Source organism: Pseudomonas sp. FG29 (assembly GCF_057809355.1).
On the sequence record NZ_JBMDJU010000002.1, the window covers coordinates 1 to 54,724 of the forward strand.

The following is a 54,724-nucleotide window of genomic DNA, read 5'->3' on the forward strand; positions in this document are numbered from 1 at the left end:
CGGAAGGGTTTGGTTACTTTGCCCGCAAAGTCACTCGCCCGGGAGGGCGAAACCAAAGACATCAACAAAAACGCGACAATCCGGAACAAGCACTCACACAAACTTGCCAGTCCGGTGTCAACCAAGCATTCCCCCAAACAGTGCGAAGCCCGTTTTTTATCTCACTTCGCCGGCAGTACGGCGATGTCGATGATGCCGTCGGGCAGGCCGGCGATGTCACCCAGGGTGGTGGGCTTGCCGCTGGCCAGATCCAGTTGATGCAGGGTCTTGCCGGTCAGGACGTAGGTGGTGTTGCCACCCTTGCCGTCGCTGACGATGTCCATGGCGACGGCCTTGAGGCCATCGGCGACTTTGCCGACCGCCTGCTGCACACCGTCGTTTGGCGGGTTCTGCAGCATCAGGCTGCTGCTGGCCTGATCGAAGGTGTACAGCGCCGTAGCCTTGGTACCTGCATAGGCGTTGGTATAGGCGCCGGCGATCACCTGCGGTTGCTGACCCGCGTGCGGGCCGTCTGCGGCATAGGCGAGCTTGCCATCCACGGCGGTTTCACCGGTGTCGACATTTACCCGCAGGTTGCTGCCATCCGGGCTCATCAGGCGCAGGCGGTCAGCGACCGGGTTGAAGTCGACCACAGCCTGACCGCTACCGGGCAGGGCGGTCTTCAGTGTACTCACGGCGCTGGCCTTGCCGCTCGCTGCATCCAGCGTGTAGAGCTGATCGGTGCCGCCGAGTGCGTAGAGCTGGCCGTTGGCCGGACGCACGTCCAGGCCGCGCAAATCGCTGGCACCGCTGACGGCCATGCTGCCGGTGACCTTGAGGCTGGCGACATCCACCTTGAACAGCTTGCCATCGGCGCCCAGTGCCAGCAGTTCGGTGGCGCTGGCAACGCCTGCGCTCAGGGTCAGCAGGCCGGCGGTGCAGAGAGTAGTGATGCGTTTCATGGTTGTTCCTCATGGAAGGTTTCAGCATCGAGACGAAACCGGTGGCCGGCTTCGCAGGTGCCTCGACGAAACACCTGTGAGCAATACCCGTGAGGAAAGTGGCTGGATGTCGGCGGATGAAAATATTTTTTCGAAGCGCTTTGAGCGGGAGGGAAGGTTGCCGACCACCGGGTCGGCAACCCGCTCAGTTGGCGCCGGCCAGTACGGCGCGACCAATGTATTGAACCGGCCCGCTGGGGCGGTTGTAGGGCGAGCCTCCGGCCGGTTCGAGGGTCAGTTCGAACAGCTGACCGGCCTGCACGGCGCCGATCTGTTCAGCCGACAAATGCAACGGCTGCCCGGCCTCGACCAGGCCCAACGAGCGCGGCCCGTCGGCTGGGTTGATCAGCGTCCAGAATTGCAAGGTACGGCCTTCAGGAATCTGGTCGGCGATCAGCGGATCGAGCTGCAAGGCGCCATCGCTGCTGATCTGGATGACCCAGCCCGGTCTGGCCGCTTCGCCTGGTTGCTGCAGCACCACGGTGTAGCGCTCAGCGCTGATGTCCGGGGTGCGCAGCAGGGGCAGCACTATGGCGACCAGCAATGCCATGGCCAGTGCGGCGCTGGTCAGGCGCCAGGTCAGCAGGCTGTTCCACCAGTTGTTCGGCGCGTGGCTGTCTGTTGCCTCGTTCAGCCCCAGGCTCTCGCGGATGCGGGGCCAGAGCGCCGGGGAGGGGGCTTGTGCGGGTAATCGGTCACTGAGGTCGAGGAAATGGCGCTCCCAGTCCAGCGCCATGCGCGCGGCGTCCGGATCCTCTTCGATCAAGCGGCGAACTTCGGCAGTCTCAGGCTCTACGAGCAGGCCGAGCAGGTATTCGCCGATCAGGGCGCGGCGTTCTTCGGGATCGTGCGGAATCATGCTTGCAGACACTCCTGCAGCGCGCGCAGGCCGGCGCGGATACGGCCTTTGATGGTGCCCAGCGGTGTGCTCAGGCGGCTGGCGATCTGCTCGTGCGTCAGGCCACGGTAGAACGCCAGCAGAATCGGATGGCGGCGTGGTCGCTCCAGACGCTGCAGGCAGGTGCGCAGCAGGCGTCGTTCGGAGCGCTCCAGGGCCTGGGTTTCGGCCTGTGGCGCTTCATCGATGACTCGCTCGATGAAGTCATCGTCCACATCAGCGTGGCGAGCGCCGCTGCGCAGGGCGTTGAGCACGCGGTAGCGCAGGATGCTGTGCACCCAGGCGCGACCACTGCCCAGCTCGCGCTGGTAGCGCGCAGCATGCTGCCAGATGCGTACGAAGGCATCATGCAGACAGTCTTCGGCAAGGTCGCGGCGGCCCAGCATGCTGATGGCCAGGCCGAGCAGTTGCCCGGCCTCCTGCCGGTAAAGCGCCTGGAAGGCGCGCTCGTCACCGCGGGCGCAGGCTTCCAGGGTGCTTTCATAATCGAAGTCGCGATTCGCCATGGGTCATCCGTTGGCCTTAAAGATCGGCATGCAGCTTATACCCGCGAGCAGGTGTGCTGGATCATGCAACTGCAACAAGAAATCAGCGCGGCAGTTCGATGCGTGTCGTTTCACCCGGCACCGTCGGCCAGTCGCCGGCGGCCCAGCGCTGGCGCGCCTGGTCGATCAACTGCGGGGTGCTGGCGACGAAGTTCCAGTTCATCCGCCGTGGGCCGATGGGCTCGCCACCGATCAGGGCCAGGCGACACTCGCCACAGGCGCTGAGCAGCGGCGTCTCACCGGCTGGAATCACCGCCATGGCCTGAGCGGGCAGGGCTTCACCGTCCAGCTCGGCCTCGCCTTCGATCAGATAGAGCGCGCGCTCGCTGTATTCGGCCGGGATCAGCAGGTTGGCGCCGGCGGCCAGGCGCAGGTCGGCATAGAGTGTCGGCGAGCGTACCGGTACCGGCGACTCCAGGCACAGGCCACTGCCGGCAATCAGGGTGATGCGCACGCCCATGGCTTCGCTGCTGGGCAGAGACGCCGCCGGGTAATGGCTGTAGCTCGGTTCGCACTGTTCTTCGTTTTCCGGTAACGCCAGCCAGACCTGCAAGCCATGCAGGCGTTTGCCCTGGTTCAGTTGCGCGGGCGGTGTGCGTTCGACGTGGGCGACGCCATGCCCGGCGGTCATCCAACTCACGTCACCGGGCTCGACCAACTGATCCGAACCGAGGCTGTCCTTGTGCTGCAACTGGCCTGCGAACAGGTAGGTGAGGGTGGACAGGCCGATATGCGGATGCTGCGCGATGTCCATGCCGCTGCCAGCCGGGTAGGCCTGCTCCAGCATGTGGTCGAAGAACACGAAGGGACCGATGCTGCGAAAACGGGCCGAGGGCAGCGGGCGCAGAATGGGCTGGCCGGCGATGTCCTCGGCGCGTGGGCGGATCAGTTGCAGCTCGCTCATGCCGTCGCCTCGGCCAGGCGGGTTTGCACCTGAATGTCGGTGGTGGTCATCAGCTTGTGGATCGGGCATTTGTCGGCGATGCGCAGCAGTTGCTGGCGCTGCGCGTCATCCAGCGGGCCGTGCAGGTCGAGGGTGACGATCAGGTGGTAGTTGCCCTCGCGCTCCTCGCTGTCGTCACGCTCGACGCTGACGTCGATACCCTCGAGTGGCAGGCCGCGCTGGCGAGCGTAGAGCAGCAGGGTCATGGCCTTGCAGGTACCGAGCGAGGCATCGAACAGATCGTGTGGATCGGGGCCGGCACCGTCGCCGCCGAGCGCCGGGGAAACGTCCCCGACCAGTTGATGGGCACCGATTTCGATCTGCTGCTGCAGGCCTTTGCTGTTGTGGATGCGGATCATGGGCTTTCCGAAGGTGACTGAGGGATGCGTTGCAGCCTAGCCCAGACGCCGCGCTTCATACCAGCGCCGAGAGCCGGACATCGGCGCCCAGTACGCGCAGCAACTGGCCTCGGTCGTCGAGGATCGGCACTGACACGGTGAAACAGAAGTCATCGGTCGCGGAGGAGCGATAGACCTGGGTGATATGTGCCTGCCGGTGTTCGGACGCGGCGCGGAACCAGGGCCGCTGGCTCCAGTCGCTGCCGCGCACGCTGGTGTCCTCGCGATGTGCCACATCGCTGGCGAAGATGTTCTCGGAAATCTGCACGCCATGCTTGTCCACCAGATAGAACAGCTCGAAGCGCGCATCGCGCTCCAGTGTGTCGCGCAGCAAGCGCTCGGCTGTGGCGACGTCCCCCATCAGGGCCGGCTGCGTCGCCAGCTGTTCGACGCTGGTGCACACGGCACGGTGCAATTCCAGGCGGAACTCGCCAAGGCCGGCAAGCAGGCGATCGCCGTCGTCACGCACCGCCTGGCTGTGGTGCAGAACCTGGCCAGCCTTGCCCAGCAGTTCCCCGGCGACCTGGGCGACGTTCTGCACGTCGTGGTTGATCGAGCGTACGGCCTGGCCGATCTGCTCCGTGCCGGCGGCTATCTGCCCGACCTGTCTGTCCAGGCGATCCATCGCCACGCGTGTACTTTCCAGCCCGCCGCTGACGGCAACGATGCCTTCACGACCATCGGCGACAGCCTGATGCATATGCTGGCCGGCGTATCCGAGTTGCTGCATGCCTTCGCGAAAGCGCTCGATGATCTGGCTGACCTGACCCGTGGATTGCGTCGTATGGCCGGCCAGGCGGCGTACCTCCTCGGCCACCACGGCAAAACCGCGACCATGCTCGCCGGCGCGGGCGGCTTCTATCGCGGCATTGAGTGCCAGCAGGTTGGTCTGCTGGGAAATGCTGGCGATCACGCCGATGACCTGGCTCACTTCATCCAGCTGTCCGGCTAGCCGCTCGATGACCTGAGCCAACTGAGCTTCGCTGGCATCTATCACGTCCACCTGGCGCAGCACGGCCTGGCCGCTGGCCTGGCATTGGTGCAGGGTTGCGGCCACCTCGGCAGACAGGCGCGCGACCTCGCCGGCACCCGGCACCAGCTCGGCATCCAGAGTGGTGGTGACCTGCTCGCTGGCGCTGGCAATCAGCTCCGAGGACTGCGCCAGCGTTTGGCCGCTCTGCTGGTTGGCCGCGGCGATGCGGGCCAGCTCCGGCGCGTGCGAGGCGATCCCCACGGCGGCACCGAGGCTGGTGCGGATGCGTTGCTGCAGGGTGTCGCTGAACTGGTTCAGGCGCGTCATCCACCGGTAGTGCTCCGGTAGGCGAACGGTCAGGTCGTGATGCTCGAACAGCGCCTCCAGCGCAGTGTCTTCCTGGCTCGTGCGAGCGGGTTTGCGCAACAGCTGCAGCATGATGAATCCCCCGGTTGTCATGCCGTGTGCATTGCAAGCCAGGTGCCATCACCGCAGCCGCGCCTCCCGCGTGCCCGTGGGCTTGCGCCTGTGCGGGGCGCGGTCGTTCCTGGTGCCGTGGTGACGGACATGAGCCATGACGGTGCGCTTGCGTGGGTAGCGTTCAGAACTTGCCGGCCCGGGGCGAGGTCTATGCTGCTCGTACCGTCAGGAGGACTCATCGTGCTCAATCGTCGAAGGATGCCATTGGCACTGGCCTTTACCGCGCTGTTGGCCGGCGCCGCCGAAGCCCGTGAATACCGCTACAGCGATGCCCATCTGCACTTCGTGGACTTTTTCCAGGAGAGTGCCGGTATGGACGAACTGCTGGAGAAGATGGCGCAGAACAACGTCGATCACGTGATGTTTTCCGGCATTCCCGTGGTCAAGAAGTGGGACGAGGACGAACCCAAGCGCCCACGGTATTACGCCGGGGACGATGCCAGCGCCTACTGGTACAGCGCCACCGACATCTTCGTTGCCGATGCCTACAAGCGTCTGCCGGCCGAGCAACGACAGCGTTTCCATCCGTTCCTGTCCGGCTTCAACCCCAACGACAAGAACGCCGACGCACATATTCGTCGCATGCTCGAGCTCGATCCGGGGCTGTGGCAGGGCATCGGCGAGATCTTCACCCGCCATGACGACCTCACCGCGTTGATCCATGGCAGCGCGCCCAGGGCGGATAACGAGGCGCTGGCGCGGGTGTTTCACCTGGCTGCCGAGTACGACTTGCCGGTGATGTTGCACTCCAACATCACCTCCAAGCGCGAGCGTAATCCGCTCTACCTGCAGGAGATCGAGACGCCGCTGCGCAACCATCCGCATGTGCGCTTCATCTGGGCTCATGCCGGCACCAGCGCGGAGATCCACCGCCACCAGGAGAAGCTGGACTTCCTCCTGCCGACCATCGAACGGATGCTGGGCGACTACCCGAACCTGTATATCGACCTGTCCTGGACCATGCTGCGTCCCTATCTGCTGGATGAGAAGGGCAAGCCGGATGCGGATTGGGTTCACCTGGTCAGCAGCTACCCGGATCGTTTCATGATCGGCTCGGACGTGGTCGGCCGTTTTGGCAGCCTGGGCGAGTACATGCATGGTTTCGATCCGTTCCTCGATGCCTTGCCCGAGGACGTCGCGCACAAGGTGGCGCGGGACAACTTCCTCGCCGTGCTGCCGCGCAAGGTGCAGGCCGAGCTGCCACGCTAAGGCTTGTCATCAACCTGTCATTCGCACGTCATAGGCTCGCGCTCATCTCAACGAGGAGCGCGTCATGCATCACATTCGAATGACCCTGATCGCCGGCCTGTTCGCCTGCAGCGGCCTGACCAAGGCCGAGGTACGTGTCGAAGGATCGGTGGAATACGGCGTCTTCAGCAGCCAGTACCAGGATTTCCAGCCCGGTGAGCGTGTGCTCACACGCGGCAATCAGGACATCCAGATCACCACGCAGATTCCCGCCAAGCTCGGCACCAAGTTCGGCATGCGCTACAGCCTGGCCGGCAAGCAGGCCGGCGATGTGCCGTTGACCTTGCTCTACCTCACTCCTGGTGTGATCACGCCGGATGGCCAGCGCCATGACAAATTCGAAGTGGTGCAACAACTGGTGCCCGGTGCGCCGCAGGATGTGATGGCATTCGAGTTCACCGAACACCACGAAGTGGTGCCCGGCGAATGGCATTTCATCGTCTATCAGGGCGACCGCAAGCTGGCCGAACAGCGCTTCGAGGTGCGCTGATCAAAGCAGAATCAGCGCCCAGGTCAGGGCGATGATCAGCAGCGCCAGCAGTTGCGCGGCGCTGCCCATGTCCTTGGCCTGCTTCGACAGTGGATGCAGGTTCAGCGAAATGCGATCGACCACGGCCTCAATGGCCGAGTTGAGCAGCTCCACGACCAGTGCCAGCAACGGTGTCAGCATCAACAGCACCCGCTCGACGCGGCTGACGTCGAGCAGGCAGGCCACTGGCAGCAGCACCAGGTTCAGCCACACCAGTTGGCGAAACGCGGCTTCGCCCTGATAGGCGGCGCGCAGCCCGGCCAGCGAGTAGCCGGTGGCGTTGAGGATGCGCGTCATGCCACGGCGTCCCTTGAACGACAGCGCATCCATATCCGGTATTTCGCTCACGGTTGCAGCACTCCCTGGGGGTTGTTCAGGGCGTGCTGGTAGGCCTGAAGCAGAACCTGCATGTCGCTGTCCGGCATCTGGCCACGATGGCGCTGCAACTGGCCGAGATCACGGCGTGAAGCACTGGCGGAGCGCCAGCGGGTGCGGCTCTTCTCCAGATCCAGCAGGGCGATGTCGACATCGCCAGGCGCTCGTAGCCTGATGAAAATGTGCTTGGGATAGCAACAGCCATGCTGCCAGCGGCCCAGGTGCATGCGCGCCAGGGTGAGGGCCAGTTGGCGCAGCATTGCCTGGGTCTCGGCGGCCGGCATCGGCTGCGCATACCACTGTTCCAGGCTGATGAAGCCCTGCAGGGCCTCGGTCACCAACAAGGCCTGCCATTGCCCGGTTTCGCGGCGGGCAGCGCAGTAGACGATGTTCGGCGTGCGGACACCGAGACGGGCCAGGGCGCGGTAGGCTTCCAGCTCGCGGAGGATGGTGGGGCGCCCCAGCGGATGGCGCCACGAGCGATGCGTGTGACCCGTCTGGCGCTTGCAGTACAGCGCCGGCCGGCTGTTATCCCAGCTTTGCAGCAGGCGTACGCCACTTTCTCCACCACGGCGCTGATTGGCTTCTTCGACCCACTCGCCGGGGCTGTTCCACCAGCGGTCGAATTCGGTCGAGGGCAGGGCGCTGAGTGCCTTTTCACTGAGGATGCCCACGCTCAGGCCTCCTTGCGTAGCACGTAGGTGCGCCACATGGCATAGCCGGGCAGGAAATCCTGATGGCCAATGATGGCGAAGCCGGCCTCGCGGAACTCACGCTCGATCACTGCACGGGGCACCACGAAGCGATTCTGGTTCTGCGTGCTACGGCCTTCGGCAGCACGACGGGCCTCCAGACGGCTGCGCTTCCAGGCCTTGTAGTTGCCGTCGACCCACAGCGACAGGATTACCGTGTCACGGCTGACCCGGTGAAATTCGCGCAGCACGGCCAGGCGATGCTCGCTCGACTCGATGTGGTGCAGCAGGCGGATGCAGAAGATGCAGTCCACCGCGTTATCGCCCAGCTCGATATCGAAAGCCGAGGTGCGGAAACTGTTGACCCGTGCGACCACCTCCGGCGCCTGCGCGGCACGCGCGGTGGCGATCATGTCGGCGGAGTTGTCGGCGGCGAGGATGACGCGGTTCGGCTGCTCGCAGAGCATGGGCCAGAAGCGTCCGGCACCGCAGGGCAGGTCGAGTACCAGGTTGGGCTGATCAGCCAGCTTCAGCGCGTTACGCGCTACCTGCACGTCACGCCAGTGCGACAGGCGCCTGGCCAGGCCGTCCTGATGCTTGTGCAGGTACTGCTGGGCGTGGTCGAAGTCGTACTTGCGGGAAAACTCCAGCTCGATGGGGCTTTGCTTGGTCATGGCGAACGTCCGGCAAATGGGTCACGTTCGCCACCCTAGAGGTCAGGGCATCAAGGTCGCGTCAAAGGGTTGTGAAAATTTCGTCAAGACGCGCTGGCCAACTCCACTCGAAAGCGGGTGCCGCCACCCGGTTCGCTCTGCAGACTCACTGTCCAGCCCTGCTTGGCGCAGATCCGCTTGACCAGCGACAGGCCCAGGCCAAGCCCTTCGCCACGCGCCTGCGGGCCGCGGACGAAGGGCTGGAAGATCTGCTCGTGCTGTTCGAGGGGAATCCCCGCGCCGCTGTCTTCGATGCGGAAGGCGCCTTGTTCGAGGATCAGGCGTACGCCGCCACGCTCGGTGTAATGCAGGGCATTGCGCAGCAGGTTGGCCATTACCGTGGCGAGAAAGGTGGCGTTGTACTGCCCATGATCCTCGCCCTCGACCTGCATCTGGAACGCCAGGCCCTTTTCCTGCATCAGTGCGCCCCAGCGACTGGCCTGCTCCTCGGCGACACTGGCCAGGGAGCGGTCGCCGATGAACACCGCTTCGTTGCTCTTGTCGCGGGCCAGTTGCAGAAAGGTCTGCACCAGTTCACGCATTTCCTCGCAGGCGCGGGCGATGCGGGCGACCTGCTCCTTTTCGCGCGGGGCCAGCGGCGCCTCGCTGAGCAATTCGCAGGAGGAGGCGATGATCATCAGTGGCGTGCGCAGTTCGTGGCTGACATCGCTGGTGAACAGGCGTTCGCGCTCCAGCGACTGACGCACCTGGCCGAGGGTGCTGTCGAAGGCTGCCGCCAGTTGGCCGATCTCGTCGTTCGGATAGTCTGGCGCCAGTGGTGGTGCCAGTGGGTGCAGTTGATCGCGATGGCGCACTTGCTGGGCCAGGCGCGTCACCGGTGCCATGACCTTGCGTGCCGTCACCAGGCCCAGGCCCCAGGCCGCGATCACGGTGAGCAGGAAACCGGCGAGGACGACGTTGAACAGGGCGCTTTCGCGGGCTTCGAACTCCTCCTGTTCCTGCACCAGCATGTAGGTCTGGCCATTGATCTCCTGCACGTAGACGTAATAGGCCTGATCACCGCTGACCACCTCGTTGAAGCCGTCCTGCAGGCCCTTGTACTCCGCCGGAATGGCATATTTGGCCTGGTCGGAGGAGAAGAAGCGGGTGCTGCTGTCCAGGCGCGGTGGGAGGCCCTGGCTGATGTCCTCCTTGAGGGTTTCGTCCAGTTGGCGACTCATGTCCTGTGACACCAGATGCTCTTCGATGAAGTGCACCACGGCGACGATGCTCAGGGAAAACAGGCCGCTGACCATCACGGTCATCAGCACGAAGGCGATCAGGATACGCCGTTCGAAGGGTTGCTTAGACAGCATGGGCGGTCTCCGCCAGGCGATAACCGACGCCGTGAATGGTATGCAGCAGCGGGGTGGGGAAGGGTTTGTCGAGCACCTGGCGCAACTGATGGACATGGCTGCGCAGGCTGTCGCTGTCCGGGCAGTCGTCGCCCCACAGCGCTTCTTCCAGCGCCTCGCGGCGCACCACCGCCGGGCTGCGTTGCATGAGGATGGCCAGTAACTTCAGGCCCAACGGGTTGAGCTTGAGCGCTTGGCCGGCGCGGCTGACATGCAGGGTGTCGAGGTCGTAGACCAGGTCGGCGATCTGCAGCTGGCGTTTGCGACTGCCACGGCTGCGACGCAGGATTGCCTCGATACGCGCGACCAGTTCGGACAGGGCGAAGGGTTTGATCAGGTAGTCGTCGGCGCCGGCATTGAGGCCTTGCAGGCGGTCATCGAGGGCATCGCGAGCAGTGAGCATGAGGATCGGCACTTCGTTGCGGCCGTCCTCGCGCAGGCGTTTGCACACCTGATAGCCGTCCATGCCCGGCAGCATGATGTCCAGCACGATCAGGTCGTAATGGCCAGTGCTGGCCAGGTGCAGACCGCTGAGGCCGTCCTGCGCGCAGTCCACGGTAAAGCCCTTGAGCTGCAGGTAGTCGAGCACGTTGGCGAGAATGTCTCGATTGTCTTCGATGACCAGAATACGCATTGGCGGTAAGTCCCGGGTTTGACGATTTTTTCACACGGCTTTGACGAACGGCTCACGATACGCGGAGCAGACTCCGGCTCGTTCATCCTAAAAGGATCATACGATGCCTCGGCTCCATTACGCGCAACTTCGTTATCTGTCGATCATTCTGCTGGTATGGCTGGCAGTGTTCTTCCTCACCCGCAGCGTGCTGCTGGTCAGTCATCTGAGCGACGCCGGGATCAACCCCGCCAATCTGCTCGGCCTGTATGGCGTTGGCCTGATCTATGACCTGAGCTTTCTGCTCTACGCTGTCGCGCCCATGGCGTTGTACCTGCTGCTGTGCCCGGCCTGGCTGTGGCAGCGGCGCTGGCATCAGCGGCTGCTGATCGGCGTGGCCGCCGTCAGTATCTTCGTGATGTTCTTCACCGCGGTGGCCGAATGGCTGTTCTGGGACGAATTCGGCGTGCGCTTCAACTTCATCGCCGTGGATTACCTGGTGTACTCCAAGGAGGTGGTGGACAACATCCTCGAGTCCTACCCGATCTATCCGCTGCTGGCGTTGCTGGCTGCCCTGGCGATTGGCCTCACGTTCGCCCTGCGGCGCGCCCTACGCACTGCACTGCAGGCGCCGCGTCTGCCATTCAAGCGCGCAGTCGTTGGTGTCGGGATGTTGGCCGGGCTGGTCGGCCTGTGCCTGGTCGTGATCGGTCAGGACACACCGCGTGGCCTCGGCGGCAATACCTATCAGCGCGAGCTGGCGAGCAATGGGCCGTACCAGTTCTTCGCCGCCTTCCGTAACAACGAGCTGGATTACCAGCAGTTCTACGCCACCCTGCCGGATCAGGACATTGCCAGCCTGCTGCGCGAAGAAGTCGCCGAGCCCAATGCTCGCTTCATCGGCAGTGATCTGGAGGATATCCGTCGGGTGATCGACAACCCGGGCAAGGCCAAGCCGCTCAACGTGGTGCTGGTGACCATCGAAAGCCTCAGTGCCAAGTACCTGGGCAGCTTCGGCGATAGCCGTGGTCTGACGCCGAATCTCGACGAGCTGCGTAAGCACAGCCTGGTATTCACCCACTTCTATGCCACCGGTACTCGCACAGACCGTGGCCTGGAGGCGGTCACCCTGTCCATGCCGCCGACGCCGGGGCGCTCCATCGTCAAGCGCATCGGTCGTGAGGCCGGTTACGCCAGCCTGGGCCAGCAACTGGGCGCCAAGGGCTATGACAGCGTGTTCATCTATGGCGGGCGCGGTTACTTCGACAACATGAACGCCTTCTTCGGCGGCAATGGCTATCGCATCGTTGACCAGAGCAGCGTCGCCGACGCCGACATGAGCTTCCAGAACGCCTGGGGCATGGCCGACGAGGATCTCTATCGCCAGGCGCTAAAGGTGGCCGATGCCGACCATGCCAGTGGCAAGCGTTTCTTCCTGCAACTGATGACCACCTCCAACCATCGTCCCTATACCTATCCGGATGGTCGTATCGACATCAAATCGGGCGAGGGGCGCGAGGGCGCGGTCAAGTACACCGACTATGCCATCGGCCAGTTCCTCGCCGAGGCGCGCAGCAAGCCCTGGTTCGACGACACCCTGTTCGTCTTCGTCGCCGACCACACCGCCGGCAGCGCCGGGCGTGAAGACCTGCCGGTGGCCAACTACCACATCCCGTTGTTCGTCTACTCGCCGAAGCACGTCAAACCGGCCGAGTACGCCGATGTGGCCAGCCAGATCGATGTGGCGCCGACGCTGATGGGGCTGCTGAATCTGGACTACGTCTCGACCTTCTTCGGCCGCAACGTGCTGCGTGAGGATCATGCACCAGGCCGTGCGCTGCTGGGCAACTACCAGTATCTGGGGCTGTTCGACGGCCAGGATCTGGCGATTCTCAGCCCACGCCAGGGCATGCGCCGCCACGAGGATGCCCTGGGGCGCAGTCGTGAGACCCGCGTAGGCAATGACGATCCGCTGATGCGCCGCGACATCGCCTACTACCAGGGCGCCAGCCATGCCTTCAAGAAGCGCCTGATCGCCTGGCACCCAGACGATCAGCCAGATCAACGCATGAGCCAGCGCTGAGGAGCCGAGCATGACGTCGCGTTACTTCAACTTCACCCTGGCGCTGAGCATTCCGCTGGCGCTGATGGCCCTGTTGCTGCTGATCGACCCCAGCCCCCTGGACTTCGCCCTGGAGCGCCTTTTCTACCAGCCGGGCGACGGGTTCATCGGTCGCCACAGCTTCTGGCTGGAGGACATCCTGCATGATCGCGCCAAGCAGGCGGTCATCGCCGTGGGGATACTGGCCATCGCCGGTTTCCTCCTCAGCCTGTTGCCGACACGGCTGCGCCAATGGCGTCGACCGCTGGGTTACCTGGTGCTGGCATTGGGGCTCTCCACCTCGGTGGTTACGCCGCTGAAGACACTGACTGGCATGCATTGCCCCTGGAGCCTGACCGAGTTCGGTGGCCACGAGCAGTTCACGCCATTGCTGGCCGAACGCGCACCCACGGCCAATCCGGGGCGTTGCTGGCCGGGTGGCCATGCCTCCGCCGGGTTCTCGCTGATCGCACTGTTTTTCGTCCTGCGTGACCGCAAGCCCCGCGCGGCCCGAGCCGCACTGATGTTCGCGCTCGGCCTGGGCGCAGTGTTTTCGCTGGGGCGCATGGCGCAGGGCGCGCACTTTCTTTCACACAACCTGTGGACGCTGCTGATCGACTGGGTCATCTGCCTGGTGACCTACCGCCTGGTCCTGTATCGAGCACCGGCCGTACAGGTTCAGCACACGCAACTGGCCTGGGGAGGACAGGGACAATGAAAGGTTTGCTGCAGATGTTACGCCTGGCTATCGCCGCTGCTGTATTCCTAGGTGCCCTGTTGGCGTTGCCCCTGAGCATGGCCTGGGGCGCCAGCAATTCCAGCGCACCTGCAGTGGCGGTACGCGCGGCCGGCTGGGCGCAGCCCCTGGACAAGCGCATCAACCTCTACCGCATGGCGCCCGGTCTGTATCGCAGCGCCTTACCCAAGGCGCAGGACTGGCCGCAGCTGGAGCAACTCGGCGTTGCCACGGTGATCAACTTCTACCAGAAGAGTGACGAGCAGTGGCTGCGTGATCCGCGTGTACGGCAGATTCAGCTGCCGCTGCATACCGACCGCATCGACGACACCGATGTGATCGAGGTGATGCGCAGCATTCGCCAAGCACAGGCTCAGGGCCCGGTGCTGATCCATTGCAAGCATGGGCAGAACCGTACCGGCCTGATCGCTGCGATGTATCGTATCATCTATCAGGACTGGAGCAAGGAGCAGGCGCTGGCAGAGATGGCCGGCGGTGGCTTCGGTGGTGAAGACCGCATGGGCGATGCCGAACGCTACATTCGCGATGCCGATGTCGGCGCCTTGCGTACGGCGCTGGAAAGTGGCGCCTGCAGCACTAGCCCCTGGGCGCTGTGCCAGCTCAAGACCGCACTCGCCGACTGGATTGGGGGCTCCTGATATGACGACCTGCCAGCGGATGCTGCTGGGCGGATTGCTGGTCATGCTCGCCGCCTGCCAGAGCCTGCGCGAAAGCATGCTGGCTGCCGACTATCCGCCAGCCTTCGTCGATGGTTTCGAGGCGGGCTGCCAGAGTGGGCGGGCAGCCGCCGGCCCGCTGGGCGGATACACCAAGGCGCTCAGCCGCTATCAGGCCGAGCCGCTGTACACGCAAGGGTGGGACGATGGCTTTCGGCAGTGCGAGCAGAGCCAACAACGTGACGACTGGCAGGTCAGTAGCGAGCAGGACTGGCGTGATCGAGAGTGGCGTCATCACGTCGATCAGGCGATGGCCAAGGCTCTTAGCCGCTGAGCCTGGCGCTTGACGCTATGCAGAGGCAGGCAGGCTTCAAACCGATTGGCGATTGGCTAGCTGGTTTTTCGTACCTACGTCCAAATTCCAAATATCTGAACTACGCTGCTGATGGAGGTCAGTTTTCGTGCCGAATTGCTGCGCACGTGACCATCCGTGAGCTCAGGCTTAGGCGCGCCGAGAGCCCCCGCTTCGGGGCGGCGTACAACTGGAACAGGTGAATCGAATGTCGCTGCGCAATATGTCCATTGCTCCCCGGGCTGGTCTGGGGTTCGGTTTAGTGGCGTTGTTGGTGTTATTGATGGGCGTGTGGATGCTCGTCACGCTGAAGAACATCAATGAGCAGTCACAGAAGGTCGAAGATAAATGGGTACCCAGCATACTGGCGTTGAATGATCTGTCGCAGACAGTGCTACGTGTTCGCGCGCTGACCTTGCGCATACTGCTCGATCACAATCTGGCCAAGTCCGAGCCAAGTCTCAAACGGGCCGATGAGCTGTTGGCACATGTCAAGGCTGTACAGGACACCTACGAGAAGTTGATTTCTTCTGCCGAGGAACGGCGGATATTCGAGCAATTCCAGGCGGTCGAGAACGACTATCTGACCGAGCGTGCCGAAGTGCTGCGTCTGGCCCATAGCGGTGATTTTGCTGCTGCTTTAGCCCGCTTCGATGAGGGGGCGCTCAATCGCCATGCCGATGCACTGGCCGCATCTCTGGCTTCGCTGGCAAAGTTGAATGACGAGGGCGTCAATGCGGCGACTGAGTCTATCTCGATTGCCGATAGCGAGGCTCGATACGGTGTTTTCGTTGCCATTGTCCTGGCCCTCGGCACTACCGTCATGCTGGCAGTGGTGCTGACCCGCAGCATCGTCGCCCCGCTCGGTGAGGCCGTACAGGCCGCCGAGTTCGTCGCGGCGGGTGATCTGACCCAGGCCATCCAGGCGGCCGGCAAGGACGAGCCGGCACGCCTGCTGGCGGCACTGAAGGTGATGCAAGGCAGCCTGCGCGGGACGATCCAGAGCATTGCCGACTCGTCCAACCAGTTGGCTTCGGCATCCGAAGAGCTGCATGCCGTCACTGAGGATGCCACCCGTGGGCTGCACCAGCAAAACACCGAAATCGAACAGGCTGCCACGGCGGTCAATCAGATGACGGCGGCGGTCGAGGAGGTGGCGCGCAATGCCGTCAGCACCTCGGAGGCCTCGCGAGAATCCAATACCACCGCGCAGCGCGGGCGTCAGCAGGTTCGCCAGACGGTCGACTCCATCGGCCAACTGGCGGCTGATGTGACCGAAACCTCGGCCGAGGTGGAGCAGTTGGCGCAGCGCGTACACGAGATCAGCAAGGTACTGGATGTGATTCGCGCCATCGCCGAGCAGACCAACCTGCTGGCGCTCAATGCCGCCATCGAGGCGGCGCGTGCGGGGGAAGCTGGGCGTGGTTTTGCCGTGGTCGCCGATGAAGTGCGTGCCCTGGCGCACCGCACCCAGCAGTCCACGCGGGAGATCGAGCAGATGATCGGTGGCATCCAGAACGGTACGGAGCGCGCCGTCAGTGCCATGCAAAGCAGTAATGGTCGCGCCCGTTCGACACTGGAGGTGGCCCAGGCCGCGGGTGTGGCGCTGGAGCAGATCACCCAGGCCATCGCCTCGATCAATGAGCGCAATCTGGTGATCGCCAGTGCCTCGGAGGAGCAGGCGCAGGTGGCGCGCGAGGTGGATCGCAACCTGGTGAATATCCGCGATCTGTCGTTGCAGACCTCGGCGGGGGCCAACCAGACCAGTGCCGCGAGTCAGGAGCTGTCGCGCCTGGCAGTGGATCTCAACGGCCTGGTGGCGCGCTTCAAGGTCTGAAGCGCAGTACGGCAAATGAAAACGGCGCCCGTGGGCGCCGTTTTTCTTGCTGCAGTACCGCTAGATCACTTACCGGCCCAGCGCTTGAGCACCAGGGTGGCGTTGGTGCCGCCGAAACCGAAGCTGTTGCTCATCACTGTATCGACCTTGGCGTTCTCTTCGGTCTTGCGCACGATCGGCATATCGGCCACTTCCGGGTCGAGTTCGTCGATGTTGGCCGAACCGGCGATGAAGTTGTTTTCCATCATCAGCAGGCAGTAGATCGCTTCCTGCACACCGGCGGCGCCCAGGCTGTGACCGGAGAGGCTCTTGGTGGAGCTGATCTTCGGTGCCTTGCCTGCGAACACTTCACGCACGCCACGGATTTCCGCAACGTCACCGACCGGCGTCGAGGTGCCGTGGGTGTTGAGGTAGTCGATCGGGGTGTCGACGGTGGACAGCGCCTGCTGCATGCAGCGCACTGCGCCTTCGCCGCTGGGGGCGACCATGTCATAGCCGTCGCTGGTGGCACCGTAGCCGACGATTTCAGCGTAGATCTTCGCGCCACGAGCCAGAGCGTGCTCCAACTCTTCGACCACGACCATGCCACCGCCACCGGCGATGACGAAACCGTCACGCTTGGCGTCGTAGGCACGCGAGGCTTTTTCCGGAGTCTCGTTGTACTGGGTGGAGAGGGCGCCCATGGCGTCGAACAGGCAGCTCTGGCTCCAATGTTCTTCCTCACCACCGCCAGCGAAGACGATGTCCTGCTTGCCCAGCTGGATCTGCTCCATGGCCTGGCCGATGCAGTGTGCGCTGGTGGCACAGGCCGAGGAGATGGAGAAGTTCACGCCCTTGATCTGGAACGGCGTGGCCAGGCAGGCGGAAACGGTGCTGCCCATGGTGCGGGTGACGCGGTATGGGCCGATGCGCTTGACGCCTTTCTCGCGCAGGGTGTCCAGGGCTTCCATCTGGTTGAAGGTGGAGGCGCCGCCGGAGCCTGCGATCAGGCCGGTACGTGGGTTGGACACCTGCTCCGGGGTCAGGCCGGAGTCCTTGATCGCCTGTTCCATGGACAGGTAGGCGAAGGCAGCGGCATCACCCATGAAGCGCATGATCTTGCGGTCGATCAGCTCTTCCAGGTTCAGATTCACGGAGCCGGAAACATGGCTGCGCAGGCCCATTTCGGCGTAGGACGGGTTGAAGCGAATACCCGATTTGCCTTCGCGCAGGCTGCTGGTCACGGTTGCTTTGTCACTGCCCAGGCAGGAAACGATGCCCAGACCGGTAATCACGACACGACGCATGTGCAAGTCCTTCAGAAACTGTCGGTGGAAGTGAAGAGGCCGACACGCAGGCCTTCAGCGCTGTAGATTTCACGGCCGTCTACGCTGACGTTACCGTCGGCGATGCCGAGGATCAGCGAGCGGCTGATGGTGCGCTTGATATGAATGTTGTAGGTGACCTTCTTGGCGGTCGGCAGAACCTGACCGAAGAATTTGACCTCACCCGAACCCAGGGCACGGCCACGGCCGGGGTTGCCCTGCCAGCCGAGGTAGAAGCCAACCAACTGCCACATGGCATCGAGGCCCAGGCAGCCCGGCATCACCGGGTCGCCCTCGAAGTGGCAGCCGAAGAACCACAGATCCGGATTGATGTCGAGCTCAGCGACGATTTCGCCCTTGCCGTACTTGCCGCCGGTCTCACTGATATGAACGATGCGATCGATCATCAGCATGTTCGGGGCGGGCAGTTGCGCGTTCCCCGGACCGAAGAGTTCGCCGCGGCTGCAGGCGAGCAGATCTTCCCGGGAATAGGCGTTTGGTTTTGTCATGCGAGCTCCTCAATTGTCCCCATGCTTCTAAGGCTGGGCGAATCGTCCTGGCCGGCGGTAACGCAGGGTGTATGCCGGCAGCCTAGTCATAGACTGTTGCGTTGTGGTGAAAGTCACAGTGCTGTGAGTACAGTTGTACTCCGCTGTTTCTCGCTTGTCACAAATGTGCCGCCACAGGTTGTAACCGTACAGCCTTGCGCAGGCGTCGGCGAGTGCCAATTGGCCTATGGTCGGGGGGCTAGCCAGCGCTGCAACAGGCGCTGTAGATCCGCGCGTTTGAAGGGCTTGGCCAGGTAATCGTTCATCCCGGCTTCCAGACAGCTCTCCCGATCCCCCTGTAGCGCGTTGGCGGTCAGGGCGATGATGGGCAGTTGCATGCCTTGTGGCAGTTGGCGAATCCGCCGCGTGGCCTCGTAGCCGTCCATCAGCGGCAAGCGGCAGTCCATCAGGATCGCCGCGTAGTCGAACTGCCCGACCTGCTGCACGGCCTGCTGGCCGTCGCCCACCAGCGTGACCTGATACCCCAGGCTGCGCAGCATGGCTTCGATCACCGTCTGGTTGACCGGGTTGTCTTCCACCAGCAGCACGTGCTGGCCGTCGCCACTTGTCAGGTTCTGACCTTCGGCGTTCGGCTGGCGTTCCATCTCCGTGCGAAATGGCAGGGGTATTTCCAGGGTGAACACCGAGCCACTGCCGACTTCGCTCTGCGCACTGAGGGTGCCGCCCATGCGCTCGGCGAGGGTGCGGGCGATCGGCAGGCCCAGGCCGGTACCGCCGTAGCGGCGGGAGATCGAGTTGTCGGCCTGGGCAAAGGCATCGAACATGCGCGCCAGGTGCTCGGCACCGATGCCGATGCCGCTGTCGCGCACGGTGCAGGTGAACCAGAGCACCTGATCGTCCAGGGGCTGCCAGTGGCTTTCCACCGAAATGCCGCCTTCCTCGGTGAATTTCAGTGCGTTGCCGATCAGGTTGACCAGAATTTGCCGAATACGCGTCGGATCGCCGCTGACCTCCAGGCGTTCCAGGCCTGGCTGATGCTCCTGCGAAAGCGTCAGGCCGCGTTGCTGGGCACTGTGCTGGAAGACCTGAACCGACCCCTGCATGAGCTCCAGCAGGTTGAACGGGATGCTCTCCAGTTCCAGGGCGCCGCGCTCGATGCGAGAAAAATCGAGGATGTCGTTGATCACCTTGAGCAGGTGCTCGGTGGATTCGGCTGCAAGCGCGGCGTACTCGGCCTGTTCGTCGTTGAGCGGAGTGGTTTCCAGCAGTTGCAGCATGCCCAGCACGCCGTTCATCGGCGTGCGCAGCTCATGGCTCATCATCGCCAGAAAGTCGGACTTGGCGCGGTTGGCATGCTCGGACTCTTCACGGGCCTGAATCAGCGCGGTTATGGCCTGCTGCTGTTCGCGGCCGCCGCGATCCAGGGCGCTGGCCAGGTTATTGATATGGCGGGCCAGGTCGGTCAGTTCGTCATTGCCTGACTCACGCAGCGGTTGGCTGTAATCGCCGTTCTGGATGCGCTCCAGCGCCTGGCCCATGGCGCTGAGGGGCTGGGCCAGGCGCCGGGCCAGACGCCGGGCAAGCAGGAAGGTGAGCAGCAGGGCGAACAGCGAAAGCACGCCCGCCTTGAGCAATATCTCCTGCTGGCGGGCATTGAAGGTGTCGTTGGACATTGCCACCACCACACGCCCCAGATAACCGTCGCCGAGCATCTTGTCGCGCGGTGCGTCGGGTTGCAGGCGCTGCAGGCGGATCGGCGCCTGGAAGACTTCTACGTGTGGCGTGGCCTGGCCCTGCACCTTGGGACGCTCCACGTAAACCAGGATCTCGTCGTCCCGGTCACGCACTTCAGCAAAGCGCACATCCGGCGTATCCAGCGTCGCCAGCAGCAGCCGGTCGAGTGCTTCGCGGTTGTCGTTGAGCACCGCCTGTTCGGTCGCGGGGGCCAGTTGGTTGGCGATCAACTGCCCGGTGTGGTTAAGCTCCTGGCGCAGATCCTGAAGGCGGGTGAAGGTCAGAAAACCGGTCAGCAACAGCGTCAGCAGCAAGGCTGGGCCGACGCTGATCAGTTGAGTGCGGGTGTGAATGTTCCAGCCACGACGCTGAGTCATGAGCGGGTATTCCTGGCGCGAGGAGCGGGGCGCGAAGAGGCGAGCGCGAGGAGAGGGGGCTGGGCACTACCGGTGGGCACGGTTCCGTCCTTGGCGAAAAACGTCGAGCCGGCATGGTAACCGACCCGTATGGCTTTGCCAGCGTCCTCTGCGTATGAGCGGCGCTATTTCGCGTTTCTGGCCGTTTGCCCGGCCCATGCACTGAACTTTTGCCCTGGCTGGTGACTCTCGGCTCCGTATAATGCCTGCAGAACGCCAGCCAGACTGGCCCCATTCGGAAGTTTTATGACTGAATCACTCCCTATCGCCGTATTGGGTGGCGGCAGCTTCGGTACCGCCCTGGCCAACCTGCTGGCAGAGAATGGCCAACGTGTTCTGCAATGGATGCGCGACCCCGAGCAGGCCGAGCAGATGCGTATCAATGGCGAGAATCCGCGTTACCTCAAGGGCGTGAAGTTGCACCCAGGCATCGAGCCGACCAACGACCTGCCAATGGCGCTGGAGCAGGCCGAACTGGTGCTGGTCGCGTTGCCTTCCAGCGCGCTGCGTGCTGCACTGCAGCCGGTGGCTGAACGTTTGGCCGGCAAGATGCTGATCAGTACGACCAAGGGCATCGAGGCCAAGACCTTCAAGCTGATGAGTCAGATTCTCGAGGAAATCGCGCCGGGCGCCCGCATCGGTGTGCTCTCCGGGCCGAACCTGGCCAAGGAAGTGGCCGATCACGCGCTCACCGCCACGGTCATCGCCAGCGAAGACGAAGCGCTTTGCCTGCGCGTGCAGGAAGCCCTGCATGGCCGTACCTTCCGTGTTTATGCCAGTGCCGATCGCTTCGGCGTGGAGCTGGGCGGCGCGCTGAAGAACGTCTACGCCATCATGTCGGGCATGGCGGCCGCATTGGGCATGGGCGAAAACACCAAGAGCATGCTGATCACCCGGGCACTGGCGGAGATGACGCGCTTCGCGGTCAAACTCGGCGCCAACCCCATGACTTTCCTCGGCCTGGCCGGGGTCGGCGATCTGATCGTCACCTGCTCGTCGCCCAAGAGCCGCAACTATCAGGTGGGCTTCGCCCTGGGCGAGGGGCTCAGTCTCGAAGAGGCGGTCGAGCGTCTGGGCGAGGTCGCCGAGGGGGTCAATACCCTGCGCGTGCTCAAGGCGCGCGCGGAAGAACTCGAGGTCTACATGCCGCTGGTCGCCGGCCTGCACGCCATTCTGTTCGAAGGGCGCACCCTGGCTCAGGTGATCGAGTTGCTGATGACGGGCGAGCCGAAAACCGATGTCGATTTCATCCCTACCGCGGGTTTCTAAGGAGAGCACGATATGAACGACGAAAAACGGGATCTGGAACGCGAGTCGATCCTGCTGCGCACGCTGTGGATGGTGATCTTCGTTATCGTCTGGCAACTGGCCGAACTGGTGCTCGGCGCCGTGGTGCTGCTGCAACTGGGGTATCGTCTGTTCTACGGCGCGCCGAACGCCGGGCTGATGGGGTTTGGCGATAGCCTGAGCCAGTACCTGGCGCAGATCGGTCGTTTCGGCACCTTCAATACCGACGAGAAACCCTGGCCGTTCGCCGATTGGCCGACGCCGCGTGCGCCCGAGGGCGAAGTTGCGCACAGCATACCGCCCGCACCCCACCCGGTTCGCGACGAGGAGCCGAAGCTGTGACGCTCTGGCTGCTGCGCCACGGCCAGGCCGAGGCGCATGCTGCCAGCGATGCCCAGCGCGAGCTGACCGATTTCGGACGTCAGGAAGTGCTGCAAAGCGCTGCTCATCTGGCCGGGCAACCGCTTGCGGCGATCATCGCCAGCCCCTATGTGCGTGCCCAGCAGACGGCCCAGCTGGTGCGTCAGCAACTGGGCTTCCAGCGGGCGATCATTACTGCGCCCTGGCTGACGCCCAGTGGCGATGTGCGTGAGGTGGTTCGTCAGCTCGATGCCTATGAAGGGCAGGATGTGTTGCTGGTCAGCCATCAGCCGCTGATCGGTGAACTGGGTGGTTGGCTGGTACACGGGCATCGCCAGCAACCTTTGTCCATGCATACGGCCAGCCTGGCGCAACTGCAGGGCGAGCTGGTCGCGGCGGGCTCCCTGCAGCTGTTGGCGTTGCTGCATCCCCACTGAGCTTCGGCACGGTTATTGGCATCGATACATTTCTTAACTTGCACCTCCTTTGTCTGCGTGGAATAGTCAACCAAGCAAGTGCTTGGTTGATCCTTACAAAAACAACAAAGGAGGAAGGCCTGTGGCAGAAGCGATCCGTTTGCCGCTTGAGCTGTTCTACGAGCGTGAAGCAAAACACCCGAACAACCGTTACATGGTTCAGCCCTTGTCGGGTGGCCAACTGCTGGAACTGAACTGGGCGGAGGTCGGCGAGCAGGCACGCCGCGCCGCACACTGGTTGCGCAGTCGTGAACTGCCGCCGAGCAGCCGAATCGCCATCGTTTCCAAGAACTGCGCCCACTGGATCATCGCCGATCTGGCGATCTGGATGGCCGGGCATGTCTCCGTTCCGCTTTATCCCAATCTCACCGCCGATTCCGTGCGCCAGGTGCTCGAACATTCGGAAGCGGCGCTGGCGTTCATCGGCAAGCTCGATGACTGGCCAGCGATGGCGCCCGGGGTGCCGGAAGGTCTGGCGACCATCAGCCTGCCATTGCATCCCGTGGGGAATTTCGACTACAGCTGGGACGACCTGCAGCGCAGCTCGCCGATTCAGGACGACCCGAAACCGGCGCCCAGCCAACTGGCCACCATCATCTACACCTCGGGTACCACCGGTACGCCCAAGGGTGTGATGCACAGCTTTGCCAACTTCGGCTTCGCCGCCAGCAATGCAACCAAATTGTTCGGGGTGAACGAAAGCGACCGGGTGATTTCCTACCTGCCGCTGTGCCACGTGGCCGAACGCATGTTCGTCGAGCTGGCGTCGCTCTATGCGGGGCAGACGGTGTTCTTCGCCGAAAGCCTGGATACCTTCCTCCAGGACCTCAAGCGCGCACGCCCGACGGTGATGTTCGGCGTGCCACGGATCTGGACGAAGTTTCAGATGGGTGTATACAGCAAGATGCCGGCGCAGAAGCTCGACCGCCTGCTCAGGCTGCCGATCATCGGCCGCATCATTGGGCGCAAGGTGCTTGCCGGGCTGGGCCTCGATGCCATTCGCTACGCGTTGTCTGGCGCGGCGCCGGTGCCCGAGGCACTGCTCAACTGGTATCGCCGCCTGGGCATGGATATCCAGGAGGTCTACGGCATGACCGAAAACTGTGGCTATTCCCATGTCTGCCGCCCGGGGCGCTTCAAACTGGGCTGGATCGGCCAGAACAATCCGGGCGTGGAGGTGCGCATCGCCGAGGATGGCGAGGTGCAGGTGCGCAGTGGCGCGACCATGCTGGGCTACTACAAGGATCCCGTGAAAACCGCAGAAACGCTCACCGAGGATGGTTTTCTGCGTACCGGCGACAAGGGCGAGCAGGATGCTGACGGCAATCTGCGCCTGACCGGTCGGCTCAAGGAAATCTTCAAGACCAGCAAGGGCAAGTACGTGGCGCCTGCGCCCATCGAGATTCGTCTCGGCGAGCATCCGCGCATCGAGCAGGTGTGCGTGGTCGGTGATGGCTTGCCACAGCCCATCGCGCTTTGCGTGCTGTCGGATGTCGGGCGGCATGAGGCGGCCAATGACGGCCGTGGCGAGCTGGAGAACAGCCTGCGTAGCCTGGTCGAAGAGGTCAACGGGCGTCTCGACCAGCACGAACGCTTGCAGGGGCTGGTACTGGTCAGCGAGGTCTGGGGGGTGGAAAACGGATTCCTCACGCCGACCCTGAAGATCAAGCGTGCGGTCATCGAGAACACCTACGGCGAGCGTTTCGGCGAATGGCAGCAGCGTAGCGAAGTGGTGCTCTGGCACGATTGACCATCAGCCACGGGCCGGCACATGCCGGCTCGCATCCCATACGAGGACGACTGGATGACACTTTGGAAACGCCTGCCCGATATCGAGGCGCTCAACGCGACGCTGAAGAGCACCATTGGCGAGGTACTCGATATTCGCTTCGAGTCCTTCGACGATGATTCGATCAGTGCCAGCATGGCGGTCGATGCGCGCACTCATCAGCCCTATGGTTTGCTGCATGGGGGCGCCTCGGTGGTGCTCGCCGAAACCCTGGGTTCCACCGCCAGCTACCTGTGCATCGATACCAGTCGTTTCTACTGCGTGGGGCTGGAAGTCAATGCCAACCACCTGCGCGGACTGCGCAGCGGGCGCGTACATGCGGTCGCGCGCCCAGTCCACCTGGGGCGCAGCACGCATGTCTGGGACATTCGCCTGACCGGCGACGACGGCAAGCCCAGCTGTATTTCCCGTCTGACCATGGCCATCGTGCCGCTCGGTGAGCAGCCGCCGCGCGGTTGAGGCGTTACGTCCTGCAATTTCATCCAAGATTTGCCCGTGGCTTGTCGGTAGATTAGGCGCCATGGAACAGATCACTCACATCCAGAGCAGTTTGCCCGGCGTTCGCCTTATCGACGCCGCGTACCACCGCTTCGCCTTTCCCCGCCATTTCCACCTGGAATACCACGTGGGCATGCTGGTTCAGGGGCAGCATCGCTACGTCTATGGCGGCGAACGCCGTCACGTCGGGGCAGGGGATGTGTTGCTGATGGCGCCCGAAGGCATTCATGACGGCGCCTGTCTGGATGGCTCGGGTTATCGCATCCGGGTCATGGCATTCGATCCGCACTGGCTCGAGCAGGCCAGTCGCACCCTCAGCGAGGGGCGCCAGGGCGCTCCCCGGCTGACCACCACCAGCCTGCGCCATCCGATCCTGCAGCAGCGGTTGCAGCATTTCCATGCGGCCATGTTCGAAGGTTCGGCGCTGGCGCAAGAGAGTGCATTGTGGCAAGCCCTGGCGCAGTTGCTGGAGATGGGGTCGACGTTGCGCATCCAGGATCCGCAGCGCGCCTTCGACAACCCGACCTGGCAGCGTCTGCGTGAGTGGTTGGAGACGCGCCTGGACGACCCGCCCTCGCTGGAAGAACTCGCCGCATTCTGTGCGATGAGCCCCTGGCAGGCGCTGCGCCGCTTTCGCCAGCACACCGGTTTGCCACCGCACCAGTGGTTGACCCAACTGCGCCTGCAGCGCGCGTTGCCTCTGGTGCTGGCGGGTGAGCCGCTGAGCGAGATCGCCTTGCGCCTGGGCTTCTACGATCAGGCGCACTTCTCGCGGCTGTTCCGCCGTACCTACGGGCTGCCGCCGGCGCGCCTGCGCCAGGGCTGATACCCGCAAAGACTCACCCCCTTCCTATCACATGGAGAACAACCATGCAGGAGACATCCGTCTTGCTGTCGCTCGCTGCCGTCTTCGCGGTGGCCCTCATCAGCCCTGGCCCGGATGTGGCCCTGGTGGTGCGCACCGCTCTGCACCAGGGGCGTCGCGCAGGTTTGCTCAGCGCCCTGGGCCTGGCCTGCGGGATTCTCCTGCACGGTACGCTTGTCCTGAGCGGCGTGGCCTTGCTGCTCAGTCGCACCGAATGGCTGTTCGATCTGCTGCAGGTTGCCGGTGCCCTGTATCTGGGCTGGCTGGGTATCGGCGCGGTACGCGCCTGGTGGCAGGGCGGGGCAGGGAGCCTGCGCCTGGACAGCGAACTGGCGCCTTCGGCATTCGGCCCCTGGCTGCGCGGTGTATTGACCAACCTGGGCAATCCCAAGGCGCTGGTGTTCTTCCTGGCACTGCTGACCAGCCTGGTGCCGGCTGACATGTCACTGCCGGGCAAGTTTGCCTGTGCCGCGCTGCTGTTCAGCCTCAGCCTGTTCTGGTTCAGCCTGCTCGGCATGACCCTGAGCCGCCCGCTGATGCGTCAACGCTTGCTGCAGGTGGCGCCTGTCGTCGATGTCATCTGCGGATTGGTATTCCTCCTGGTGGCCGCGAGTATCTTCGGTCGGCTGCTGCTATAGACCTGGCCATTGCGCCATTATCGATGGCGGTTACGGTCATTGCCGCTGTGGCGAGGCTGCTGGAGAATCGGCGGGTGTCTTTCAGCAGGAATCGCGCATGTCGCAGCCGATCTTTTTCGCCCATGCCAACGGCTTCCCCTCGGCCACCTACGGCAAGCTGTTCGCCGCGCTGGCACCGGATTATCGGGTCTTGCACCTCGATCAGCATGGGCACGACCCGGCGTTTCCGGTGGATGACAACTGGGGCAATCTGGTCGAGGAGTTGTTGCACCATCTGCGTCTTGGCGGTAAGCCGGTGTGGGGTGTTGGCCACTCGCTGGGTGGGGTGCTGCATTATCACGCCGCACTGCGCTGCCCCGAGCTGTATCGGGGCGTGGTGATGCTCGACTCGCCCGTGCTGACCCTGGCTGATCGCATGGTCATTCGCGCCGCCAAGCGCTTTGGCTTCATCGACCGCATCACGCCTGCAGGTCGTACCCTTGGGCGGCGCGAGGCCTTCGCCGATCTGGCCGAGGCGCGCGATTATTTTGCCGGCAAAGCGCTGTTTCGCCGTTTCGATCCCGACTGCCTGGACGCCTATGTGCAGCATGGTCTCAAGCCGGCGGAGCGGGGCCTGCGCCTACGTTTCGATGCCGCAACCGAGATCAGCATTTACCGCAGCGTGCCCCATGTCGCCCCAGGCAAGCCGCGGCAACTGGCCGTGCCGTTGGCCATGGTGCGTGGGCGCCATAGCCGGGTGGTGCTGCCGCATCATGCACGTTCGCTGCGCTACATGCCGCGGGCGGAATATCACCAGTTGCCAGGCGGGCACATGTTCCCGCTGGAGCGGCCGCAGGACACTGCAGCGCTGCTGCGACAGCTATTCGGGCGCTGGGACGCGGCGCGGGAGGTTTCGGCATGACCGCTCAAGTGGAAGAAGTACGGCTGAGTTTGCCGCATATCGAGTTGGCCGCTCATCTCTACGGCCCCGAGGATGGCAGGCCGGTGATCGCCCTGCATGGCTGGCTGGACAACGCCGCGAGCTTTGCGCGACTGGCGCCACGCCTGCGCGGGGTGCGTATCGTTGCCCTGGACTTCGCCGGGCATGGCCATTCCGATCATCGCGCGCCGGGCTCGGATTATGCCCTGTGGGCCTATGCCCATGACGTGCTGACCGTCGCCGAGCAGTTCGGCTGGCAGCGCTTCTCCCTGCTTGGTCACTCCATGGGTGCGATTACCGCTGTGTTGCTGGCCGGCGCGATGCCCGAGCGGATCGAGCGACTGGCGCTGATCGATGGGCTCATGCCCTACACCAGCGAAGCAGACCAGGCGCCGACCAAGCTGGGGGAGGCGCTGCGGGCCAAGCTGGCGCTCGCGGCCAAGCGCAAGCCGGTCTACACCGAAATGGAGCGTGCGGTGAAGGCGCGCATGAAGGGCGTAGGCGCGGTCAGCCATGAAGCGGCTCAGTTACTGGCCGCGCGCGGGTTGATGCCGGTGCCGGGCGGTTATACCTGGCGCACCGATGCACGCCTGACCTTGCCGTCGCCGCTGCGCTTGAGCAAGGCCCAGGCACTGGCCTTTGTGCAGGCATTAGAGTGCCCAGTCAGTCTGGTGCTGGCTGAGCATGGCATGTTGCAGGCGCAGCCGGGGCTCGCGCCATTGCTGGAGAGCTTGCCGTTCGCGATTCATCGCCTGCCGGGCGGGCACCATCTGCACCTGGATGACGAGGAGGGCGCGCAGCGTGTAGCGGATTGTTTCAATCCATTCCTGGGCTCGCCTTGACTTGCCAGCGCCCCTGGGGAAAGGTGTGGCGGTCTGCCATGGAGGATTGCATGATCACCCCGTTCCCCCGCGCTATCTCTTGCGCTCGTCGCGCCCCTAGCGCCTCGCTCCACTGCTTGCCGATGTCAGCCCGATGAGGGGGTATCTGGGCGGGTGTGTGATTGCCGTTGCGCTGACGAGTGGTGCATTCGCCGCCGATGTGCCAGGGAGTCACGATCTTGAGATTCTGCCGCGCTTCCCGGCGAGCAATATCGTCGCTTTTCAGGAAGCTCCCGATGTCGAGCGCATTTACCCGCAGGGCGCCATTCGCCGCATCAGCGGGCGCTTGCGTTATGAGCGTGAGGTGCTGGCGGAAGGGCGCTTCCAGGCCGTGACCTACGAGCTGCCGGCTACCCACAGCGCCGACCAGGTGTTCACCCAGGCCCGCCAGACTTTGCATGCCGCGGGAGCCGAGCTGTTGTACTGGTGCCAGGGACGCGATTGTGGCGCGAGCAGCCTGTGGGCCAATTCGGTGTTCGGCAATGCCACGCTTTACGGCTCGGACAATCAGCAGGCTTACGCCTTGCTGCGTCTGGCCGAGCCGCAGCACGAGACGCTGGTGGCGCTGTACAGCATCACTCGCGGCAATCGCCGGGCGTACCTGCATGCCGAGCAGCTCGATGCCGGCACGCCGCTCGGACAGGTTCTGCCGACGCCTTCCACCTTGCTGCGCCAACTGCGCGCGGACGGCCAGTTGCAGCTGTCGGCCGATGCCGAGCCGAACGCCGAGTGGAGTGAGTTGCTGGGGCGTACGCTCAATCTCGACAGCACCCTGCGGGTCAGCCTGTCAGGGGCGCGCGCCGAGGTCTGGCGTGAGGCGTTGATCGCTCAGCGGGTGCGTGAAGCCCGCTTGGAGCTGGGCGAGGGCGGTGAGGGTGTGTTGCTGATCCGGTTGTTGCGCTGAGGTCGACAACTTCGCTACAAGCATTGTCCAGAGCGCCCATCTCGGGCGCTCTGTCGTTAACGAGGAGTTGCGCAGCCATGGCCACCAATGATCGGCTGCTGGTACAGATTCTGTTGCTGGGGCTGCTGGCCGCCAGTTTGTGGGTGTTGGCACCGTTCTGGTCGGCACTGTTCTGGGCCGCGTTGCTGGCGTTTGCCAGTTGGCCACTGATGCGCTGGCTGAGTTTGCGCCTCGGCGGGCGCCTGTCGCTGGCGGCCGGCATCCTGACCGCCTGCTGGGTGGTGCTGGTAGCCGTGCCGCTGGTCTGGCTCGGCTTCAACCTGGCCGACCACATCAAGGATGCCAATGCGCTGGTCAAGGATCTTCAGGTCGATGGTCTGCCGCCGCCGCCGACCTGGCTCGCCGGTTTGCCGTTGGTTGGGGATCGCCTGGTCGACCTGTGGCGCACCATCGATCAGCAGGGCGCTGCCTTCCTCGACACGCTGCGGCCGTATCTGGGGCAGGTGGGCAACTGGCTGCTAGCGCGTAGCGCCAAGATCGGTGGCGGCATGGTCGAGCTCGCCCTGAGCCTGGTGCTGGTGTTCTTCTTCTACCGCGACGGCCCGCGTCTGGCGGTATTCGTGCACAGCCTGCTGGAACGCCTGATTGGTGGTCGCGCCGATCACTATCTGGAGTTGGTTGCCGGTACGGTGCAGCGCGTGGTCAATGGGGTGATCGGTACCGCGGCGGCGCAGGCGCTGCTGGCCTATGTCGGTTTCCTCATTGCCGGTGTGCCCGGGGCCCTGGTGCTGGGCCTGCTGACCTTCGGTTTCAGTTTGATCATGATTCCGCCGCTGATCTGGGGGCCTGCCGTGGCCTGGCTGGTGTGGCAGGGCGAGATCGGCATGGCGATCTTCCTCGGCATCTGGGGCTTCTTCGTGATCAGCGGGGTGGACAACATCCTCAAGCCCTACCTGATCAGCCGTGGCGGCAACCTGCCGCTGGTGGTGGTGCTGCTCGGTGTGTTCGGCGGCATCCTGGCGTTCGGCTTCATGGGCCTGTTCCTTGGGCCAACGCTGCTGGCCGTGGCCTACAGTCTGCTCACCGATTGGGTGGCGGACAGGGCACCGCCTGCCGAGGCAGTGCTCGACAAGCCGCTGCCGGGTGAGGAGTCACGCGGCTGATTCAGCCATTGTCCGGCGGGGTTTACCCCGCCCTACGGGAGCGATCTAGCGGCGTTCGTGCTCGTACTTGTCCAGGGTGTCACGGGCGATCTGTCGGCCCAGCATGATCAGCTCCGGCGCCTTGTAGAACTCGAAGAAGCGGCAGACGCGCTTGGGGACATTGATCAGAATGTCCGGCGGGTAGCCAGCGATCTTGTATTGGGCCAGCGACGTCTGCATGACCTCGAAGCTCTGGTTAACCAGTTCCAGCAGCGAGGCGGGCCCACTGAACTCGGCTACATGCGAGCCGCTTGCGGATTTGGGCGCTGCTTCGCCCTTGCTGCTGGGGGAGGCCGCCGGGCTGATGGCATCGGCGCGCTGCTGCTCGTCGGCCAGCAGCAGGGCGTCGTCCTCGCTCTTGCGGCGAAAGCTTGGCAGGCGCGAGCCCAGGCTGCTCATCAACTGGTCGATGCGGCCCTTTAGCGCAGCCGGTCGCTCGATAACCGGCAACTGGTAATGGTTCTGGTTGGTGGCGTTGAGGTTGACCGCGACGATCAGGTCGCAATGACTGGAGACCACCGGCACGATCGGCAGCGGATTGAGCAGGCCGCCATCGACCAGCATTCGCTTGCCCTGGATGACCGGCGTGAACAGGCTGGGGATCGCCGCCGAGGCGCGCATGGCCTGGTGCAGACATCCTTCCTGGAACCAGATTTCCTGCTGGTTGGTGAGGTCGGTGGCCACCGCCGTGAAGGGAATGGGCAACTGCTCGATGTCGATATCGCCGACGATCTCGTGAATGCGCCCGAATACCCGCTCACCGCGGATGGCGCCAAGACGGAAGCTGACGTCGAGCAGGCGCAGCACGTCCAGATAATCCAGGCTTTCCGTCCATTCGCGGTACTCGTCGAGCTTGCCGGCGGCGAAAATTCCGCCCACCACCGCGCCCATCGAGCAGCCGGCAATGCAGCCGATCTCGTAGCCACGCGCCTGCAGTTCCTCGATCACGCCGATATGGGCGTAGCCGCGGGCGCCACCTGAGCCCAGCACCAATGCCACTTTCTTGCTCATATCCATTATTCCCCCAGATTCTGCGCTGACCTTACCTGTCGTGATGCGATGCGCCAAGGCGGCTTTTGCTAGAATCCGCGGCCAATCGTCCCAGCCGGAGCAAGCCCATGAGCGAGCCGATTCGTTTGACCCAGTACAGCCACGGCGCCGGCTGTGGCTGCAAGATTTCGCCCAAGGTGCTGGAAGTGATACTCGCGGGCAGCGGCGCGCAGAACCTCGACCCGCGTCTGTGGGTCGGCAACGCCTCGCGTGACGACGCCGCTGTTTATGCCATCGACGGCGAACGCGGCGTGGTTTCGACCACCGATTTCTTCATGCCGATCGTCGATGACCCCTTCGATTTCGGGCGTATCGCCGCGACCAACGCCATCAGCGACATCTATGCCATGGGCGGTGATCCGCTGATGGCCATCGCCATTCTCGGTTGGCCGGTCAACGTGCTGGCCCCGGAAGTGGCGCGTGAGGTGATCCGTGGCGGCCGCGCGGTGTGCGACGAGGCCGGTATACCGCTGGCTGGCGGTCATTCCATCGACGCCCCCGAGCCGATCTTCGGCCTGGCCGTGACTGGTCTGGTGGAAAAACGCCACATGAAACGCAACGACACGGCCACGGTGGGCTGCAAGCTGTACCTGACCAAGCCGCTGGGCATCGGCATCCTCACCACCGCCGAGAAGAAGGCCAAGCTGCGCGCCGAGGATATCGGTCTGGCACGTGACTGGATGTGCACCCTGAACAAGCCCGGCAGCCGCTTCGGCAAGCTCGAAGGCGTGCGCGCAATGACTGATGTCACCGGTTTCGGCCTGCTTGGCCACCTGGTCGAGATGGCCGATGGCAGCGGCCTCAGCGCACGCATCGAATTCGCCCGCGTGCCGCGCCTGGCCAGCGTTGAATACTACCTGGAGCAGGGTTGCGTGCCGGGCGGCACGCTGCGCAACTTCGACAGCTATGGCGAGCGCATCGCGCCGCTGCCCGAGCTGGCCAAGCTGCTGCTGTGCGATCCGCAGACCAGTGGCGGCTTGCTGATCGCGATCACGCCCGACGGCGAGGCCGAGTTCCTGGCGGTGGCTCGTGAACTGGGGCTGGATTTGTCGCCCATCGGCGAGCTGGTCGAGCGACAGCGTTACGCGGTCGAGGTGCAGTGATGCGCGACAACTGCACCGACTACCGCGACCTGTTCCTGCACGACCGGCCGATGATGGATACCCGTGCGCCGATCGAATTTGTCAAAGGCGCCTTTCCGGGCGTGTTCAACCTGCCACTGATGACCGATATCGAGCGGCAGAAGGTCGGCACCTGTTACAAGCAGCAGGGCCAGCAGGCGGCCATCGAGCTTGGCCATCAACTGGTCAGTGGCCGCAGCAAGGCCGAGCGCATCGAGGCCTGGGCCAGCTTCGCCAAGGCACACCCTGATGGCTACCTGTACTGCTTCCGTGGCGGCTTGCGCTCGCAGATCGTCCAGCAGTGGCTCAAGAGCGAGGCCGGCATCGACTATCCGCTTGTGGTGGGTGGTTACAAGGCGATGCGCAACTTTCTGCTCGCCACCACCGAGCAGGCGGTGCAGGAATGCGCCTTCGTGCTGGTGGGTGGCATGACCGGTACCGGCAAGACCGAGGTGATCAGCCAGCTCGACAATGCGCCGGATCTGGAAGGGCATGCCAACCATCGTGGCTCCAGCTTCGGCAAACGCGCCAGCGCCCAGCCGGCGCAGATCGACTTCGAGAACGCCCTGGCCGTGGACCTGCTCAAGCGCCGCGCCGCAGGCCAGCAGCAGTTCGTGCTGGAAGACGAAGCCCGCTTGATTGGGCGTTGCTCGTTGCCCCTGCCGCTGTATCAGGGGATGCAGCACTACCCGCTGGTGTGGCTGGAAGACAGCGTGGAAAACCGCGTTACGCGCATCCTGCAGGCCTATGTGGTCGATCTGTGCGCCGAGTTCGTCGCGCTGGAGGGCGCCGAAGCCGGTTTCGCGACTTTTTCGGCGCGGTTGCGTGAAAGCCTGGCCAATATCACCCGGCGGCTGGGCGGTGAGCGTTATCAGCGCCTCGCCGCGATCATGGATCAGGCGCTGGCGGAGCAGGCGTGCGATGGTCAGGTCGATACTCATCGCGGTTGGATCGAAGCTTTGCTGGTTGAGTACTACGATCCTATGTACGTGTTCCAGCGCGAGAGCAAGGCGGGGCGCATCGAGTTCGCCGGTGAGCAACAGGCTGTGGTGCAATACCTGCGTGAGCGAAACGGCAGGTGAGCCGGGCACTTTCGCCGGTGCGTAGCGTCATAGAGTGGTCCAAATCCGTAGTCATATCCGTTCGAGGAGTGTGGTCGATGAAACACTGGATCTGTTTGTCGCTGCTGGCGGTCGTACTGACCGGCTGTGCCGGCAAGACCGTTTACCGTGATACCTGTGCCAACCAGCTCGATGCGGCCTGGAAGGAGCTGAGCATCGCCGAAGCCGAAGGCTTCGCCGGTACGGTGAGCTACTCCAAGGCCCTGTCGCTGCTGACCGCCGCCAAGACGCAGCAGCAGTTCGAAGCCTATGAAGGTTGCACCAGCAAGGCAGAGCGTGCGCGTTTCTATATCCGCGAATCGCGTGCGGGGCGTTGATGAGGCTCGATTTCAACACGTTGACCCCGCTGGAAGCCTATCGATGGCTGGCTTCCAGCGTCACCCCAAGGCCAATCGCCTGGGTCTCGACGCGCTCGCCCGAGGGCGTGGCCAATCTGGCGCCGTTCAGTTTCTTCCAGGTCATCAGCGATAATCCGCCGACCCTGCTGATCAACGTCAACACCCGTGACGATGGCAGCCTCAAGGACAGCCTGCGCAATGCCCAGGCCAGCGGCGAGCTGGTGGTGCAGCTGGTCAGTCATGCCCAGGCCGAGGCGATGAACGCCAGCGCTGCCGTGTTGCCGCCCGAGGTCAGCGAGTTCGCTCATTGTGCGATCGCCAGCCAGCCATGCGAGCGCGTGCAGGTGCCAAGGGTAGTGGGCGCGCCTGTTGCCTTCGAGTGCCGGGTGGCGCAGATCCAGCCATACCCGGCCGAGCGTCCCACCTGTCACCTGATCTTCGCCGAAGTGCTGTTGGCGCATATCGACGACGCCGTGCTCAACGAGCAGGGCCGGCTCGATCCGCTCAAGCTCGATCTGGTCGGACGCCTCGGGGGAAGCGCTTACTGCCGTACCCGCGAACTCTTCCATCTGCAGCGGCCCTGACGGCTGATCCATCGAAAAACGACCTCTATTTAGCTAATCATGCCAATCATTGATCTGCTGGCTTGTCGCTAGTAGGTCTAGACTCCTATGGTCAGCGTTTGGCAGTCCGGGGGGGAAGGCGATGGCAAGGTCGTTTAGCAGTCGCGTGGCCAGTCTGAGCACGGTCACCAAACTCATGTTGGGTTTCGCGCTGGTGCTGGTGCTCACTGCATTGGTGGCACTGACCGGGCTGCTGGCCTTGCGCGAGGTGAACGCCGGTGCACAGCGCCTGGAGCGCATGAGTGCCCTGAGCGATCAGGTGCTGCGTATGCGCGCCACCGAGCAGGGTTTCGCCGCCAGTGGTGACAAAAAGCATGCCGAGCACCTCGAACAGCAAGCCGAAGCTATCGTGCAAAGCAGTGAGGCGCTGCGTTCCGAGCTGGATGCCGCCAGTGCCGATGCCCTGGCTCAGCTCGCGCCCTTGCTGACGCAGTATCGCGAGGCCTTCAAGCACTACGTGGAGCAGACCGACGGCATGCAGCTATCGCTGGATGCAGCCGATTGGCTGGTGGTCAGCGCCTCGAACAGCCTGGATCTGCTGCAGGAGGGTTTGACCGAAGACGGCGTCGACCTGCTCAAGTCGAGCCAGGGCCAGCAGGGCGATGTCTCGGTGCAGCAGGCGGTGCAGGTCGGCAAGATCCATCAATTGCTGTTGCAGGCACTGGGACAGGCGCGCCAGCGTCTGGAGGCCAGTCGCCGGGGCACTGAGGTCGCTGACGAGCCAATTGCCGAGGCTGTCGAGGCGCAGAAGCTCGCCGCCAGCTTGCGCGATGCGCTGGACGATCCAGGCTATGCAGCGGTGCTCGGCGAAGTGGTGGTCAACGTTGACTCGTTCAATGATCGCCTGAAGGAATATTCCGGTCTCCTGCAACAGCAGAAGCAGGTCTATCGACAATTGGTGGAGCATGCCGAGGCCATGCTCAGCCAGCTCGAACGTGCGCAGAACGTGCAGCGCGAGGTCATGCATGGCGAGCAGAACACCAGCAGTGGCCTGATTCTGCTGGTGGCGGCGCTGGCACTGTTGCTTGGCCTTTGTGCGGCATTGCTGATCAGCAAGCTGATCGTGCGGCCATTGCGGCAGGTGATCACCCAGGCCGAACGTATCGCCGCCGGTGATCTGAGCGTTCAGCTGGAGGTATCGCGCAGCGACGAGGTGGGTCAACTGCTCGCGGCGATGCAGGTCATGGCGAGCAACCTGCGTGACATGGTTGGTCGCCTGCAGGGCGGGGTCGAGCGCATTTCCGCTTCGGCCGAGGCGCTGTCCGGCATTACCGAGCAGACGCGACAAGGGGTGAATGGACAGAAAGCCGAAACCGATCAGGTGGCCACTGCCATGAGCCAGATGGCAGCCACCGTGCACGAGGTGGCGCGCAACGCCGAGGTGGCAGCGGTGGCTACGCGCAATGCCGAGGCGCGTGTCGGCACCGGCAGCCAGGTCGTAGGGCAGACACTGCAGCGTGTCGACCAGTTGGCCAGTGCCATGGACGCCACGACCCAGAGCATCGCGCGTCTGAGTCAGGACGCACAGCGCATTGATGCGGTGCTCGATGTGATCAAGAGTGTTGCCGAGCAGACCAACCTGCTGGCGCTCAATGCGGCCATCGAGGCGGCGCGGGCAGGGGAGCAGGGGCGCGGCTTCGCGGTGGTCGCCGATGAGGTTCGGGCCCTGGCGCGACGCACCCAGCAATCCACCGCCGAGATCGAGACGCTGATCGCCACGCTGCGCGAGGGCACGCAGCGCGCCGTGCAGGACATGCAGCAAAGCGCCAGCCTGGTGACTCATGCGGTGACCGACGCCAATCAGACCGAGAATGCGCTGGCGGCGATTTCCGAGGCCGTGACGCAGATCTTCGAGATGAACCAGCAGATCGCCGCCGCCGCCGAGCAGCAGACGGCCGTGGCCGAGGAGATCAACCGCAGCGTCACCTCGATTCGCGACATCGCTGACCAGTCTGCGCTGGCCATGGATGAAACGGCGGATGCCAGTACGCAATTGGCCGAACTGGGCCGTGAACTGCAGGGTATGGCAGGGCAATTCAGGCTCTGAGCCTGCTTGTGTGGCAGCGCCTCACAGTTTCGTGAGCAAAGGTTACATGGCGCTTTGCCCAGCCGTGGCGGCCCAGTAGCATCGGCAGCCTGGATCCGAGGAGCCGATGATGCGAAGTAAACTGGACGCCTGTCTCGATGCGGTCAACCACGTGCTGTTGGGCAAGGAGGGGCAGGTGCGACTGGCCCTGGCCTGTCTGCTGGCGCGCGGGCACCTGTTGATCGAGGATTTGCCCGGCATGGGCAAGACCACCCTCAGTCATGCGCTAGCCCGTGTTCTGGGGCTTAGCTTTCAACGCATCCAGTTCACCTCAGATCTGTTGCCCGGCGACATTCTCGGTACGTCGGTGTTCGATAAGGAAAACGGGCAGTTCGTCTTTCAGCCGGGGCCGATCTTCGCCGAGCTGGTGCTGGCCGACGAGATCAACCGCGCCACGCCGAAGAGCCAGAGCGCCTTGCTCGAAGCCATGGAGGAAGGCCAGGTGACCATCGAGGGGGCCACGCGCCCTCTGCCGGAGCCATTTTTCGTGATTGCCACGCAGAATCCGGTGAGCAGCGGTGGCACTTACGCCTTGCCGGAATCGCAGCTGGATCGCTTTTTAATGCGCCTGTCGCTGGGCTACCCGGCGCAGGCCGCCGAGCGCGCCTTACTGCTGGGCGATGCGCGGCGTGACCTGCTGCCGCGCCTCGAGCCCATTCTCGATCATGCCGAGCTGGCACGCCTGCAGGCCGAGGTGCCCAAGGTGCGGGCCAGCGACGCGTTGGTGGATTACGTGTTGCGCCTGGTCGAGGCGACGCGCAGCCAGCCACAGTTCGCTTGGGGCCTGTCACCGCGCGCCAGCCTGGCGTTGCTCGCTGCGGCGCGGGCCTGGGCACGGCTGGCCGAGCGTGATTATGTGATCCCCGAGGATGTCCAGGCCGTACTGCCCTCGGTCGTCGGTCATCGCTTGCGCGAGCGTGCCGACCCGACCGGCCATGGCGGTGGCAGCCTGGTGCAGTGGCTGCTGCGTGAGGTTCCGGCGCTCTGATGCTGGCCTCGCTCAAGCCCTACTGGCGACGCTGGTTGGCGCGCCGTATCCCGGCAGCGGCCAGCGTGCGCCTCGATCAGCGGCGCATCTTCATCCTGCCGAGCGGCGTGGGGGCGGCTTTCGGCCTGGTGCTGCTGCTGATGCTCGTGGCGGCGATCAACTACCAGAACAGCCTGGCTTATGGTCTGACCTTTCTCCTCGCTGCGATCTTCGTGGTGGCCATTCTGCACACCTATCGCAATCTGGCCGGGCTGGTGCTCAAAGCTGGCGGTGGCACTGCGGTATTCAGCGGTGAGCAGGCCATCTTTCGTGTACGCCTGGAAAGCCTGGGGCGCGAGCACCAGGCCGTGGCGCTGGGCTGGCCGCCGACACCGTTGCGCCAGGTCGACGTAGCCGCCAAAGGGCTGACCGAGGTCGAGCTGAGCCTGGCGAGTGAACGTCGAGGCTGGCTGCAGCCGCCGCGGCTGCGGGTCGAGAGTCGTTTCCCGCTGGGCTTGCTGGTGGCCTGGAGTTGGGTCGACCTGGATCAGGCGGTGTTGGTCTACCCGCAGCCGCTTGCCGGTGAGTTGCCACTGGCTGCCGGTGCAGGCGAGGACGAAGAGGACGGGGTGCAGGCGCGCGGCCAGGGCGCGGATGACTTCCAGGGGCTGCGCGGCTATCAGCCCGGTGACTCCAAGCGTCGCCTGGCGTGGAAGGCTTATTCCCGTGGCCACGGGCTGCAGGTGAAGGATTTCGCCATGCTTGCCGGGCGCGATCTGTGGCTGGATTTCGACAGCCTGGCCGGTGATGTCGAGACGCGTCTGTCGCTGCTCTGCCACTGGGTGTTGCAGCTCGCCGAGCGTCAGCAGCCCTTCGGCTTGCGTCTGCCGGGGCTGACGCTGGAGCCCGACCAGGGCGATGGTCACCGTGAAGCGTGCCTGCGGGCGTTGGCGCTGTTCGGAGAGGATGCATGACTCTGGCATTGATCCCGCGTATCGCCCTGATCTGGCTGCTGGTGGCCCAGGTGCTGGTGATCCTGCCGCATCTGCTGCACTTGCCGCCCTGGGTGATCGGCCTGTGGTTGCTGGCTGTTGTCTGGCGTATCCAGATTTTCCGCATGCGCCTGCGCTACCCCGGCGGTTTGGCCAAGGGCGCGCTGCTGGTGGCGGTGCTGGCCGGCATCCTGCTCTCGCGCGGCACCCTGATCGGTCTGGATGCCGCCGTGGTGCTGCTGATCGGCACGTTCATCCTGAAACTGGTGGAAATGCGCACGCGGCGTGACGCCCTGGTGCTGATCTTTCTTGGCTTCTTCTGCGTCGTCACGGCCTATCTGTTCGATGACGGCATCATCGCCGCGTTGTACAGCCTGTTGCCGACCCTTGCCTTGTTGGCCGCGCTGATCGGCCTGCAGCAGAGCCGCTTCGCTGCGCGCCCGTGGGCAACGTTACGATTGGCTGCGAGCCTGATGCTGCAGGCCGTACCGCTGATGCTGGTGCTGTTTCTGTTCTTTCCCCGGCTGGGGCCGTTATGGACGCTGCCGATGCCCAGCGACAAGGGCGTGACCGGGCTTTCCGACAGCATGGAACCTGCAGACATCGCCCAGCTCAGCCGGTCGTCCGAGCTGGCCTTCCGTGCCAGTTTCACGGGCACCATTCCGCCGCGCACGCAACTGTACTGGCGCGCCCTGACGCTGGAGCGCTTCGACGGTCGACGTTGGTCGCAGTCTGGCTATGCGGCTATCCCTCGCGCCCCTGAGTGGCAGCCGCGTGGCGAGCCGGTCGACTACAGCATCATCATGCAGGCCAGTGGCAAGCCCTGGCTGTTCACCCTCGATGTAGCCGAAGCTCAGGCCGAGGAAAGCCGCATGATGAGCGATTTTCGCTGGCAGCGGGTACGCCCGGTTGACCGCACTCTGCTTTACCAGGCACGTTCCTGGCCTGAGGCATTGCGTGAGCCACAGGCGGATGCCGCCATGCTGCGCCGGGCGCTGCAGCTGCCGCCGCAGGGTGATCCGCGCAGCCGCGAGTGGGCGGCGACACTGCGCCGTGAGCATGCCGACGATGAGGCGCTGGTGACCGCGTTGTTGCGCCATTTCAATCGTGAGCCCTACGTCTACACCCTGCGTCCACAGCCGCTCGGACGTGACAGCATCGATGAATTCCTCTTCGACACCCGCCGCGGGTTCTGTGCCCATTACGCCGGCGCGATGACATTCGTGCTGCGCGCTGCAGGGATTCCGGCGCGCGTGGTCACTGGCTATCAGGGCGGCGAGCTGAACCCGGGTGGCAACTACGTGCAGGTTCGCCAGTTTGACGCTCACGCCTGGGTCGAATACTGGGTGCAGGGGCAGGGCTGGCGCAGCGTCGACCCGACCTTCCAGGTTGCGCCGCAGCGCATCGAACGTGGGTTGGAAGAGGCCTTGGGCGCGGATGAAGCCTTCCTCGATGATCAGCCGTTCTCGCCGTTGCGTTACCGCGAGGTGGCCTGGATCAATCAGCTACGCCTGCAGTGGGAGAACCTCAACTACGGCTGGCAACGCTGGGTATTGGGCTATCAGGGCGAGCAGCAGGTGCAACTGCTGCAACGCTGGCTCGGCGGTCTCGACTGGCAGCGCCTGGCGCTGGTCATGCTGCTCGTCGGCGGCGGCCTGCTGGGCGCTCTGGCGTTATGGCTACTCAAGCCCTGGCAGCAGCGACGTGACCCGATGCAGACCGTGCTCGCGCGCTTCGAGCGTGCCTTGCAGCGCCAGGGGTTGCGCCGTGCGACCGGCGAGGGGCTGCGTGCCTTCACCGAGCGTGCAGCCACCGAGTTGCCGCAGCAGGCTGCTGCCATACAGCGATTTGCCAACTGTTTCGAGCGTCAACGCTATGCGGGGTCGGCGTACGATGCGCGTGAGTTGCGTGCGGCGTTACGTGAGGTACGCCGTGCCATGCCCTGGCGCCTCAGGCGCAACCCTGTCGGAGAATCACGATGAAGGATGCCATCGAGCGTGATATCGCGCGTGTAGTTGCCTTGCACGTGCGCCTGTATGCCTGCCGTGAACGCCTTCTGGCCGTAACGGACGATGAGGCGCTGCATGATCTGCGCATTGCCTTGCGGCGCCTGCGCAGCCTGCTCAGGCCATTGCGTGGCCTGCCGTTGGTGCAGGTGCTGGAGCAGGCCGCTGGCGCTCTGGGGCGCCTCAGTGGCCCGGTGCGTGATCAGGAGGTGCTACTAGGCGAATTGCAGCGCCTGGGCCACGCGCAACCTGCACAGGCGCTGGCCGTGGCGCGAGAAGACCAGTACCGCATGATCGCCACGGCGCGTGAAATGCGTGAATTGCTGGCGTTGCTTGACGACTGGCCGGCGTGCTGGCGGCAGGCCGGGCGAGACGGCGAACTCGACGGCCTGGACAGGCGCATCCGTCGGCGTCTGCGTCAGCAGCAGAGGCGCCTGGCGCGGGCGTTACGCGAGCCGCAGCAGGATCGGCACGCCTTGCGGCTGTTGATCAAGCGCGTACGTTACGGCGCTGAAGCCTACGCGCGGCAAAGCGGCCTCGATCCCGCCGTGCAGGCGCGCCTGAAGGCCGCGCAGGCTGCGTTGGGAGACTGGCATGATCGCCTGCAATGGTTGGCCCTGACCGAGAAAGAGCCCGGCCTGCAGGACTGCCGAGTGATCTGGAATGAAGCGCTGGCGATGCATGTCGAGCGAGCGGATGCAGTGCTGCTAAAACTGCTCGGCGACTTCCCCCTGCAGCGATAAGGCGACATTCTCGCCGAAAATTTGCCCGATATGCCGTGCAGCCTAACCACCTTGTTCCTCTAAGATCGCTGCCATCTTCAATCGACTGAGGTCGTCATGACGTTCACTGAGTTGCTCCATGCCGTGCGTACACAACCGGATCGAGTGGTGATCCCGGCCACCTGGGCGCAGGGGCGCGCCAGTTTTGGCGGATTGGTCGCCGCGCTGGCCTATGAGGCGATGCGTGCTCAGGTGCCCGAAGGGCGCCCGGTGCGTTCGCTGGCCATTACCTTCGTGGGGCCCGTTGCCCCGGATGTGCCGGTGAGCTTCGAGGCTGAGGTGCTGCGTGAAGGCAAGGCCGTCAGCCAGATGGCTCTGCGCGCCGTGCAGGACGGCCAGGTCGTGACCCTGGTGCAGGGCAGCTTCGGTGCGCCGCGTGAGTCGGTCGTCGAGGTGTTGCCATTGCCGGCACCGCAGATCGAGCCGGCCGAGCGCTGCCAGGAGCTGCCCTACCTGCGCAATGTCACCCCCGACTTCACCCGTTATCTGGCCATGCGCTGGGGCATTGGCGGTTTGCCGTTCAGCCACAACAAGTCGCGGCAGATGGGGGGCTGGGTGCGCCTGCGCGGCGAGGCGGTGGCGCAGCCTGAGTGGCTGACGGAGGCGCATCTGCTGGCATTGGTCGATGCCTGGCCACCGGCGGTGCTGTCGCATCTGCAAGGACCGGCGCCGGGTAGCTCGCTGACCTGGACTTGCGAATTCGTCCAGCCACTGCCGGCGGTGATGAGCGACGCCTGGTGCCTGTACCGTGCCGAGATCGAGCATGCGCGCGATGGTTACGGCCATGTCGCCGCTGCGTTGTGGAGCCCGGCAGGCGAGTTGATTGCGCTTAGCCGGCAAACGGTAACGGTATTCGCCTGAGTGCTGCGCCGCTCAGGTACTAGCGTGCTCGACGCGGTTGCGGCCGTTGCTCTTGGCCTGGTAGAGGGCGCTGTCTGCCCGGCTCATGACGCCTTCCAGTGGTTCTGCCGGGCGTCTGGCGGCCGCGCCAATGCTGACGGTCAGATGTAGTGGGCGACCATCCACGGCCTTGAGTTGCAGTTTCTGTACGGCACTGCGCAGGCGTTCGGCGACTGCTGCGGCGCTCGTCGGATCGGTTTGCGTGAGCAGGGCGGCGAACTCTTCGCCGCCAAGACGGCCGACGATGTCTACCTCTCGCATTTCCCTGAGTAGCAGTTGCCCCAGCTTTGCCAGCACTTCATCGCCGCTCTGGTGGCCGTAAAGGTCGTTGACCTGCTTGAAGTGATCGATGTCCAGCATTAGCAGGGTGCAGGGCTGATCGAAACGCTCGGCGCTCTTCACCAGGTCGGCAGCGCGCTGCATGAACGCATGACGATTGCTGAGGCCGGTGAGCGCGTCGGTGGTCGCCAGCACCAACAGCTCCTGTTCCATGCGCTTGCGCAGACTGATGTCATAGCACCAGATCAACTGCGCGGGCGCGCCGCGATACTCGAGCAGGCGTCCGGATACGACGCCCCAGTAGGATTCGTCGCCGGCCAACTGACTTTCCCAGTCATCGACACGGTGCCTGGCCAGCAGCGCCTCGCGAAAATGCATGGCCTCTCGCGCATTGACGAACAGGCGATCGAGACGGAACTCGCTGGTGTGTTTCAAATCCAGGCGTTCCAGCAGGCGCTGATTGACGAAGTACACCTGATGACCCTGGCTGGCTATCAGGGCCACATCGCTGGGGCTGGCGTCGAGAATCTGCATCAGCAGTGCCTGGCCTTCGCTGAGCTCGGCGGTGCGTTGGCTGACACGTTGTTCGAGCGATTGATTGAGCTCGGCCAGGCTATTGGAGAGCGCGTGTGCCTTGCGGTAATCGATGATCAGGCGAGCGACCAGCAGTGAGCCGCCCAGCAGCAGGCCCAGCAGGGCCCAACCGAGGCTGGTGAAGTACTGGTACAGATGCTCGCGTTCGGCATCGAGCTCGTTGGCCAGGGAGATATTGGTGGCGACCAGTACTTCGTGTATCGGCTGACGCAGGGTGGGCAGTTCCTGCAGCACCTCTTCGGCGACGTGCCGGCTACCTTGCGCATCGCCCCAATGGGCCATGGCGTCCCAGCGCCGGCTCAGCATCTCGATGCGCCCCAGTGTGGCCTGCGCCGCCGGACGGGACTCGGGTAGAAAGTCGAACAGGTGCTGGCCGCTCAAGGGCTCGACCAGGCTGCGCAACACCTGAACCCGCACCACCATGTCATCGCTTGGCAGCGTGCCTTGCAGCAGCGATTGAGCGGCCGTTTGCATCCGATCGAGCTCGGCGTGAACCTGATAGGCCTGCCATAGCTCACTGTGCAGGGTCGGCAAGGCCAGGTGCCTGGACTGCTTGTGCACGAGCCACAAGGCGCCGGCCACGGTCAGTGTCATGAACACGACCAGTAGGGTCAGGGCGGTCAGCTTCAGGCGCTTGCGCAGATAGGCGAGGGCGGGTGCGGCAGTCATTCGAGGTGAATCTCACTGAGCTGCCAGATGGCGCGGTTGTAAAACAGTTGCTGGCGCAACTCGGGATAGTCGTCGAATGGGTAGATCAGATGAAGCGGGCCGAAATCGCGGATGGCCATGAGCTGGTCATCACGCCGATAAGCGATGAGAGGCTGGTAGCGCTCGATATCGAGACGAGGGATGAAGATCGAATATTGATTCAACGCCCTGGCATGCAGGGCGTTTCCCTTTTCGGCTCCGCTAACGCTGGCCAGCAGATCAGCGAGCGAAACGCCGAGCCACAGATGCGCAACACCTTGTGCGTCTTTCAGGCGAATGCGGCTCTGCGGCAGGCGCTGCAGCTCGGCAAGGGTGAAGGTATGACGCTGGCCGTCAAGCAGATACAGATCCAGCGCAGGACGAGCCAGCGGATAAGGAGCGGACTCGGCCATTGCCAGGGGCAAATGAGTCAATGCGAGAATAATGACGACAAAAAAATGTCGCATGAGCGACATACCACTATCGTTAGTCAATATGTTGTCGAATGTATCTGCTCTGACTCCACTTCCTTCAGCTAACCCGACGAACGGTCATGCAAGGCCATGCTGGCGTCGCATCGAGGCGCTGCCAGCTTCGCACTGGAACGTTCAGTGTGTGTCTCGCAGCACGAGGCCGGCAGAGCCGCCAATCAGCGCCAGGGCGAGTGGCACCAGCGCAGTTTGGGACAGGCCGATGAACAACAGCACCAGCGAAAGCCCCATGAATACCCCGGACAGCGCACGCGACGCACTGTGCAGGGGTGAACCGCGAGAACCGATCAGGCGCGAATGTAAGGTGGCCATGCTGCATTCCTCCCAGATATGTCGCGAGTCTAGGTCGTGCAGCAGGCTGGGGGCGAATGAGCAAAGGCTATGGCCTGCATAGCCTTTTCATGGGGCGGGGCGATCAGTGCCGTAGCTGACGGATCGCCTGGTTTAGCTGGCCGGCGAGCTCGGCCAACTGCTGGCTGGTCGCGGCCGATTCCAGGGTCTGACCCACGGTTCGTTCGGTGACATCGCGGATGCCGACCACTGAACGGCTCATTTCCTCGGCGACCTGGCTCTGCTGATTCGCCGCCACGGCAATCTGAGTATTGCTGTCACGCATCAGCGCCACCGCCGCGGTGATGGCCGCCAGCGATTCACCGGCCTCCTGCGCGAGTTGCACGCACAGGTTGGCGCTTTCCGAGCTCTCGCGCATGAACTCCACGGCATCGCGGGTGCCGCCCTGCAGATTGCCGATCATCTGGGTGATTTCGTCGGTGGACTCCTGCACCCGCTTGGCCAGGTTGCGTACCTCGTCGGCGACCACCGCGAAACCTCGTCCCATTTCGCCAGCGCGTGCCGCCTCGATGGCCGCGTTGAGCGCCAGCAGGTTGGTCTGTTCGGCGATGCCGTGGATCACTCCGACCACGCGATTGATGTGCTGGCTGTCTTCGGCCAGGCGTTCGATGCTGCCGGCGCTCTGACGCACCCCCTGAGACAGGGCGGCGATGGATTGCTCGACGCGTTCGACTACCTGCTGGCCGGCGCGGGCCAACTGATCGGCGTTGAGCGACTGGTCGCGCGTGGTGCCGGCATGATCGGCGATGTGCTGCACCGTCGCCGACATTTCGTTGATCGCCGTGGCGGCCTGATCCGTCTCGCTCTGCTGGGCGAGCATGCCCTGGCGTACGCTGCCCATGTGCAGGGCCAGGCTGCTGGTGCCATTGTCGAGGTCAGCGGCGACCTTACCCACGGTACCGACCACGCGCTGGTAACCGGCTTGCATGGCGTTGAAGGCGGCGGCCATCTGGCCCACCTCGTCACGGCTGTCCAGCGGCACCCGCAGGGACAGATCGCCGCTGCGTTCGGCCTGCAGCATCACGTCCTTGAGCGTATTGAGGTGACTGAGCAGGAAGCGGATGAGCAATTGCGAGGCGGCCAGCAGCAGGAGCATCAGGACCGCCACGGCCAAGGCGTAGCTGGTGGCATGCTCGAAGAACAGCTGCAGCAGGCTGGGCGCGTGAGCCTCGATGCTCACGATGCGGCCATCCGGCAGGCTGGCGCGTTGCGTCCCGATGAGCGGGTTTTGCGCGAACCAGTTGTCGTGCTCGAGGGGCGTCCAGCCACTGGCATCAGGCTGGCCTGATACTGCGGCATCGATCCGTAGATTGGCGAGGCTCGGCAGTGGTGCCTGCTTGGGCCACTGCTGCAACAGCTGAGCCTGTTGCACCGCTGTCTGGCGCGCATCGAGGGCGCGTGCTGACTGCTCGGTGTGCAAGGCGAACAGCACCAGCAGCAGCGTAATGGCGAACGCGACAGCGTTGACCGCCCAGAACTTGTATTTGAGGGAGAGGTTGCTGATCCAGGCGCGCATATTCTTGTCGTCCGTTTCGATGCGGTCGTTATTGGCGATGTGCCAGCAGTATGGCGTGTTGGTATGTCGGAGTCTTGACGTCAATCAAGAATCTTGTACAGCGTCCATCAGTATGGTCGGTAAGCCGAAGAATGTGCGAGCACAGGCGCTGGTCTGAGCCGCCAATTGTTCCTCCGTCTGGCTCCTGTGCAGGGCGACTTCCTGCAGGATGGCCGGCAGGAAGGCCGGTTCATTGCGGCCGTTCTTCGGTTTGGGTCGCAGGTTGCGTGGCAACAGGAAGGGCGAGTCGGTTTCCAGCATCAGGCGTTCGCCGGGGATGTCCTTGAGCAGTGGGTGCAGGTGAGTGCCGCGACGCTCATCACAGACCCAGCCAGTGATACCGATGTGCAGATCGAGATCGAGATAGGCATAGAGCGCCTTGCGCTCGCCAGTGAAGCAGTGCACGACGGCCGCCGGCAACTGGTCGCGAAAATCCCGCAGGATTTCCAGCAGGCGCTGGCTGGCGGCGCGCTCATGCAGGAACACCGGCATGCGCAGCTCGGCGGCAAGCGCCAGCTGTTCTTCCAGGGCTTTTTCCTGGCTTGGTCGCGGCGAGAAGTCTCGGTCGAAGTCCAGCCCACATTCGCCCACAGCCCGTACCTGAGCTTCGTCGAGCAGGGCTTCGAGCGCCGCGCGGGAGGCGCCATTCCAACTACTGGCATCGTGCGGGTGAACGCCGGCTGTACTGAACAGTCGCGTACCCTCGGCATCCAGTTGTCGGCAAAGTGCCAGGCTGGCTTCGCTTTCGGCGACACTGGTGCCCGTCAGCACCATCTGGCACACCCCGGCAGCCCAGGCGCGCTCCAACAGTGCCTCGGCCTGCGGGGCGAGGCTGGGATGGGTGAGATTGACGCCGATATCGATGAGTTGCATGGTGCGACCTGATTTGAGCCTCTGGCGAGCATATCAGATGTCTGCCTTTCATCGAAAAAGGCAGTAAATACAATGAATTGGTGCGTCTTTTTAAACATCGGATAAGGAGGTGAGGTGGCGCCGATTCGCCAGCTGTGCGACCCTCCGCAACCTTTTTGAGCCAGGGAACTTGCGTGTTTCCCCGTGCTCTGAGCTCGGCGGCTGATTGCCACCCTCCCAGGAGACTCCCTATTGCGTCTGTTGCTGACCCTGTGCCTGCTGGTGCTGCTGCCGCTTTCGGCGAGCGCGCGCCTGGCCGGTCCGCAGGAGGTTGGCAGTCAGCCTGGCGTCACCCGTGATCTGCCCTCCATCCGCAGTAGTGGTGAGCTGCGTGTGCTGGTCAACCAGAGTCGCAACAGTTCCGGGTCGGTGAAAGGGCAGAGCATCGGCGTCGAATACCACCGCTTGCGCGCCTTCGAGCAGTACCTGAACCGCAACGCTCGCGATGGCCGCAGCCTGACGCTGAAGATCATCCCCAAGGCCAAGGATCAACTGCTTGGCGCCCTGCAGCGTGGCGAAGGCGATCTGGTCGCGCCTGGCGAGTTGCTCGATGTGCGTACCGGGCATGACGTCAGCGCCAGCAAGGCGATCCGTCGCGACGTATCGCTGGTGCTGGTCTCTCGTCAGGGTAATCGTCAGTACCGCAACCTCGAACAACTGGCGGGGCGTAGCCTGTCTCTGCCGGCTGGCAGCGCGGTCGGCGAAGCCTTGCGGCGAATCAACCAGCAACTGGCAGACCGCAGGCTGCCGCCAATCGTGGTGGAGTGGGTCGACCCGACCCTGGCGGTCGAGGACGTGCTGGAAATGGTGCAGGCGGGCATTTTCGAGCGCACGGCGGTGGAGCTGCCCATCGCCGAACGCTGGGCCAAGGTGATGCCCAAGCTGCGTGTCGACCGCCACCTCGTGCTGGCGCGAGACGGTGAGATGAAGTGGTTCGTGCGCCCGGATGCGCCGATGCTGCGGGCCAGCATCGACAAGTTCTTCGATGGTTACCAGGCGCCCGCCGACCAGGACGCGACCTTCCAGCGTGTCTATCGGCGTTTGTACAAAGTGCATTCGCCGCTCGGTCGTGCCGAGCGCCAGCGCCTGGAGAGCGTTCGTGCCGTGCTGCAGCAGCATGCCGAGCTGAATGATTTCGACTGGCTGATGCTGGCTGCCGTGGCCTTCAAGGAGTCCACCCTGAATCCGCGTGCGCGCGGTGCTAGCGGCGCCACCGGCCTGATGCAGATCACTCCGGCGGCAGCGCGCAGCGTCGGGGTGGGCAACATCCAGAGTGTCGATGGCAACGTCCAGGCCAGCAGCAAGTACCTGGCGAAGATACGCCGCAGCTTCTTCAACAGTGCCCAGCTCAATGAGCGCGAGCGTATGGCGTTCGTCCTGGCGGCTTACAACCTGGGCCCGCAACGGGTGCAGAGCATGCGCGCCGAGGCACGCCGCCGTGGCCTCAATCCCAATCAGTGGTTTTTCCAGGTTGAACGCGTGGCCATGGAGCAGATGGGCATGGGTGTCGTGAGTTACGTCAATGCGGTCAACAAGTACTACCTTGCTTATGACCGCGAGCGCTATTTGCTGGAGCCGCAGGGCAGGCGAGTGACGCTCAAGTAAATATCTAATTATTCGATTCCGATAAGCGGTATTTTTCGGTTTTTAAATCGAATAAGTTGGATATTATGAGCGCCATCAACCCCCACACATGAAGGACCTCCCGCAATGAACGCACTGATCAAACGCATCACCGCTACCCAGGCTGGCTTCGGTATCACCATCCTGCGCATCGTCGCCGGCATCACCTTTGCCGCCCATGGTTCGCAAAAGCTGTTTGGCTGGTTCGGCGGCTACGGCCTGGCTGGGGTCGGGCAGTGGATGGAAAGCATCGGTCTGACTCCGGGCTACCTGATGGCACTGATGGCCGGTAGCGCCGAGTTCTTCGGTGGCCTGGCGCTGATCGTCGGCCTGCTGGTGCGTCCGGCAGCTGCGGTACTGGCTGTGACCATGCTGGTGGCGATCTTCACCGTGCACCTGGTCAATGGTTTCTTCATGGCCAACAACGGTTACGAGTTCGCCCTGGCGCTGCTGGCTGTCAGTGTCGCCCTGCTGATCGAAGGCGCTGGCAAGGCTTCGCTGGACGGCACCATCGCTCGCTGATCGCGCTTCGTTGCAAACGAGAAGGCCCGCATGATGCGGGCCTTCTTGCGTCTGGGTGTCGCCTGGTCAGGCCGTTGCGGCCTGTTCGGCTTTCTTCTCCTGCGCGACCACCTGTTGCGCCAGCTCGATCATCTGTTCGCGCATCCAGCGGTTGGCCGGATCCTGATCCGTGCTTTCGTGCCAGTAAAGGTGGGTTTCCAGCGTCGGTACGTCGCCGACCGGCAAGGTCACATGATGCAGATTGTGGCGACGGGCGAAGCGCTCCGGTACGGTCATCACCATGTCGGTCTGCTGCATCACGCTGCTGGCCATCAGATAGTGCTGCGAGCGCAGGGCGATCTTGCGCTGAATACCCATCTTGCCGAGAGCCAGATCCACGTAGCCAAGGCCGCTGCGGCGGCTGGAGATGTGGATGTGGGTCAGCGACAGGTATTCGTCGAGGCTGATCTTCTCCTTGGCCAACGGGTGGCCGGGGCGCATGGCGCAGACATAGCGGTCATCCAGCAGCTTGACGTGGCGCACCTGCGGATCCGTGTTCAACGGGGCGTCGACGGCGAAGTCCAGGCGCCCGGCGGCCAGTTCCTTGGTGGTTTCACGACGCTTGGCCAGAAAACTCTCGATGCACACGCTCGGTGCCAGACGGCGCAGGCGCTGGAACAGCGGCGGCAGGAGGATCTGCTCGGAGAGGTCGGTCATGCTGATGCGGTAGGTCTTGCCGGCCTGCTGCGGGTTGAAGGTACGGCTTTCCTGCACGGAGACGCGCAGCAACTGCAGGGCATTGCGCACTGGGCCGATGATGTTCTGCGCCATGGGTGTCGGCACCATGCCCTGCGCGGTACGGACGAACAGTGGGTCGTTGAAGGTTTCGCGCAGGCGGGCGAGTGCGTTGGACACGGCCGGCTGAGTGATGCCGACGATCTGCCCTGCACGGGTCAGGTTGGCCTCGGTGTAGATGGCATCGAAGACGATGAAGAGGTTCAGATCGACCTTGGTCAGGTTCATGCCGGACGTGCTCCAGGACTGTTGTTATTGGCCGATCATATATCGGTTATGAATGTTCATACACGCTGAAAATAGGTTCGATAAATCTTAACTGCTGTTCTAGCATCCTTTCCATAACGACCTCACCCCCGATTCGCCAGAAGGTACAGCCCATGGATTTCGCCTATTCCCCCAAGGTTCAAGAGCTGCGTGAGCGCGTCAGCGCGTTCATGGAGACGCACGTCTACCCGGCCGAAGCGGTATTCGAGCAACAGGTGGCCGAAGGTGATCGCTGGCAACCGACCGCGATCATGGAAGAGCTGAAGAACAAGGCCAAAGCCGAAGGTCTGTGGAACCTGTTCCTGCCTGAATCCGACTACGGTGCGGGCCTGACCAATACCGAGTACGCGCCGCTGGCGGAAATCATGGGTCGCTCGCTGATCGGCCCGGAGCCGTTCAACTGCGCCGCACCGGACACCGGCAACATGGAAGTGCTGGTGCGCTATGGCAATGAAGCGCAGAAGCAGCAATGGCTGGAGCCGTTGCTGTCCGGCGAGATTCGTTCCGCCTTCGCCATGACCGAGCCGGGCGTGGCCTCCAGCGATGCCACCAACATGCAGGCCAATGCCCGTCGCGAAGGTGACGAGTGGGTCATCAATGGCCGGAAATGGTGGACCTCCGGTGCCTGCGACCCGCGCTGCAAGGTGATGATCTTCATGGGCCTGACCAACCCGGATGCGCCGCGTCACCAGCAGCACTCGATGATTCTGGTGCCGATGGATGCGCCGGGCGTCACCGTGCTGCGTCCGCTGCCGGTGTTCGGCTACGACGACGCACCGCATGGCCACGCCGAAGTGCTGTTCGAGAACGTGCGCGTGCCCTACGAGAACGTGCTGCTGGGGGAGGGGCGTGGCTTCGAAATCGCCCAGGGTCGCCTCGGCCCGGGCCGTATCCACCACTGCATGCGTTCAATCGGCATGGCCGAGCGTGCGCTGGAACTGATGTGCAAGCGTGCCGTGAGTCGTACCGCTTTCGGCAAGCCGCTGGCACGCCTGGGCGGCAACATCGACCACATCGCCGACTCGCGCATGGAGATCAACCAGGCACGTCTGCTGACCCTCAACGCGGCCTACATGATGGATACGGTCGGCAACAAGATTGCCGCCAGCGAAATCGCTCAGATCAAGGTGGTGGCGCCCAATGTCGCGCTCAAGGTGATCGACCGGGCGATCCAGATGCATGGCGGCGCCGGGGTTTCCAACGACTTCCCGCTGGCCTACTGGTACGCCATGCAGCGCACCCTGCGCCTGGCCGATGGCCCGGACGAGGTACACCGCGCTGCCATCGGCAAGTACGAGATCGGCAAGTACGTGCCGCGCGAGATGATGAAGGCCAGCCGCTGAATAATCGACGCTGAACGACGAGGCCCGCATCTGCGGGCCTCGTCGTTTTTGCCGTCATTGCGGCCTGTCTTCGCTTTGCGGTCGTTGGTCGGCCTGGGTCAGGCGCATATGCAATTGCGCGGCAAAGGCGCGTGCCGACAGTTCCTCGTGAAAGGTCAGGGTGCGGCGGCCGAGTCTGACCTGCCAGACGGCTTGGCCCTGGCGCTCAAGGCGTTCTATGCAGACCTGCGACATTGCCACTCCTCGTCATTCGATGGCCTTCTGGTCGCGCGTTCTGAGCAGGGAGAACAGTACGCCGCCGGCCAGAAGAGCCAAGGTTACGCCAAGTGAGAGCAGGGCGGGAACCTCGAACAGATCGTGCAGGAGAATCTTGCCGCCGATGTACATCAGCACCAGTGCCAGCGCGTACTTGAGGTAGATGAAGCGATGCAGCAGCGCAGCCAGCGCGAAATACAGCGCACGCAGGCCGAGGATGGCGAAGATGTTCGAGGTGTAGACGATGAACGGATCCTGGGAAATGGCCAGCACGGCGGGCACACTGTCGACCGCGAAGACCAGGTCGGCCAGCTCGATCAATATCAGCGCCAGCAGCAGGGGCGTGGCATGCAGCAGCGTCTTGCCGCTGGCGTCCGGCAGGCGAACCAGGAAGCGGCCGTCATGCAGCTTGTCGGTGACGCGCAGGCGTTTGCGCACGAAGCGGATCAGCGGATTCTGCGCCGGATCCGGATGGGGCGCATCGTCACCGCTGCGCAGCATCCTGATACCGCTCAGCAGCAGGAAGGCGCCGAAGACATAGAGAATCCAGTCGTATTGCCGAACCAGCGCCGTGCCCAGGCCGATCATGATCGCGCGCAGTACGATCACCCCGAGAATGCCCCAGAACAGCACGCGATGCTGGTAGCGCCGGGGAATGCCGAAGAAGCCGAGGATCATCGCCATGACGAAGACGTTGTCCATCGACAGCGACTGCTCGACGAGCAAGCCGGTGTAGAACTCCATGGCTTTGGTGGCGCCCAGCTCCCACCCGATCCAGCCGCCGAACGCCACGCCAACGCTGAAATAGCCTGCATAGAGCAACAGACTCTCGCGCACCTCGATCTCGTGCTGGTCGCGGTGCAGCACGCCGAGGTCGAGGACGAGCAGAACGATGATCAGCAGCAGGAAGGCCAGCCAGAACCAGGCGGGTGTGCCGAATAAGGGCGTTGTGAAAAAGGCCGGTAGAGCGTTCATGAGCCCTCTCGATGTCTGCCTGAGTTGAAGGAGATCGACTCAGTGACTCCGACATCACGGTGAGCAAGCTCACCGCCAGAGGGCCCGGCGTCACGCTGGTGAAAGGTTAGTTACTGGTAGGTGAGCTGCCAAGCGACGCAGGTTCAGTAGACCCATACCTCCACCCGGCGGTTGCGCAGGCGGCCGCTGTCTTCACTGTTGGCAGCGACTGGCAGCTCATCACCGAGCCCGGTGATTTCACGGAAGATGACGCCCTGGTGGGCCAGTTCGCGGCGCACGGCCATGGCGCGCAGCTTGGACAGCAGCTCGGCACGCGCCGGATCACTCTTGGCATCGCCGAAGCCGACCAGTACCACCTTGTCGTGCAGCTTGTCATGGCTTCTGAGGTAATCGAGAACGCGCGTCAGGTCGCGCTGCGCCTTGTTGTCCAGGCTGGCGCTGCCTTCCTGGAAGCGGAAGTTCACCGACAGGCGCTGCGCCTGCTCGGCCAGTTGCCGGTAATCGGCGGGCATCTGCGCCTGCGGTGCGACCTTGACCGCCTGCACCGTCTGGGCGATGAAACCGTTGTCGGCAACGATCTTCTGCCCGGCGGGGCTGTGGGTGAAGTCGATCAGCGCGCGCACCCAGGAATTGCTCGATTGCGCCGGGTTGTAGAAGAACAGCCGGCGTGCCAGGGGGTAGTCCTCGGTGGCGATCAGCGTGGCGCTGGGCAGCATGGGCTGCGAATCGCCCGAGGCGATGGCCACGGCCTTGGCCTGGCGGATGTAGGGCAGGCCGATGAAGCCGATACCGTTCGGGTCGCGGCTCACCTCATCGGAGAGCTGGCTGCTGGACTCGAAGCGTTTCGCGCCCGCCGCCAGAGTGCGTGCGCCGGGCGCCAGCACCAGCTCCTTGAAGGTGTCGTAGGTGCCGGAGTTGTCATCGCGGGCGTACAGGCTGACGGCGCCGGGGCTACCGCCCAGTTCGCGCCAGTCACGAATCTCGCCGGCGAACAGGCGCGCCAGTTGCTCGACGCTGAGATTGCCGATGGGATTGCTCGGGTTGACGATGATGGCCAGGCCATCGATGGCGATGACCTGTTCGGATCGGGCGTCATGCATGTCGCCCAGGGTCGCCAATTCGCCCGCTTCGGCTGCCTTGATCGGGCGTGAGGAGGCGGCCAGATCGGCGCTGCCGTTCTTCAGTGCGACGAACCCGGTGCCGGAACCGTGGGCGGCGACTTCAGCGACGACCAGGCGGCCGTCGGCCTGGCGGGCGACAATGCGTTGTTCGTTCTCGGCCTTGCCCGCTTCACTGCGTATGTCGCTCAAACCCTGCGCGGCGAAGAGCGCTTTGATCAGCTCCGGGCCGAGCTTGGCACCGATGGTGTTGGAGCCCTGGATACGCAGGACGGGTGCGCCGTTCTGGGCGGGGGGCAGGGCGGCGAATACCGATAGGGGAAGGGCGTAGCAGATGAAACCCAGGAGCAGCAGCGACAGCGTGCGGCTCCACAGGTCGTGGTCTTGGCTGGATTGGGCGCGCGGCATGCGGCGAACACCTTGTGCAGGGTGGAGATGCCGCGCAGATTAAGTCAGCCAGATTGCAGGGATGTGACGGGTCGCCGCTTGGCGATCAGCTTAGCTCCAGCCAGATCGGCGCATGGTCGGAGGGCTTTTCCATGCCGCGGAGGTCGTAGTCGATGCCGGCCTCCTTGAGGCGCGCCTGTAGCGGCTGGCTGGCCAGGATCACGTCGATACGCAGGCCGCGCTTGGGCTCGTCCTCGAAGCCACGGCTACGGTAGTCGAACCAGCTGAAGCGGTCGTTCACCTCGGGGTGAAGGTGCCGGAAGCTGTCCACCAGGCCCCAGTTCTTCAGGGTTGCCAGCCATTCGCGTTCCTCCGGCA

56 protein-coding genes and 3 pseudogenes (1 of these 59 cut by a window edge) are annotated in these 54,724 nt (G+C 63.8%); 33 read left to right on the top strand and 26 right to left on the bottom strand.

The features are described from left to right. Window positions 1–161 precede the first annotated feature (161 nt). The 7 genes and pseudogenes from ACODS1_RS03425 to ACODS1_RS03455 form a co-directional block, all read right to left on the bottom strand. On the bottom strand, window positions 162–941 hold the full coding sequence (locus tag ACODS1_RS03425) for a DUF4394 domain-containing protein (protein ID WP_489084553.1): 780 nt from the start codon (window positions 939–941) through the stop codon (window positions 162–164). Between the two features lie 184 nt (window positions 942–1,125). Beyond that, complete coding sequence (locus tag ACODS1_RS03430) at window positions 1,126–1,839, bottom strand: anti-sigma factor (RefSeq protein ID WP_489084554.1); 714 nt, start codon at window positions 1,837–1,839, stop codon at window positions 1,126–1,128. After that, window positions 1,836–2,384: a sigma-70 family RNA polymerase sigma factor gene (locus ACODS1_RS03435; RefSeq protein WP_322977950.1), complete on the bottom strand. Its 549-nt coding sequence runs from the start codon at window positions 2,382–2,384 to the stop codon at window positions 1,836–1,838. The genes ACODS1_RS03430 and ACODS1_RS03435 overlap by 4 nt, the downstream gene beginning before the upstream one ends. An 82-nt stretch (window positions 2,385–2,466) precedes the next feature. Then, a complete protein-coding gene (locus ACODS1_RS03440; protein WP_489084555.1) occupies window positions 2,467–3,327 on the bottom strand; it encodes a pirin family protein in 861 nt (286 codons plus the stop codon). Continuing rightward, complete coding sequence (locus ACODS1_RS03445; protein WP_322977948.1) at window positions 3,324–3,725, bottom strand: OsmC family protein; 402 nt, start codon at window positions 3,723–3,725, stop codon at window positions 3,324–3,326. Before ACODS1_RS03445 ends, ACODS1_RS03440 begins: the two co-directional genes overlap by 4 nt. A 55-nt stretch (window positions 3,726–3,780) precedes the next feature. After that, entirely contained in the window at window positions 3,781–4,125 is a 345-nt protein-coding gene (locus ACODS1_RS03450) for a PDC sensor domain-containing protein (protein WP_416340070.1), read from the bottom strand. A 219-nt stretch (window positions 4,126–4,344) separates the two neighbouring features. Beyond that, window positions 4,345–4,683, bottom strand: a pseudogene (locus tag ACODS1_RS03455) (methyl-accepting chemotaxis protein); the annotation flags it as partial. A gap of 732 nt (window positions 4,684–5,415) precedes the next feature. On the opposite strand from ACODS1_RS03455, the gene ACODS1_RS03460 reads away from it, so the two are divergent. Continuing rightward, complete coding sequence (locus ACODS1_RS03460; RefSeq protein ID WP_489084801.1) at window positions 5,416–6,426, top strand: amidohydrolase family protein; 1,011 nt, start codon at window positions 5,416–5,418, stop codon at window positions 6,424–6,426. A gap of 64 nt (window positions 6,427–6,490) precedes the next feature. Continuing rightward, entirely contained in the window at window positions 6,491–6,955 is a 465-nt protein-coding gene (locus tag ACODS1_RS03465) for a DUF3859 domain-containing protein (protein ID WP_489084556.1), read from the top strand. Here the strand turns inward: ACODS1_RS03465 and ACODS1_RS03470 are convergent, their stop codons facing one another. The 5 genes from ACODS1_RS03470 to ACODS1_RS03490 all read right to left on the bottom strand — a co-directional run bounded on the left by ACODS1_RS03470 (window position 6,956) and on the right by ACODS1_RS03490 (window position 10,763). Further along, entirely contained in the window at window positions 6,956–7,324 is a 369-nt protein-coding gene (locus tag ACODS1_RS03470; RefSeq protein WP_489084802.1) for a diacylglycerol kinase, read from the bottom strand. A 14-nt stretch (window positions 7,325–7,338) separates the two neighbouring features. Beyond that, a complete protein-coding gene (locus tag ACODS1_RS03475; RefSeq protein ID WP_489084557.1) occupies window positions 7,339–8,043 on the bottom strand; it encodes a lipopolysaccharide kinase InaA family protein in 705 nt (234 codons plus the stop codon). 2 nt (window positions 8,044–8,045) lie between these two features. Beyond that, window positions 8,046–8,735, bottom strand: a complete 690-nt coding sequence (locus tag ACODS1_RS03480; protein WP_322977943.1) for a class I SAM-dependent methyltransferase — start codon at window positions 8,733–8,735, stop codon at window positions 8,046–8,048. Window positions 8,736–8,818: 83 nt separating this feature from the next. Next, window positions 8,819–10,090, bottom strand: coding sequence for a sensor histidine kinase (locus tag ACODS1_RS03485; protein ID WP_489084558.1), 1,272 nt, complete (start codon window positions 10,088–10,090; stop codon window positions 8,819–8,821). Beyond that, complete coding sequence (locus ACODS1_RS03490; protein WP_322977941.1) at window positions 10,080–10,763, bottom strand: response regulator transcription factor; 684 nt, start codon at window positions 10,761–10,763, stop codon at window positions 10,080–10,082. The genes ACODS1_RS03485 and ACODS1_RS03490 overlap by 11 nt, the downstream gene beginning before the upstream one ends. Window positions 10,764–10,866: 103 nt before the next feature. On the opposite strand from ACODS1_RS03490, the gene ACODS1_RS03495 reads away from it, so the two are divergent. From ACODS1_RS03495 to ACODS1_RS03520, 6 genes and pseudogenes are all read left to right on the top strand, one after another. Continuing rightward, window positions 10,867–12,825, top strand: a complete 1,959-nt coding sequence (locus ACODS1_RS03495; RefSeq protein WP_489084559.1) for an LTA synthase family protein — start codon at window positions 10,867–10,869, stop codon at window positions 12,823–12,825. 10 nt (window positions 12,826–12,835) lie between these two features. Further along, entirely contained in the window at window positions 12,836–13,561 is a 726-nt protein-coding gene (locus ACODS1_RS03500) for a phosphatase PAP2 family protein (protein WP_489084560.1), read from the top strand. Beyond that, complete coding sequence (locus ACODS1_RS03505) at window positions 13,558–14,238, top strand: phosphatase domain-containing protein (protein ID WP_489084561.1); 681 nt, start codon at window positions 13,558–13,560, stop codon at window positions 14,236–14,238. Before ACODS1_RS03500 ends, ACODS1_RS03505 begins: the two co-directional genes overlap by 4 nt. Window position 14,239: 1 nt before the next feature. Then, on the top strand, window positions 14,240–14,590 hold the full coding sequence (locus ACODS1_RS03510) for a hypothetical protein (RefSeq protein ID WP_489084562.1): 351 nt from the start codon (window positions 14,240–14,242) through the stop codon (window positions 14,588–14,590). A gap of 241 nt (window positions 14,591–14,831) precedes the next feature. After that, window positions 14,832–15,341, top strand: a pseudogene (locus ACODS1_RS03515) (MCP four helix bundle domain-containing protein); the annotation flags it as partial. Between the two features lie 18 nt (window positions 15,342–15,359). Continuing rightward, window positions 15,360–16,445 carry a methyl-accepting chemotaxis protein gene (locus tag ACODS1_RS03520; protein ID WP_489084803.1) on the top strand — a complete coding sequence of 362 codons (1,086 nt, stop codon included), beginning with the start codon at window positions 15,360–15,362 and terminating at the stop codon, window positions 16,443–16,445. A gap of 65 nt (window positions 16,446–16,510) precedes the next feature. Here ACODS1_RS03520 and fabB read toward each other — a convergent pair whose 3' ends face one another. The 3 genes from fabB to ACODS1_RS03535 form a co-directional block, all read right to left on the bottom strand. After that, window positions 16,511–17,731 (bottom strand): beta-ketoacyl-ACP synthase I, encoded by a 1,221-nt coding sequence (gene fabB / locus ACODS1_RS03525; RefSeq protein WP_489084563.1) that lies wholly within the window; start codon window positions 17,729–17,731, stop codon window positions 16,511–16,513. A gap of 11 nt (window positions 17,732–17,742) precedes the next feature. Continuing rightward, window positions 17,743–18,258, bottom strand: coding sequence for a 3-hydroxyacyl-[acyl-carrier-protein] dehydratase FabA (gene fabA / locus ACODS1_RS03530; protein WP_322977934.1), 516 nt, complete (start codon window positions 18,256–18,258; stop codon window positions 17,743–17,745). Window positions 18,259–18,482: 224 nt separating this feature from the next. Further along, the gene (locus tag ACODS1_RS03535; RefSeq protein ID WP_489084564.1) at window positions 18,483–20,369 is read right to left on the bottom strand and encodes a response regulator; all 1,887 of its coding nucleotides are present in this window, start codon (window positions 20,367–20,369) and stop codon (window positions 18,483–18,485) included. Window positions 20,370–20,654: 285 nt separating this feature from the next. On the opposite strand from ACODS1_RS03535, the gene ACODS1_RS03540 reads away from it, so the two are divergent. The 11 genes from ACODS1_RS03540 to ACODS1_RS03590 all read left to right on the top strand — a co-directional run bounded on the left by ACODS1_RS03540 (window position 20,655) and on the right by ACODS1_RS03590 (window position 30,188). After that, window positions 20,655–21,677 carry an NAD(P)H-dependent glycerol-3-phosphate dehydrogenase gene (locus tag ACODS1_RS03540; RefSeq protein WP_489084565.1) on the top strand — a complete coding sequence of 341 codons (1,023 nt, stop codon included), beginning with the start codon at window positions 20,655–20,657 and terminating at the stop codon, window positions 21,675–21,677. A 12-nt stretch (window positions 21,678–21,689) separates the two neighbouring features. Further along, window positions 21,690–22,037 carry a DUF4389 domain-containing protein gene (locus ACODS1_RS03545; RefSeq protein ID WP_489084566.1) on the top strand — a complete coding sequence of 116 codons (348 nt, stop codon included), beginning with the start codon at window positions 21,690–21,692 and terminating at the stop codon, window positions 22,035–22,037. Then, window positions 22,034–22,492, top strand: coding sequence for a phosphohistidine phosphatase SixA (gene sixA / locus ACODS1_RS03550; RefSeq protein WP_489084567.1), 459 nt, complete (start codon window positions 22,034–22,036; stop codon window positions 22,490–22,492). Before ACODS1_RS03545 ends, sixA begins: the two co-directional genes overlap by 4 nt. Window positions 22,493–22,613: 121 nt before the next feature. Next, window positions 22,614–24,281 carry an AMP-binding protein gene (locus tag ACODS1_RS03555; RefSeq protein WP_489084568.1) on the top strand — a complete coding sequence of 556 codons (1,668 nt, stop codon included), beginning with the start codon at window positions 22,614–22,616 and terminating at the stop codon, window positions 24,279–24,281. 54 nt (window positions 24,282–24,335) lie between these two features. Beyond that, on the top strand, window positions 24,336–24,779 hold the full coding sequence (locus tag ACODS1_RS03560) for a hotdog fold thioesterase (protein ID WP_489084569.1): 444 nt from the start codon (window positions 24,336–24,338) through the stop codon (window positions 24,777–24,779). A gap of 61 nt (window positions 24,780–24,840) precedes the next feature. Continuing rightward, window positions 24,841–25,644 carry a helix-turn-helix domain-containing protein gene (locus ACODS1_RS03565; protein ID WP_489084570.1) on the top strand — a complete coding sequence of 268 codons (804 nt, stop codon included), beginning with the start codon at window positions 24,841–24,843 and terminating at the stop codon, window positions 25,642–25,644. Between the two features lie 44 nt (window positions 25,645–25,688). Next, window positions 25,689–26,321, top strand: a complete 633-nt coding sequence (locus ACODS1_RS03570; protein ID WP_489084571.1) for a LysE family translocator — start codon at window positions 25,689–25,691, stop codon at window positions 26,319–26,321. Between the two features lie 97 nt (window positions 26,322–26,418). Beyond that, the gene (locus ACODS1_RS03575; protein WP_489084572.1) at window positions 26,419–27,222 is read left to right on the top strand and encodes an alpha/beta fold hydrolase; all 804 of its coding nucleotides are present in this window, start codon (window positions 26,419–26,421) and stop codon (window positions 27,220–27,222) included. After that, on the top strand, window positions 27,219–28,082 hold the full coding sequence (locus tag ACODS1_RS03580) for an alpha/beta fold hydrolase (protein ID WP_489084573.1): 864 nt from the start codon (window positions 27,219–27,221) through the stop codon (window positions 28,080–28,082). Before ACODS1_RS03575 ends, ACODS1_RS03580 begins: the two co-directional genes overlap by 4 nt. Window positions 28,083–28,215: 133 nt before the next feature. Further along, entirely contained in the window at window positions 28,216–29,025 is an 810-nt protein-coding gene (locus ACODS1_RS03585) for a DUF4892 domain-containing protein (protein WP_489084574.1), read from the top strand. Between the two features lie 77 nt (window positions 29,026–29,102). After that, window positions 29,103–30,188: an AI-2E family transporter gene (locus tag ACODS1_RS03590; protein WP_489084575.1), complete on the top strand. Its 1,086-nt coding sequence runs from the start codon at window positions 29,103–29,105 to the stop codon at window positions 30,186–30,188. Between the two features lie 45 nt (window positions 30,189–30,233). Here ACODS1_RS03590 and ACODS1_RS03595 read toward each other — a convergent pair whose 3' ends face one another. Further along, on the bottom strand, window positions 30,234–31,238 hold the full coding sequence (locus tag ACODS1_RS03595) for a patatin-like phospholipase family protein (RefSeq protein WP_489084576.1): 1,005 nt from the start codon (window positions 31,236–31,238) through the stop codon (window positions 30,234–30,236). 107 nt (window positions 31,239–31,345) lie between these two features. On the opposite strand from ACODS1_RS03595, the gene selD reads away from it, so the two are divergent. From selD to ACODS1_RS03650, 11 genes and pseudogenes are all read left to right on the top strand, one after another. Then, window positions 31,346–32,380: a selenide, water dikinase SelD gene (gene selD / locus ACODS1_RS03600; RefSeq protein ID WP_489084577.1), complete on the top strand. Its 1,035-nt coding sequence runs from the start codon at window positions 31,346–31,348 to the stop codon at window positions 32,378–32,380. Next, window positions 32,380–33,480 carry a tRNA 2-selenouridine(34) synthase MnmH gene (gene mnmH, locus ACODS1_RS03605; protein WP_489084578.1) on the top strand — a complete coding sequence of 367 codons (1,101 nt, stop codon included), beginning with the start codon at window positions 32,380–32,382 and terminating at the stop codon, window positions 33,478–33,480. The genes selD and mnmH overlap by 1 nt, the downstream gene beginning before the upstream one ends. Window positions 33,481–33,557: 77 nt before the next feature. Then, the gene (locus tag ACODS1_RS03610; RefSeq protein ID WP_322977918.1) at window positions 33,558–33,836 is read left to right on the top strand and encodes a hypothetical protein; all 279 of its coding nucleotides are present in this window, start codon (window positions 33,558–33,560) and stop codon (window positions 33,834–33,836) included. Further along, the gene (locus tag ACODS1_RS03615; RefSeq protein WP_489084579.1) at window positions 33,836–34,441 is read left to right on the top strand and encodes a flavin reductase family protein; all 606 of its coding nucleotides are present in this window, start codon (window positions 33,836–33,838) and stop codon (window positions 34,439–34,441) included. Before ACODS1_RS03610 ends, ACODS1_RS03615 begins: the two co-directional genes overlap by 1 nt. A 1,000-nt stretch (window positions 34,442–35,441) precedes the next feature. After that, a pseudogene (locus ACODS1_RS03620) lies at window positions 35,442–35,672 on the top strand (HAMP domain-containing protein); the annotation flags it as partial. 12 nt (window positions 35,673–35,684) lie between these two features. Then, window positions 35,685–36,527 carry a methyl-accepting chemotaxis protein gene (locus ACODS1_RS03625; protein WP_489084804.1) on the top strand — a complete coding sequence of 281 codons (843 nt, stop codon included), beginning with the start codon at window positions 35,685–35,687 and terminating at the stop codon, window positions 36,525–36,527. 109 nt (window positions 36,528–36,636) lie between these two features. Next, window positions 36,637–37,554, top strand: coding sequence for an AAA family ATPase (locus ACODS1_RS03630; protein ID WP_489084580.1), 918 nt, complete (start codon window positions 36,637–36,639; stop codon window positions 37,552–37,554). After that, entirely contained in the window at window positions 37,554–38,507 is a 954-nt protein-coding gene (locus ACODS1_RS03635) for a DUF58 domain-containing protein (RefSeq protein WP_489084581.1), read from the top strand. The genes ACODS1_RS03630 and ACODS1_RS03635 overlap by 1 nt, the downstream gene beginning before the upstream one ends. Beyond that, window positions 38,504–40,507 carry a transglutaminase TgpA family protein gene (locus tag ACODS1_RS03640; RefSeq protein WP_489084582.1) on the top strand — a complete coding sequence of 668 codons (2,004 nt, stop codon included), beginning with the start codon at window positions 38,504–38,506 and terminating at the stop codon, window positions 40,505–40,507. Before ACODS1_RS03635 ends, ACODS1_RS03640 begins: the two co-directional genes overlap by 4 nt. Beyond that, window positions 40,504–41,274, top strand: coding sequence for a CHAD domain-containing protein (locus ACODS1_RS03645; RefSeq protein WP_489084583.1), 771 nt, complete (start codon window positions 40,504–40,506; stop codon window positions 41,272–41,274). The genes ACODS1_RS03640 and ACODS1_RS03645 overlap by 4 nt, the downstream gene beginning before the upstream one ends. Window positions 41,275–41,370: 96 nt before the next feature. After that, entirely contained in the window at window positions 41,371–42,174 is an 804-nt protein-coding gene (locus ACODS1_RS03650) for an acyl-CoA thioesterase (protein ID WP_489084584.1), read from the top strand. A 12-nt stretch (window positions 42,175–42,186) separates the two neighbouring features. Here ACODS1_RS03650 and ACODS1_RS03655 read toward each other — a convergent pair whose 3' ends face one another. The 5 genes from ACODS1_RS03655 to ACODS1_RS03675 all read right to left on the bottom strand — a co-directional run bounded on the left by ACODS1_RS03655 (window position 42,187) and on the right by ACODS1_RS03675 (window position 47,043). Continuing rightward, on the bottom strand, window positions 42,187–43,755 hold the full coding sequence (locus ACODS1_RS03655) for a GGDEF domain-containing protein (protein WP_489084585.1): 1,569 nt from the start codon (window positions 43,753–43,755) through the stop codon (window positions 42,187–42,189). Next, window positions 43,752–44,249 (bottom strand): putative pterin-binding protein, encoded by a 498-nt coding sequence (locus ACODS1_RS03660; protein ID WP_489084586.1) that lies wholly within the window; start codon window positions 44,247–44,249, stop codon window positions 43,752–43,754. The genes ACODS1_RS03655 and ACODS1_RS03660 overlap by 4 nt, the downstream gene beginning before the upstream one ends. 132 nt (window positions 44,250–44,381) lie before the next feature. Beyond that, window positions 44,382–44,576 (bottom strand): hypothetical protein, encoded by a 195-nt coding sequence (locus tag ACODS1_RS03665; RefSeq protein WP_322977908.1) that lies wholly within the window; start codon window positions 44,574–44,576, stop codon window positions 44,382–44,384. A gap of 103 nt (window positions 44,577–44,679) precedes the next feature. After that, the gene (locus tag ACODS1_RS03670) at window positions 44,680–46,131 is read right to left on the bottom strand and encodes a methyl-accepting chemotaxis protein (protein ID WP_489084587.1); all 1,452 of its coding nucleotides are present in this window, start codon (window positions 46,129–46,131) and stop codon (window positions 44,680–44,682) included. Window positions 46,132–46,215: 84 nt separating this feature from the next. Further along, window positions 46,216–47,043, bottom strand: a complete 828-nt coding sequence (locus tag ACODS1_RS03675; RefSeq protein WP_489084588.1) for a TatD family hydrolase — start codon at window positions 47,041–47,043, stop codon at window positions 46,216–46,218. Between the two features lie 231 nt (window positions 47,044–47,274). Between ACODS1_RS03675 and ACODS1_RS03680 the strand changes: the two genes are divergently transcribed. Together ACODS1_RS03680 and ACODS1_RS03685 are read left to right on the top strand one after the other, a co-directional pair. Next, on the top strand, window positions 47,275–48,687 hold the full coding sequence (locus ACODS1_RS03680; RefSeq protein ID WP_489084589.1) for an MltF family protein: 1,413 nt from the start codon (window positions 47,275–47,277) through the stop codon (window positions 48,685–48,687). Window positions 48,688–48,792: 105 nt separating this feature from the next. Next, entirely contained in the window at window positions 48,793–49,227 is a 435-nt protein-coding gene (locus tag ACODS1_RS03685; RefSeq protein ID WP_322977904.1) for a DoxX family protein, read from the top strand. Between the two features lie 66 nt (window positions 49,228–49,293). Here the strand turns inward: ACODS1_RS03685 and ACODS1_RS03690 are convergent, their stop codons facing one another. Further along, a complete protein-coding gene (locus ACODS1_RS03690) occupies window positions 49,294–50,229 on the bottom strand; it encodes a LysR family transcriptional regulator (RefSeq protein ID WP_322977903.1) in 936 nt (311 codons plus the stop codon). Between the two features lie 152 nt (window positions 50,230–50,381). On the opposite strand from ACODS1_RS03690, the gene ACODS1_RS03695 reads away from it, so the two are divergent. Continuing rightward, window positions 50,382–51,611, top strand: coding sequence for an acyl-CoA dehydrogenase (locus tag ACODS1_RS03695; protein WP_322977902.1), 1,230 nt, complete (start codon window positions 50,382–50,384; stop codon window positions 51,609–51,611). Window positions 51,612–51,665: 54 nt separating this feature from the next. On the opposite strand, the gene ACODS1_RS03700 is transcribed toward ACODS1_RS03695, so the two are convergent. From ACODS1_RS03700 to xthA, 4 genes are all read right to left on the bottom strand, one after another. After that, on the bottom strand, window positions 51,666–51,845 hold the full coding sequence (locus ACODS1_RS03700; protein ID WP_489084590.1) for a hypothetical protein: 180 nt from the start codon (window positions 51,843–51,845) through the stop codon (window positions 51,666–51,668). A gap of 12 nt (window positions 51,846–51,857) precedes the next feature. Next, complete coding sequence (locus ACODS1_RS03705; protein ID WP_489084591.1) at window positions 51,858–52,841, bottom strand: TerC/Alx family metal homeostasis membrane protein; 984 nt, start codon at window positions 52,839–52,841, stop codon at window positions 51,858–51,860. 143 nt (window positions 52,842–52,984) lie between these two features. Next, the gene (locus ACODS1_RS03710) at window positions 52,985–54,367 is read right to left on the bottom strand and encodes a substrate-binding domain-containing protein (RefSeq protein ID WP_489084592.1); all 1,383 of its coding nucleotides are present in this window, start codon (window positions 54,365–54,367) and stop codon (window positions 52,985–52,987) included. An 85-nt stretch (window positions 54,368–54,452) separates the two neighbouring features. Next, window positions 54,453–54,724 carry the 3' portion of an exodeoxyribonuclease III gene (gene xthA, locus ACODS1_RS03715; protein WP_322977898.1) on the bottom strand. It continues 541 nt past the right edge of the window, so the window shows 272 of its 813 coding nt (coding positions 542–813); its start codon lies off the right edge, out of view; its stop codon occupies window positions 54,453–54,455.

Excerpts from the sequence above, each read along its gene's own strand:
- ACODS1_RS03425 (WP_489084553.1), bottom strand. The coding sequence starts at position 941 with ATGAAACGCATCACTACTCTCTGCACCGCCGGCCTGCTGACCCTGAGC.
- ACODS1_RS03430 (WP_489084554.1), bottom strand. The coding sequence starts at position 1,839 with ATGATTCCGCACGATCCCGAAGAACGCCGCGCCCTGATCGGCGAATAC.
- ACODS1_RS03435 (WP_322977950.1), bottom strand. The coding sequence starts at position 2,384 with ATGGCGAATCGCGACTTCGATTATGAAAGCACCCTGGAAGCCTGCGCC.
- ACODS1_RS03440 (WP_489084555.1), bottom strand. The coding sequence starts at position 3,327 with ATGAGCGAGCTGCAACTGATCCGCCCACGCGCCGAGGACATCGCCGGC.
- ACODS1_RS03445 (WP_322977948.1), bottom strand. The coding sequence starts at position 3,725 with ATGATCCGCATCCACAACAGCAAAGGCCTGCAGCAGCAGATCGAAATC.
- ACODS1_RS03450 (WP_416340070.1), bottom strand. The coding sequence starts at position 4,125 with ATGGGGGACGTCGCCACAGCCGAGCGCTTGCTGCGCGACACACTGGAG.
- ACODS1_RS03460 (WP_489084801.1), top strand. The coding sequence starts at position 5,416 with ATGCCATTGGCACTGGCCTTTACCGCGCTGTTGGCCGGCGCCGCCGAA.
- ACODS1_RS03465 (WP_489084556.1), top strand. The coding sequence starts at position 6,491 with ATGCATCACATTCGAATGACCCTGATCGCCGGCCTGTTCGCCTGCAGC.
- ACODS1_RS03470 (WP_489084802.1), bottom strand. The coding sequence starts at position 7,324 with ATGGATGCGCTGTCGTTCAAGGGACGCCGTGGCATGACGCGCATCCTC.
- ACODS1_RS03480 (WP_322977943.1), bottom strand. The coding sequence starts at position 8,735 with ATGACCAAGCAAAGCCCCATCGAGCTGGAGTTTTCCCGCAAGTACGAC.
- ACODS1_RS03485 (WP_489084558.1), bottom strand. The coding sequence starts at position 10,090 with ATGCTGTCTAAGCAACCCTTCGAACGGCGTATCCTGATCGCCTTCGTG.
- ACODS1_RS03490 (WP_322977941.1), bottom strand. The coding sequence starts at position 10,763 with ATGCGTATTCTGGTCATCGAAGACAATCGAGACATTCTCGCCAACGTG.
- ACODS1_RS03495 (WP_489084559.1), top strand. The coding sequence starts at position 10,867 with ATGCCTCGGCTCCATTACGCGCAACTTCGTTATCTGTCGATCATTCTG.
- ACODS1_RS03500 (WP_489084560.1), top strand. The coding sequence starts at position 12,836 with ATGACGTCGCGTTACTTCAACTTCACCCTGGCGCTGAGCATTCCGCTG.
- ACODS1_RS03505 (WP_489084561.1), top strand. The coding sequence starts at position 13,558 with ATGAAAGGTTTGCTGCAGATGTTACGCCTGGCTATCGCCGCTGCTGTA.
- ACODS1_RS03510 (WP_489084562.1), top strand. The coding sequence starts at position 14,240 with ATGACGACCTGCCAGCGGATGCTGCTGGGCGGATTGCTGGTCATGCTC.
- fabB (WP_489084563.1), bottom strand. The coding sequence starts at position 17,731 with ATGCGTCGTGTCGTGATTACCGGTCTGGGCATCGTTTCCTGCCTGGGC.
- fabA (WP_322977934.1), bottom strand. The coding sequence starts at position 18,258 with ATGACAAAACCAAACGCCTATTCCCGGGAAGATCTGCTCGCCTGCAGC.
- ACODS1_RS03535 (WP_489084564.1), bottom strand. The coding sequence starts at position 20,369 with ATGACTCAGCGTCGTGGCTGGAACATTCACACCCGCACTCAACTGATC.
- ACODS1_RS03540 (WP_489084565.1), top strand. The coding sequence starts at position 20,655 with ATGACTGAATCACTCCCTATCGCCGTATTGGGTGGCGGCAGCTTCGGT.
- ACODS1_RS03545 (WP_489084566.1), top strand. The coding sequence starts at position 21,690 with ATGAACGACGAAAAACGGGATCTGGAACGCGAGTCGATCCTGCTGCGC.
- ACODS1_RS03560 (WP_489084569.1), top strand. The coding sequence starts at position 24,336 with ATGACACTTTGGAAACGCCTGCCCGATATCGAGGCGCTCAACGCGACG.
- ACODS1_RS03565 (WP_489084570.1), top strand. The coding sequence starts at position 24,841 with ATGGAACAGATCACTCACATCCAGAGCAGTTTGCCCGGCGTTCGCCTT.
- ACODS1_RS03570 (WP_489084571.1), top strand. The coding sequence starts at position 25,689 with ATGCAGGAGACATCCGTCTTGCTGTCGCTCGCTGCCGTCTTCGCGGTG.
- ACODS1_RS03575 (WP_489084572.1), top strand. The coding sequence starts at position 26,419 with ATGTCGCAGCCGATCTTTTTCGCCCATGCCAACGGCTTCCCCTCGGCC.
- ACODS1_RS03580 (WP_489084573.1), top strand. The coding sequence starts at position 27,219 with ATGACCGCTCAAGTGGAAGAAGTACGGCTGAGTTTGCCGCATATCGAG.
- ACODS1_RS03585 (WP_489084574.1), top strand. The coding sequence starts at position 28,216 with ATGAGGGGGTATCTGGGCGGGTGTGTGATTGCCGTTGCGCTGACGAGT.
- ACODS1_RS03590 (WP_489084575.1), top strand. The coding sequence starts at position 29,103 with ATGGCCACCAATGATCGGCTGCTGGTACAGATTCTGTTGCTGGGGCTG.
- ACODS1_RS03595 (WP_489084576.1), bottom strand. The coding sequence starts at position 31,238 with ATGAGCAAGAAAGTGGCATTGGTGCTGGGCTCAGGTGGCGCCCGCGGC.
- selD (WP_489084577.1), top strand. The coding sequence starts at position 31,346 with ATGAGCGAGCCGATTCGTTTGACCCAGTACAGCCACGGCGCCGGCTGT.
- mnmH (WP_489084578.1), top strand. The coding sequence starts at position 32,380 with ATGCGCGACAACTGCACCGACTACCGCGACCTGTTCCTGCACGACCGG.
- ACODS1_RS03610 (WP_322977918.1), top strand. The coding sequence starts at position 33,558 with ATGAAACACTGGATCTGTTTGTCGCTGCTGGCGGTCGTACTGACCGGC.
- ACODS1_RS03615 (WP_489084579.1), top strand. The coding sequence starts at position 33,836 with ATGAGGCTCGATTTCAACACGTTGACCCCGCTGGAAGCCTATCGATGG.
- ACODS1_RS03625 (WP_489084804.1), top strand. The coding sequence starts at position 35,685 with ATGGTTGGTCGCCTGCAGGGCGGGGTCGAGCGCATTTCCGCTTCGGCC.
- ACODS1_RS03630 (WP_489084580.1), top strand. The coding sequence starts at position 36,637 with ATGCGAAGTAAACTGGACGCCTGTCTCGATGCGGTCAACCACGTGCTG.
- ACODS1_RS03635 (WP_489084581.1), top strand. The coding sequence starts at position 37,554 with ATGCTGGCCTCGCTCAAGCCCTACTGGCGACGCTGGTTGGCGCGCCGT.
- ACODS1_RS03640 (WP_489084582.1), top strand. The coding sequence starts at position 38,504 with ATGACTCTGGCATTGATCCCGCGTATCGCCCTGATCTGGCTGCTGGTG.
- ACODS1_RS03645 (WP_489084583.1), top strand. The coding sequence starts at position 40,504 with ATGAAGGATGCCATCGAGCGTGATATCGCGCGTGTAGTTGCCTTGCAC.
- ACODS1_RS03650 (WP_489084584.1), top strand. The coding sequence starts at position 41,371 with ATGACGTTCACTGAGTTGCTCCATGCCGTGCGTACACAACCGGATCGA.
- ACODS1_RS03655 (WP_489084585.1), bottom strand. The coding sequence starts at position 43,755 with ATGACTGCCGCACCCGCCCTCGCCTATCTGCGCAAGCGCCTGAAGCTG.
- ACODS1_RS03660 (WP_489084586.1), bottom strand. The coding sequence starts at position 44,249 with ATGTCGCTCATGCGACATTTTTTTGTCGTCATTATTCTCGCATTGACT.
- ACODS1_RS03665 (WP_322977908.1), bottom strand. The coding sequence starts at position 44,576 with ATGGCCACCTTACATTCGCGCCTGATCGGTTCTCGCGGTTCACCCCTG.
- ACODS1_RS03670 (WP_489084587.1), bottom strand. The coding sequence starts at position 46,131 with ATGCGCGCCTGGATCAGCAACCTCTCCCTCAAATACAAGTTCTGGGCG.
- ACODS1_RS03675 (WP_489084588.1), bottom strand. The coding sequence starts at position 47,043 with ATGCAACTCATCGATATCGGCGTCAATCTCACCCATCCCAGCCTCGCC.
- ACODS1_RS03685 (WP_322977904.1), top strand. The coding sequence starts at position 48,793 with ATGAACGCACTGATCAAACGCATCACCGCTACCCAGGCTGGCTTCGGT.
- ACODS1_RS03690 (WP_322977903.1), bottom strand. The coding sequence starts at position 50,229 with ATGAACCTGACCAAGGTCGATCTGAACCTCTTCATCGTCTTCGATGCC.
- ACODS1_RS03695 (WP_322977902.1), top strand. The coding sequence starts at position 50,382 with ATGGATTTCGCCTATTCCCCCAAGGTTCAAGAGCTGCGTGAGCGCGTC.
- ACODS1_RS03700 (WP_489084590.1), bottom strand. The coding sequence starts at position 51,845 with ATGTCGCAGGTCTGCATAGAACGCCTTGAGCGCCAGGGCCAAGCCGTC.
- ACODS1_RS03705 (WP_489084591.1), bottom strand. The coding sequence starts at position 52,841 with ATGAACGCTCTACCGGCCTTTTTCACAACGCCCTTATTCGGCACACCC.
- ACODS1_RS03710 (WP_489084592.1), bottom strand. The coding sequence starts at position 54,367 with ATGCCGCGCGCCCAATCCAGCCAAGACCACGACCTGTGGAGCCGCACG.